Origin of the sequence: Streptomyces sp. CB01373, assembly GCF_002803075.1 — a bacterium.
GTDB lineage: Bacteria > Actinomycetota > Actinomycetes > Streptomycetales > Streptomycetaceae > Streptomyces.
On the sequence record NZ_NNBK01000004.1, the window covers coordinates 340,724 to 398,394 of the forward strand.

Annotated in this window: 48 protein-coding genes and 1 riboswitch (1 of these 49 cut by a window edge); of the genes, 32 read left to right on the plus strand and 16 right to left on the minus strand. The window is 73.1% G+C overall.

Annotated elements, in window-relative coordinates; all coding sequences use genetic code 11:
• Positions 1 to 654, plus strand: a 654-nt coding sequence (locus tag CG719_RS36285; RefSeq protein WP_234375487.1) for a flavin monoamine oxidase family protein, incomplete at its 5' end; no start/stop codon positions are given.
• 16 nt (positions 655 to 670) lie between these two features.
• Here the strand turns inward: CG719_RS36285 and CG719_RS08595 are convergent.
• The 4 genes from CG719_RS08595 to CG719_RS08610 all read right to left on the minus strand — a co-directional run bounded on the left by CG719_RS08595 (position 671) and on the right by CG719_RS08610 (position 5,223).
• Complete coding sequence (locus CG719_RS08595; RefSeq protein ID WP_100567911.1) at positions 671 to 1,603, minus strand: LLM class F420-dependent oxidoreductase; 933 nt, start codon at positions 1,601 to 1,603, stop codon at positions 671 to 673.
• 91 nt (positions 1,604 to 1,694) lie between these two features.
• Positions 1,695 to 2,372 (minus strand): DUF5995 family protein, encoded by a 678-nt coding sequence (locus tag CG719_RS08600; RefSeq protein ID WP_267895345.1) that lies wholly within the window; start codon positions 2,370 to 2,372, stop codon positions 1,695 to 1,697.
• 124 nt (positions 2,373 to 2,496) lie between these two features.
• Complete coding sequence (locus CG719_RS08605) at positions 2,497 to 3,894, minus strand: uracil-xanthine permease family protein (RefSeq protein WP_100567912.1); 1,398 nt, start codon at positions 3,892 to 3,894, stop codon at positions 2,497 to 2,499.
• 117 nt (positions 3,895 to 4,011) lie between these two features.
• Complete coding sequence (locus CG719_RS08610) at positions 4,012 to 5,223, minus strand: MFS transporter (protein ID WP_100567913.1); 1,212 nt, start codon at positions 5,221 to 5,223, stop codon at positions 4,012 to 4,014.
• A 133-nt stretch (positions 5,224 to 5,356) separates the two neighbouring features.
• Here CG719_RS08610 and CG719_RS08615 point away from each other — a divergent pair, with 133 nt between their 5' ends.
• The 10 genes from CG719_RS08615 to CG719_RS08660 all read left to right on the plus strand — a co-directional run bounded on the left by CG719_RS08615 (position 5,357) and on the right by CG719_RS08660 (position 15,018).
• Positions 5,357 to 6,583 carry an ROK family transcriptional regulator gene (locus CG719_RS08615; protein WP_100567914.1) on the plus strand — a complete coding sequence of 409 codons (1,227 nt, stop codon included), beginning with the start codon at positions 5,357 to 5,359 and terminating at the stop codon, positions 6,581 to 6,583.
• Positions 6,584 to 7,287: 704 nt separating this feature from the next.
• A riboswitch (FMN riboswitch) is annotated at positions 7,288 to 7,418 on the plus strand.
• A 154-nt stretch (positions 7,419 to 7,572) separates the two neighbouring features.
• Positions 7,573 to 8,181 carry a riboflavin synthase gene (locus tag CG719_RS08620; protein ID WP_100567915.1) on the plus strand — a complete coding sequence of 203 codons (609 nt, stop codon included), beginning with the start codon at positions 7,573 to 7,575 and terminating at the stop codon, positions 8,179 to 8,181.
• Complete coding sequence (locus CG719_RS08625) at positions 8,178 to 8,822, plus strand: nicotinamide mononucleotide transporter family protein (RefSeq protein WP_100567916.1); 645 nt, start codon at positions 8,178 to 8,180, stop codon at positions 8,820 to 8,822. Before CG719_RS08620 ends, CG719_RS08625 begins: the two co-directional genes overlap by 4 nt.
• Entirely contained in the window at positions 8,819 to 10,147 is a 1,329-nt protein-coding gene (locus CG719_RS08630; RefSeq protein WP_100567917.1) for a bifunctional 3,4-dihydroxy-2-butanone-4-phosphate synthase/GTP cyclohydrolase II, read from the plus strand. Before CG719_RS08625 ends, CG719_RS08630 begins: the two co-directional genes overlap by 4 nt.
• Positions 10,148 to 10,169: 22 nt before the next feature.
• Positions 10,170 to 10,655: a 6,7-dimethyl-8-ribityllumazine synthase gene (ribH, locus tag CG719_RS08635; RefSeq protein WP_100567918.1), complete on the plus strand. Its 486-nt coding sequence runs from the start codon at positions 10,170 to 10,172 to the stop codon at positions 10,653 to 10,655.
• 34 nt (positions 10,656 to 10,689) lie between these two features.
• Entirely contained in the window at positions 10,690 to 10,962 is a 273-nt protein-coding gene (locus CG719_RS08640) for a phosphoribosyl-ATP diphosphatase (protein ID WP_030048796.1), read from the plus strand.
• Positions 10,963 to 11,018: 56 nt separating this feature from the next.
• Positions 11,019 to 11,867 carry an ATP phosphoribosyltransferase gene (hisG, locus tag CG719_RS08645; protein ID WP_100567919.1) on the plus strand — a complete coding sequence of 283 codons (849 nt, stop codon included), beginning with the start codon at positions 11,019 to 11,021 and terminating at the stop codon, positions 11,865 to 11,867.
• A gap of 21 nt (positions 11,868 to 11,888) precedes the next feature.
• Positions 11,889 to 12,356 (plus strand): PH domain-containing protein, encoded by a 468-nt coding sequence (locus CG719_RS08650; RefSeq protein ID WP_100567920.1) that lies wholly within the window; start codon positions 11,889 to 11,891, stop codon positions 12,354 to 12,356.
• Between the two features lie 224 nt (positions 12,357 to 12,580).
• Complete coding sequence (locus CG719_RS08655; protein ID WP_100567921.1) at positions 12,581 to 13,927, plus strand: hemolysin family protein; 1,347 nt, start codon at positions 12,581 to 12,583, stop codon at positions 13,925 to 13,927.
• Complete coding sequence (locus CG719_RS08660) at positions 13,924 to 15,018, plus strand: hemolysin family protein (RefSeq protein WP_100567922.1); 1,095 nt, start codon at positions 13,924 to 13,926, stop codon at positions 15,016 to 15,018. The genes CG719_RS08655 and CG719_RS08660 overlap by 4 nt, the downstream gene beginning before the upstream one ends.
• 34 nt (positions 15,019 to 15,052) lie before the next feature.
• On the opposite strand, the gene CG719_RS08665 is transcribed toward CG719_RS08660, so the two are convergent.
• On the minus strand, positions 15,053 to 16,918 hold the full coding sequence (locus CG719_RS08665) for an AAA family ATPase (protein ID WP_100567982.1): 1,866 nt from the start codon (positions 16,916 to 16,918) through the stop codon (positions 15,053 to 15,055).
• Between the two features lie 431 nt (positions 16,919 to 17,349).
• Positions 17,350 to 17,970 carry a uridine kinase family protein gene (locus CG719_RS08670; protein WP_100567923.1) on the minus strand — a complete coding sequence of 207 codons (621 nt, stop codon included), beginning with the start codon at positions 17,968 to 17,970 and terminating at the stop codon, positions 17,350 to 17,352.
• 247 nt (positions 17,971 to 18,217) lie between these two features.
• On the opposite strand from CG719_RS08670, the gene CG719_RS08675 reads away from it, so the two are divergent.
• Entirely contained in the window at positions 18,218 to 19,612 is a 1,395-nt protein-coding gene (locus tag CG719_RS08675) for a peptidase C39 family protein (protein WP_100567924.1), read from the plus strand.
• 198 nt (positions 19,613 to 19,810) lie between these two features.
• Positions 19,811 to 20,431 carry a TetR/AcrR family transcriptional regulator gene (locus CG719_RS08680; protein ID WP_100567925.1) on the plus strand — a complete coding sequence of 207 codons (621 nt, stop codon included), beginning with the start codon at positions 19,811 to 19,813 and terminating at the stop codon, positions 20,429 to 20,431.
• Positions 20,432 to 20,500: 69 nt separating this feature from the next.
• On the opposite strand, the gene CG719_RS08685 is transcribed toward CG719_RS08680, so the two are convergent.
• The gene (locus CG719_RS08685) at positions 20,501 to 21,733 is read right to left on the minus strand and encodes a glycoside hydrolase family 18 protein (protein WP_100567926.1); all 1,233 of its coding nucleotides are present in this window, start codon (positions 21,731 to 21,733) and stop codon (positions 20,501 to 20,503) included.
• A 323-nt stretch (positions 21,734 to 22,056) separates the two neighbouring features.
• Here CG719_RS08685 and CG719_RS08690 point away from each other — a divergent pair, with 323 nt between their 5' ends.
• Positions 22,057 to 23,229, plus strand: a complete 1,173-nt coding sequence (locus CG719_RS08690) for an acyl-CoA dehydrogenase family protein (protein ID WP_100567927.1) — start codon at positions 22,057 to 22,059, stop codon at positions 23,227 to 23,229.
• Here the strand turns inward: CG719_RS08690 and CG719_RS36290 are convergent.
• The gene (locus CG719_RS36290; RefSeq protein WP_100567928.1) at positions 23,192 to 23,443 is read right to left on the minus strand and encodes a hypothetical protein; all 252 of its coding nucleotides are present in this window, start codon (positions 23,441 to 23,443) and stop codon (positions 23,192 to 23,194) included. The two genes, CG719_RS08690 and CG719_RS36290, sit on opposite strands and share 38 nt — an antisense overlap.
• A 180-nt stretch (positions 23,444 to 23,623) precedes the next feature.
• On the minus strand, positions 23,624 to 24,070 hold the full coding sequence (locus tag CG719_RS08700) for a hypothetical protein (RefSeq protein ID WP_100567929.1): 447 nt from the start codon (positions 24,068 to 24,070) through the stop codon (positions 23,624 to 23,626).
• A gap of 235 nt (positions 24,071 to 24,305) precedes the next feature.
• Here CG719_RS08700 and CG719_RS08705 point away from each other — a divergent pair, with 235 nt between their 5' ends.
• From CG719_RS08705 to fxsA, 4 genes are all read left to right on the plus strand, one after another.
• The gene (locus CG719_RS08705) at positions 24,306 to 24,746 is read left to right on the plus strand and encodes an Lrp/AsnC family transcriptional regulator (RefSeq protein WP_100567930.1); all 441 of its coding nucleotides are present in this window, start codon (positions 24,306 to 24,308) and stop codon (positions 24,744 to 24,746) included.
• A gap of 89 nt (positions 24,747 to 24,835) precedes the next feature.
• Positions 24,836 to 26,440, plus strand: coding sequence for an amidohydrolase (locus CG719_RS08710; RefSeq protein ID WP_100567931.1), 1,605 nt, complete (start codon positions 24,836 to 24,838; stop codon positions 26,438 to 26,440).
• Between the two features lie 546 nt (positions 26,441 to 26,986).
• Positions 26,987 to 27,787 (plus strand): polyprenol monophosphomannose synthase, encoded by an 801-nt coding sequence (locus CG719_RS08715; protein WP_199836563.1) that lies wholly within the window; start codon positions 26,987 to 26,989, stop codon positions 27,785 to 27,787.
• A gap of 85 nt (positions 27,788 to 27,872) precedes the next feature.
• The gene (gene fxsA, locus CG719_RS08720) at positions 27,873 to 28,427 is read left to right on the plus strand and encodes an FxsA family membrane protein (protein ID WP_100567933.1); all 555 of its coding nucleotides are present in this window, start codon (positions 27,873 to 27,875) and stop codon (positions 28,425 to 28,427) included.
• A 151-nt stretch (positions 28,428 to 28,578) separates the two neighbouring features.
• On the opposite strand, the gene CG719_RS08725 is transcribed toward fxsA, so the two are convergent.
• The 4 genes from CG719_RS08725 to yczE all read right to left on the minus strand — a co-directional run bounded on the left by CG719_RS08725 (position 28,579) and on the right by yczE (position 32,070).
• Complete coding sequence (locus tag CG719_RS08725; protein ID WP_030677841.1) at positions 28,579 to 28,953, minus strand: RNA polymerase-binding protein RbpA; 375 nt, start codon at positions 28,951 to 28,953, stop codon at positions 28,579 to 28,581.
• A gap of 279 nt (positions 28,954 to 29,232) precedes the next feature.
• Complete coding sequence (locus tag CG719_RS08730) at positions 29,233 to 30,582, minus strand: MFS transporter (RefSeq protein WP_100567934.1); 1,350 nt, start codon at positions 30,580 to 30,582, stop codon at positions 29,233 to 29,235.
• Positions 30,583 to 30,655: 73 nt separating this feature from the next.
• Positions 30,656 to 31,423, minus strand: a complete 768-nt coding sequence (locus CG719_RS08735) for a glycerophosphodiester phosphodiesterase (protein ID WP_100567935.1) — start codon at positions 31,421 to 31,423, stop codon at positions 30,656 to 30,658.
• A gap of 17 nt (positions 31,424 to 31,440) precedes the next feature.
• Positions 31,441 to 32,070 (minus strand): membrane protein YczE, encoded by a 630-nt coding sequence (gene yczE / locus CG719_RS08740; protein ID WP_100567936.1) that lies wholly within the window; start codon positions 32,068 to 32,070, stop codon positions 31,441 to 31,443.
• A 100-nt stretch (positions 32,071 to 32,170) separates the two neighbouring features.
• On the opposite strand from yczE, the gene CG719_RS08745 reads away from it, so the two are divergent.
• The gene (locus CG719_RS08745; RefSeq protein ID WP_100567937.1) at positions 32,171 to 33,670 is read left to right on the plus strand and encodes an SCO1417 family MocR-like transcription factor; all 1,500 of its coding nucleotides are present in this window, start codon (positions 32,171 to 32,173) and stop codon (positions 33,668 to 33,670) included.
• Positions 33,671 to 33,707: 37 nt separating this feature from the next.
• Here the strand turns inward: CG719_RS08745 and CG719_RS08750 are convergent, their stop codons facing one another.
• Positions 33,708 to 35,285 (minus strand): hypothetical protein, encoded by a 1,578-nt coding sequence (locus CG719_RS08750; RefSeq protein WP_100567938.1) that lies wholly within the window; start codon positions 35,283 to 35,285, stop codon positions 33,708 to 33,710.
• A 40-nt stretch (positions 35,286 to 35,325) separates the two neighbouring features.
• Positions 35,326 to 35,520, minus strand: coding sequence for a hypothetical protein (locus CG719_RS08755; RefSeq protein ID WP_100567939.1), 195 nt, complete (start codon positions 35,518 to 35,520; stop codon positions 35,326 to 35,328).
• Between the two features lie 311 nt (positions 35,521 to 35,831).
• On the opposite strand from CG719_RS08755, the gene CG719_RS08760 reads away from it, so the two are divergent.
• The 8 genes from CG719_RS08760 (at position 35,832) to CG719_RS08800 (ending at position 48,786) form a co-directional block, all read left to right on the plus strand.
• Complete coding sequence (locus CG719_RS08760) at positions 35,832 to 36,224, plus strand: ankyrin repeat domain-containing protein (protein WP_100567940.1); 393 nt, start codon at positions 35,832 to 35,834, stop codon at positions 36,222 to 36,224.
• A gap of 324 nt (positions 36,225 to 36,548) precedes the next feature.
• Positions 36,549 to 37,967, plus strand: coding sequence for a hypothetical protein (locus tag CG719_RS08770; RefSeq protein ID WP_100567942.1), 1,419 nt, complete (start codon positions 36,549 to 36,551; stop codon positions 37,965 to 37,967).
• A gap of 139 nt (positions 37,968 to 38,106) precedes the next feature.
• Entirely contained in the window at positions 38,107 to 39,234 is a 1,128-nt protein-coding gene (locus CG719_RS08775) for a glycosyltransferase family 4 protein (protein WP_100567943.1), read from the plus strand.
• Positions 39,231 to 40,394: a glycosyltransferase gene (locus CG719_RS08780; RefSeq protein ID WP_100567944.1), complete on the plus strand. Its 1,164-nt coding sequence runs from the start codon at positions 39,231 to 39,233 to the stop codon at positions 40,392 to 40,394. The genes CG719_RS08775 and CG719_RS08780 overlap by 4 nt, the downstream gene beginning before the upstream one ends.
• Positions 40,391 to 41,251: an SGNH/GDSL hydrolase family protein gene (locus CG719_RS08785; RefSeq protein ID WP_100567945.1), complete on the plus strand. Its 861-nt coding sequence runs from the start codon at positions 40,391 to 40,393 to the stop codon at positions 41,249 to 41,251. The genes CG719_RS08780 and CG719_RS08785 overlap by 4 nt, the downstream gene beginning before the upstream one ends.
• Positions 41,252 to 41,539: 288 nt before the next feature.
• Positions 41,540 to 43,066 carry a hypothetical protein gene (locus tag CG719_RS08790; protein ID WP_100567946.1) on the plus strand — a complete coding sequence of 509 codons (1,527 nt, stop codon included), beginning with the start codon at positions 41,540 to 41,542 and terminating at the stop codon, positions 43,064 to 43,066.
• 52 nt (positions 43,067 to 43,118) lie between these two features.
• Positions 43,119 to 43,997 carry a hypothetical protein gene (locus CG719_RS08795; RefSeq protein ID WP_100567947.1) on the plus strand — a complete coding sequence of 293 codons (879 nt, stop codon included), beginning with the start codon at positions 43,119 to 43,121 and terminating at the stop codon, positions 43,995 to 43,997.
• An 85-nt stretch (positions 43,998 to 44,082) separates the two neighbouring features.
• Positions 44,083 to 48,786 (plus strand): hypothetical protein, encoded by a 4,704-nt coding sequence (locus CG719_RS08800; protein ID WP_100567948.1) that lies wholly within the window; start codon positions 44,083 to 44,085, stop codon positions 48,784 to 48,786.
• Between the two features lie 177 nt (positions 48,787 to 48,963).
• Here CG719_RS08800 and CG719_RS08805 read toward each other — a convergent pair whose 3' ends face one another.
• Complete coding sequence (locus CG719_RS08805; protein ID WP_234375488.1) at positions 48,964 to 49,425, minus strand: hypothetical protein; 462 nt, start codon at positions 49,423 to 49,425, stop codon at positions 48,964 to 48,966.
• A 420-nt stretch (positions 49,426 to 49,845) separates the two neighbouring features.
• On the opposite strand from CG719_RS08805, the gene CG719_RS08810 reads away from it, so the two are divergent.
• The 5 genes in view from CG719_RS08810 to CG719_RS08830 are tightly spaced (at most 24 nt apart) and all read left to right on the plus strand, a layout consistent with a single transcriptional unit that may run on beyond the window.
• A complete protein-coding gene (locus tag CG719_RS08810) occupies positions 49,846 to 52,728 on the plus strand; it encodes a nitrate- and nitrite sensing domain-containing protein (RefSeq protein WP_100567949.1) in 2,883 nt (960 codons plus the stop codon).
• Positions 52,725 to 53,150, plus strand: a complete 426-nt coding sequence (locus CG719_RS08815) for a roadblock/LC7 domain-containing protein (protein ID WP_100567950.1) — start codon at positions 52,725 to 52,727, stop codon at positions 53,148 to 53,150. Before CG719_RS08810 ends, CG719_RS08815 begins: the two co-directional genes overlap by 4 nt.
• Before the next feature lie 18 nt (positions 53,151 to 53,168).
• Entirely contained in the window at positions 53,169 to 53,561 is a 393-nt protein-coding gene (locus tag CG719_RS08820) for a DUF742 domain-containing protein (protein ID WP_100567951.1), read from the plus strand.
• 24 nt (positions 53,562 to 53,585) lie between these two features.
• Complete coding sequence (locus CG719_RS08825; protein WP_100567952.1) at positions 53,586 to 57,233, plus strand: hydantoinase B/oxoprolinase family protein; 3,648 nt, start codon at positions 53,586 to 53,588, stop codon at positions 57,231 to 57,233.
• A protein-coding gene (locus CG719_RS08830) for a GTP-binding protein (protein WP_100567953.1) crosses the window boundary here: on the plus strand, positions 57,214 to 57,671 show its 5' portion. It continues 148 nt past the right edge of the window; only the first 458 of its 606 coding nucleotides appear in the window; it begins with the start codon at positions 57,214 to 57,216; its stop codon lies off the right edge, out of view. Before CG719_RS08825 ends, CG719_RS08830 begins: the two co-directional genes overlap by 20 nt.

Below are 57,671 nucleotides of genomic sequence, written 5' to 3' on the forward strand. Positions count from 1 at the left end.
GACCACTGGACCGCGATCGAGCGCACCCACTACATGGAGTCCAGCAAGCTGTTCGTGCCCGTGGACCGGCCCTTCTGGCTGGACAAGGCCGTCGACGACAAGGGCGAGCCGACCGGCCGGGACGTGATGTCGATGACGCTCACCGACCGCATGACCCGCGGCACCTACCTGCTCGACGACGGCCCGGACAGGCCCGCCGTCATCTGCCTCTCCTACACCTGGTGCGACGACAGCCTGAAGTGGCTGCCGCTGTCCGCGAACGAGCGGATGGAGGTCATGCTGAAGTCACTGTCGGAGATCTATCCGAACGTGGACATCCGCAAGCACGTCATCGGCAGCCCGGTGACCGTGTCCTGGGAGAACGAGCCCTACTTCATGGGCGCCTTCAAGGCCAACCTGCCCGGCCACTACCGCTACCAGCGGCGCCTGTTCACCCACTTCATGCAGGACCGGCTGCCCGAGGACAAGCGGGGTGTCTTCCTCGCCGGCGACGACATCTCCTGGACGGCCGGGTGGGCCGAGGGTGCCGTGCAGACCGCGCTGAACGCGGTCTGGGGCGTCATGCACCAGTTCGGCGGCGGCACCGACCCGGCCAACCCCGGCCCCGGCGACGTCTACGACGAGATCGCCCCGGTCGAACTCCCGGAGGACTGAGAGGAGTTGAGGGCGGTCATACCCCGGCCGCCCGCGCAGCCCCGAACACCTCCGCGGCGACGTCCTTGAGCTCCTCGGCATCCCGCAGGTGGCCCTGCACATCGATCAGGATCTCCTCCAGGCCGATCGCCGCGTACGCGAGGACGTCCTCGGCGATCTGGGCCGCGTTGCCCTGGAAGGGCCGGCGCCCGGCACCGTCGTACGCCTTGGCCGAGTACGCCGCGTTGACCCGCAGCACCGTCCGGATCGGCTGCTGCCGGCCCCGCTCGGCGGCCAGGTCCCGCACCGCGTCCCACTCGCTCGCGAGCCGCTCGGCGCCGCCCGCGGCCACCGGCAGCCAGCCGTCGGCGTGCTCGACGAGCCGCTCCCTGGCCCTGCGGGTGCTCGCGGCCAGCAGGATCGGGATCGGCCGGGCCGGCTTGGGGCCCACCACGGCCGACTCGATCTTCGTGATGCGGCCGTCGTAGCGCACCGGGTCGGGCCCCCACACGGCCCTGCAGACGTCGATCACCTCGTCCAGCACCCGGCCGCGCTCCTTGATCGGCCGGATCCCCGTCGCCGCGTACTCGTCCAGGGACCAGCCGGTGCCGAAGCCGGCGATCACCCGGCCGCCCGAGGCCGCGTCCAGCGTGGCGAGGGACCGGGCGAGCTGGAACGGCACGTGCAGCGGCGCGACCAGCACGCTGGTGCCCAGCCCGACCCGTTCGGTGACCGCCGCGGCCAGGGCGAGGGTGACCAGCGGGTCGGCCACGTGCCGGTAGGAGTCGGGCCAGGGCACGCCCTCCATGCCGTACAGCCCCTGCGTGGCGGGCTCCGGGAACAGGGCCCGCTCGTAGACCCACACGCTGTCGTAGCCGATGCGCTCCACGGCGCGTGCCACGTCGGGCACGTCCCTGCCGAGGTCGTACTGACGGTTCTGCGGAAGACCGATGCCCAGCCGGGTCGCCATGACGGTGCGCTCCTTCGTGATCGTCCGTGTCCCGTGGTCAACGTACAGTGATCATGAGGCTGTTCCGGGAAGGTGCCCGTGGATGTCCGGATCAGCCGGACAGCGGAGTGAGCATCATGCGGCAGTCGAAGCCGACCGCCGCGTCCAGCCGCCGGGCGAACTCCTCCGCCACGTCGGGCAGTCGGCGCAGCGCCCACAGTGCCCGGGCGGCCGACCAGCTCGCCTCCCGCGCCCGCTCCAGGTCCCATGAGCCGAGCAGGTGGGTGAGCGGGTCGGTGATCCGGAGCAGTTCGGGACCGGGCGCCAGATCCTCGCGGACGCGCTCCTCCAGCGACAGGAGGAAGTCGCCGACGCGGTCGAACTCGCCCTCCAGGTCGGCCGGTTCGCACCGCGCCGCCCGGCAGGCGTCCACCACGGCGAGGGCCAGGTCGTGGCCGATGTGGGCGTGGAGGCCCGCCAGCGCGAACTGCGCCGGCCGTACCCCGGGGTGCCGGCGGAACTGGAGCACCGGCCGCCAGCAGGCGGGTGTCCGCCGCGCGTCGGCGGCCGCGTCCACGGCGGTGAGGTACCGCCCGGCGAGCGGCGCGTCCAGCGTGGTCGCCGGCCACCGGCGGGCCGCCTCGGTGACGGCGAGGTACACACGGTGGAAGACCGCGATCCCGTCGCGCTCGGGCAGCGCGGCGGCCAGGTCGCGCATCCGGACGACCGTCGCGTCCGCCGCGTCGCCTGTGTCCGGGCCGCCCTGGGCGGGTTGTGCCGATTGCGCCATGGGGGCAGCGTCCCAGGCCCGGGCCGGCCCGGGCGCCGACGGGCCCGGCGCTTCCCCGGAACGAGGGAACGCGCCCGCCGGCGGACCGGGCGGGGCGCTCCCACGGGGCGGGCCGGGCGGCGGCCTACGAGGCCGGCCCGGTGCCCTCGGCCTCCTCGCCGTACGACGACGTGCCCTCGTCCAGCAGCGGCTCCTGCCGCTTGAGGTGGGCCGGCGCGAAGGCGCGCAGCGCGTGGTAGCCGGTGATGACGACCAGGGTGCCGAGCGCGATGCCGCTGAGGGAGAAGGTGTCGCTGAACTTCAGGCTGACGTTGCCGACGCCGATGATGATGCCCGCCGCGGCCGGCACCAGATTCAGCGGATTGCGCAGGTCGACCTTGGCGTTGATCCAGATCTGCGCGCCGAGCAGACCGATCATGCCGTACAGGATGACGGTGATGCCGCCGAGGACACCGCCCGGGATCGCGGCCACTATCGCGCCGAACTTGGGGCAGACGCCGAACAGCAGCGCGAAGCCCGCGGCGGCCCAGTACGCGGCGGTGGAGTAGACGCGGGTCGCGGCCATCACGCCGATGTTCTCGGAGTAGGTGGTGTTCGGCGGACCGCCCACCGCGGTCGACAGCATGGAGGCCACACCGTCCGCCGAGATCGCGGTGCCGAGCTTGTCGTCCAGCGGGTCGCCGGTCATCTCGCCGACCGCCTTCACATGCCCCGCGTTCTCCGCGACCAGCGCGATGACGACGGGCAGTGCCACGAGGATCGCCGACCACTGGAAGCTGGGCCCGTGGAAGGACGGCAGCCCGATCCAGTCGGCCTTGCCCACACCCGAGAGGTCCAGGCGCCAGTGGTCGGTGAGCCTGCCGCCCGCGTCCACGGAGTGGATCTTTCCGAGGACCCGGTCGAGCACCCAGGAGATGCCGTAGCCGAAGACCAGCCCGAGGAAGATCGCGATCCGGGACCAGAAGCCGCGCAGGCACACGACGGCCAGACCGGTGAACAGCATGACGAGCAGGGCCGTCCACTGGTCCTGCGGCCAGTAGGTGGAGGCGGTGACGGGAGCGAGGTTGAAGCCGATCAGCATGACGACCGCGCCGGTGACGATCGGCGGCATCGCGGCGTGGATGATCCGTGCCCCGAAGCGCTGCACGGCGAGACCGACCAGGAACAGCGCGGCACCGACGACGAAGACCGCGCCGGTCACGGTTGCGCTGGTGCCGCCCTGCGCCCGGATGACCGCGGCGACGCCCACGAAGGAGAGCGAGCAGCCCAGATAGCTGGGCACCCGGCCGCGGGTGGCGAGCAGGAAGATCACGGTCGCGACGCCCGACATCATGATCGCGAGGTTGGGGTCGAGGCCCATGAGCACGGGAGCGACGAAGGATGCGCCGAACATGGCCACGACGTGCTGGGCGCCGAGTCCTGCCGTGCGGGGCCAGGAGAGTCGTTCGTCGGGCCGTACCACCGCTCCGGGTGCGGGCGTGCGCCCGTCACCGTGCAGCTTCCAGCGCACGCCGAGGTCCATGGTGGGATTTCGCTTTCTCTGTACGTGGAGCCTGTCCGCACCATTGTCGGGGGTGCCGGAGGGTCCCGTCCTCACCCGCCCCTGCTCAGCCCCGTTGAGGCCGCGCTCAGGCGCCGCTCAGGGCCGCGGGTCGGGCACCGCGGTGCTCGCGGGGCCGATCTTCGTCCGGTTCCGGTCGCCGGCCCTGAGCACTCCCGCGAAGGCGACCAGACCGCACGCGAGGAGGGTCACCAGGCCGAAGGAGACCACCAGGCTGGTCGCCTGGGCCAGTCCGCCGATCGCGCTCGGCGCGACGAGCCCCGAGGTGTACGTGATGGTCGCGACACCGGCGATCGCCTGGCTGGGGTTCGGGCCGCTGCGGCCGGCCGCGGCGAAGCACAGCGGTACGACGACCGCGATACCGAGGCCCATCAGCGCGAACCCGGTCATCGCCACCGCCGGATGGCCCCCGGTGACGACGAGCAGGCCGCCGAGGACCGCCAGCACGCCGCTCGCCCGCACCGTGCGCACGGCGCCGAACCGGTCCACCACCCGGTCGCCCGCGATCCGTGCGATCGCCATGGTGAGGGTGAAGCCCGTGGTGCAGGCCGCCGCGAGCCCGGCCGAGGTCTCCAGCTGGTGCCGCAGATAGACCGCCGACCAGTCCAGGCTGGCGCCCTCCGCGAACACCGCGCAGAACCCGATCGCGCCGATCAGCAGCGCCGACTTCGGCGGCAGCGCGAACCGGGGCGGCGGCTCCTCGTCCTGCGCGGGCTGGAGGTCGAGCACCCAGGTGCAGGCGGCCACGCCCAGCACGGTCAGCACGGCGGCGGCCAGCAGATGGTGCAGCCGCGCGTCCGAGCCGAGGTGCGCGGCCACCGTGCCGGCCGCCGAGCCGACCAGGGCGCCCGCGCTCCACATGCCGTGCAGGCCGGACATGATCGAGCGGTCGAGCCGGTTCTCGACCTCCACCCCGAGGGCGTTCATCGCGACGTCAGCCATGCCCGCCGTGGCGCCGTAGAGGAAGAGGCCGAGGCACAGGGTCAGGAGGTTCGGCGCGAGGGAGGGCAGGACGAGGGCGAGCGTCCACAGCGCGATCAGGCCGCGCAGCGCGTTGCGGGCGCCGAAGCGGTGGCTGATGCCGCCCGCGAGCGGCATCGCGAGGGACGCGCCGAGCGCCGGGAAGGCCAGCGCGAGACCGAGCTGCCCGGCGCTGACCCCGGCGTGGTCCTGAATCCACGGCACACGGGTCGCGAACGAGCCGGTGACGGCGCCGTGCACGGCGAAGACGGCCGACACGGCGTACCGGGCGCGCCGTACCTCGCGATGTTCGTAGACCACTGCACTCATTGTCCGGCCCCTCCCGGGCTGACCGTCGTTGCCCCTCGCGCTCTCGCGCCGACGTAAACTATCAGGGAACCTGCCTGATAGATAGCCGACATCGCGGACGGCAGCAGCCCGCAGATCTGGGAGGATTCCCGGCATGCCCGCATCACCGAGCACCGCCCGGGCCATCAACGACCGGCTCGCCCTGCGGCTGCTTCAGCAGCAAGGACCTCTGACAGCAGGGCAGTTGAAGCAGCTCACCGGTCTGTCCCGGCCCACCGTCGCCGACCTCGTCGAGCGGCTGACGGCCTCCGGCCTGATCTCCGTGGTCGGTGAGTCCGGCGAGCAGCGGCGCGGGCCCAACGCGCGGCTGTACGGCATCGTCGCCGACCGTGCCCATCTGGCCGCCCTCGACGTCCGCACGGACAGCGTGTCCGTGACCGTCGCCGACCTGCTGGGCCGGGAACTGGCCGCGGAGTCCGTGCCGATCGGTGGCGACGCGGGCACCGGGCCAGCACTGGAGCAGGCGGTCGGTCTGGTGGAGCGGGTGGTCAAGGAGGCGGGGGCGGAGCGGCTGCACACGGTCGGCATCGGCGCGCCGGGCCTGATCGACCCGGTCACCGGCGAACTCCGCGACTCCACGGGACTGCCCGAATGGCACCGCCGGCTGGTGGCCGCCCTGCAGGAGCGGCTGCGGGGGGCCCAGGTCATCGTCGAGAACGAGACCAACCTCGCGGCGCTGGCCGAGCAGCGCGACGGGGCCGCCCGGGGCCGGGACACCTTCGTCCTGCTGTGGCTCGGCCACGGCACCGGCGCGGCCGTCGTCCTGGACGGAGCCCTGCGCCGCGGTGCTTCCGGAGGCACCGGCGAGATCGGCTTCCTGCCCGTCCCGGGCACCGAGGGACTGCCCTCGGCGACGGGCTGCGCGGACGGCTTCCACTCCCTGGCCGGCGCCGCGGCGGTGACGGAACTGGCCGAGCGGCACGGGCTGTCGGCGGACGGAACCGGCTCGGACCGCGCGGAGGGAACGGGTGCGGAGCCGGTCGCCGCGGAACTGGTGCGGGCGGCGGCACGGGCGACCACGGGGGCCGCCGGCTCCGCGGCGGCCTCGCGCTTCCTCGACGCCCTGGCCGACCGCGTCGTCCTCGGGGTGGCCTCGGTGGTGGCCGTTCTCGATCCCGGATGCGTGGTCCTCGGGGGCGAGATCGGGCAGGCCGGCGGAGACGCGCTCGCCGCGCGCGTGGCGGAGCGCGTGGCCCGGATGTCCCCGCTGCCCACCGAGGTGAGGGCGGGCACGCTCGGCGGCCGTGCGGTACTGCGCGGCGCGCTCGTGACCGCCCGCGACCGCGCCCAGGACGACCTGTTCGCCCCACCGGAGCGCTGAGGCCGCCTGGAGCCGGCTCGGCATCGCCCGGAAGTCGGCTTGGCATCGCCCGGAAGTCGGCTTGGCATCGCCCGGAAGTCGGCTTGGCATCGCCCGGAAGTCGGCTTGGCATCGCCCGGAAGTCGGCTTGGCATCGCCCGGAAGTCGGCTCGGCATCGCCTGGAAGTCGGCTCGGCGCCGCACGGAAGTCGGCTTGACGCCGCACGGGCGGTCGGCCTGGCGTTTCGCGGAGTCGGCTCGGCGCCGCGCGGGAGTCGGCGTGGCGTTTCGCGGAGTCGGCGTGGCGCCTCACGGAATCGGGCCGGCGCTCCACGAAGTCAGCCCGGCGCTCCACGGAGTCGGCGTGGCGCCTCACGGAAGTCGGCGTGGCGTCCCACGGAAACGGGCCGGGGCCCCGCGGCATCGGCCCCGCACCGTAAGGGAGTCGGGCCCAGTCCCGTGCGAACTGCACAGCTCGCGGCGGGCGTTCGGTCCCGCAGGGTGGAACTTGCGTGCCCCACGCATCTGTTGACCTGCCTGGTCTAGTCCATTTAGGGTCGGACTTCCGCGCAGACCGGTCCGGCGGCGGTGACGACGGCCCTTGCCCGCCGCCGGACCTCCACGCCCGCGCACCGCAGCGCGGGCGGTCCGTTCTGTGAGCCAGCCCACACGCTTCGTCCGTGGTCACACCGATCGGGCGTGGCACACTGGCTCTGTACCAGTAGCAGCGCACTCCGGGGTCGGTGAAAGTCCGAACCGGCGGTTACAGTCCGCGACCCGGTCGCTTCCAGCGGCCGGTTGACCAGGTGGAATTCCTGGACCGACGGTTAAAGTCCGGATGGGAGGCAGTGCGCGGCGAGCGAGCACATCCGTGTGCGCCGCCGTCTCTGGGCTCGCCCTCCGCGGGCGGGTCCCGTCCGGCGTCGTCCTCCGAGTGTCCTCGTTCGTGCAGTCTGTCGACGTCGGCAGCCCCCGGAGTCCGTGCCCGAAGAGGCAGGAGGACCCGGGAAGTGTTCACCGGAATCGTCGAAGAGCTGGGCGAAGTCACCGCCGTGGAGGACCTCGGCGACGCCGCCCGCTTCCGGCTCCGCGGCCCCGTCGTGACCGAGGGCGCGCGGCATGGCGACTCCATCGCCGTGAACGGCGTCTGTCTCACCGTCGTCGAGCACGAGGGCGACGAGTTCACCGCCGACGTGATGGCGGAGACCCTCAAGCGCTCCAGCCTCGGCGTCCTCACCACCGGCTCCCGCGTCAACCTCGAACGCCCCACCGCCGTCGGCGCCCGCCTCGGCGGCCACATCGTGCAGGGCCACGTCGACGGCACCGGCACGATCCTGGAGCGCACCCCCTCCGAGCACTGGGAGATCGTGAAGATCTCGCTGCCGGAGGACCTCGCGCGCTACGTCGTCGAGAAGGGCTCCATCACCGTCGACGGCATCAGCCTCACCGTCGTCGAGGCCGGCGACGCGCACTTCACCGTCAGCCTCATCCCCACCACCCTGGCCCTGACCACCCTCGGCCTGAAGCAGGCGGGCGACCCGGTCAACCTCGAGGTGGACGTCGTCGCCAAGTACGTCGAGCGGCTGCTCGGCGACCGTTCCCGAGGAGCCGGACGGTGAACTGGCTCAACTCCGAGGCGTTCACGCTCCTCGGCCAGCACATCAAGTGGTCGGACATGACCGGCAACGTCATCGGCCTGCTCGGCCTGGCGTTCGGCTGGCGGCGCTCCATCTGGAGCTGGCCCACCCAGTTCCTGTCCGGCCTGATCCTGTTCGCCGCGTTCTCCACCGCCCACCTCTCGGGCAGCGCGGGCAAGCAGATCGTCGTCATGGTCGTCGCCGTCTTCGGCTGGTGGCAATGGAACCGCGGCAAGGGCGGGGCGGCGGACGGCCACATCGCCGTACGGTTCGCCACCTGGCGCGAGCGTGCCGTGCTGCTCGGCGCCGCCGCGGTCGGCACGGTCGCCGTCGCCGGACTGTTCCAGGCCTACCCGTCGCTGTCCTGGGACCCCTGGCCCGACGCCTACATCTTCGTCGGCACCGTCGTCGCCATGTACGCGCAGGCGCGCGGCATGGTCGAGTTCTGGTTCGCCTGGCTGCTCGTCGACGTCGTCGGCGTACCGCTCAACTTCGCCAACGGCTTCGCCTTCTCCGGCTTCGTCTACATCATCTACGGCGCGCTCGTCCTGTGGGGCATGCGCGACTGGTGGCTGCGCACCCGCACGGACGCGCGGCCGGTCCTGGAAGGAGCGCCCGCATGACAGCGGCACCCGTCCTCTACGGCACCGACACCATGGAGGACTTCACCCTCGACCCCGTCGAGCAGGCCGTCGCCGACATCGCGGCCGGCCGCCCGGTCGTGGTCGTCGACGACGAGGACCGCGAGAACGAGGGCGACCTCGTCATCGCCGCCGAGAAGGCGACCCCCGAGATCGTCGCCTTCATGATGAGCGAGTGCCGCGGCCTGATCTGCGCCCCCATGGAGGGCGAGGAGCTGGACCGGCTGAAGCTGCCGCAGATGGTCGAGGAGAACACCGAGTCGATGAAGACCGCCTTCACGGTCTCCGTCGACGCCGGCGCCGCCCACGGCGTCACCACCGGCATCTCCGCCTCCGACCGCGCCACCACCCTCCAGCTGCTGGCGAGCGGCACCGCGGAGCCCACCGACCTGGTCCGCCCCGGCCACGTCTTCCCGCTGCGCGCCCGCCCCGGCGGGGTGCTCGTCCGCCCCGGCCACACCGAGGCGGCCGTCGACCTCGCCCGGCTCGCGGGGCTCCGTCCGGCCGGCGCGATCGTCGAGATCGCCGGCGAGGACGGCCGGATGCTCCGCCTGCCCGAGCTGATCGTCTTCGCCCGCAAGCACGGCCTGACGATCATCTCCATCGAGGACCTGATCGCGCACCGTCGCTCGCCCGAACTCCCGGACCTGCCCGAGCAGGGGGAACGGCCGTCCCAGCCCGCGGTCCTCCGCGAGGCCGAGGTCCGCCTGCCCACCGCGCACGGCGTCTTCACCGCGTACGGCTACCGCTCCACCGCCGACGGCGTCGAGCACGTGGCCCTGGTGCACGGCGAGATCGGCGACGGCGAGGACGTCCTGGTCCGCGTCCACTCCGAGTGCCTCACCGGAGACGTCTTCGGCTCCCAGCGCTGCGACTGCGGCCCCCAGCTGGACACCTCCCTGGAGCGCATCCAGAAGGAGGGCCGGGGAGTGGTGGTCTACCTGCGCGGCCACGAGGGACGCGGCATCGGCCTGATGTCCAAGCTGCGCGCCTACGAGCTCCAGGAGCGCGGCCGGGACACCCTCGACGCCAACCTCGAACTCGGACTGCCCGCCGACGCCCGCGACTACGGCGCCGGCGCGCGGATCCTCCAGGACCTCGGGGTGACGAGCGTCCGCCTGCTGACCAACAACCCCGACAAGACCGACGCCCTGCTCCACCACGGCCTGAAGGTCACCGGACGGGAGCCGATGCCCGTCCAGGCCGGCGAGCACAACCTCCGGTACCTGCGCACCAAGCGGGACCGGATGGGGCACGACCTGCCCTGGCTGGACACCACCGCCGTGTCCACCTGCGGCAACCAGTAAGCGAACAGACGCGAGGAGACACGTGAGCGGCAAGGGTGCACCGGAACTGTCCGTCCAGAACGTCGGGGACCTCAGGGTCGCCGTCGTCGCGGCGCAGTGGCACGAGAAGGTGATGGACGGACTGGTGGACGGGGCCCTGCGCGCCCTGCACGAACTGGGGATCGACGAGCCGACCCTGCTCCGGGTCCCCGGCAGCTTCGAGCTCCCGGTGGTGGCGAAGGTGCTGGCAGGCCGCGGCTACGACGCGATCGTCGCCCTCGGCGTCGTCATCCGCGGCGGAACCCCCCACTTCGACTACGTGTGCCAGGGAGTCACGGTCGGCCTGACCCAGGTGTCGGTCGACACCGGCGTTCCGGTCGGCTTCGGCGTGCTCACCTGCGACACCGAGGAACAGGCCCTTGACCGGGCGGGCATCGAGGGATCCAGCGAGGACAAGGGCCACGAGGCGGTCACCGCGGCGGTCGCGACCGCCGCCACGCTCCGCTCAGTATCCGAACCCTGGCGGTGAGCGGCCGCCCGGAGCGCGTAGGGTTGGCACCACCATGTCCAAGAAGACGTTCGAGGAGCTCTTCACCGAGCTCCAGCACAAGGCAGTCAACGGCGACCCCGCCACTTCCCGCACCGCCGAACTGGTCGGCAAGGGCGTCCATGCCATCGGCAAGAAGGTCGTCGAGGAGGCCGCCGAGGTCTGGATGGCCGCCGAGTACGAGGGCAAGGAGGCGGCCGCCGAGGAGATCTCGCAGCTGCTGTACCACGTCCAGGTGATGATGGTCGCCCGCGGCATCTCCCTGGACGACGTCTACGCCCACCTCTGAGCACCCCGAGCAACCGCACACACTCCCGTACGAGACGAACAAAGGAAGCCGACCTCATGCTGCGCATCGCCGTCCCCAACAAGGGTTCACTCTCCGGCCCTGCGGCGGACATGCTGCATGAGGCCGGCTACCAGCAACGGCGGGAGTCCAAGGAACTGCGGATCGTCGACCCGGTCAACGAGGTCGAGTTCTTCTACCTCCGGCCCCGCGACATCGCGATCTACGTCTCCACCGGCCGCCTGGACATCGGCATCACCGGCCGCGACCTGCTCATCGACTCCGGCGCCGGCGCCGAGGAGATCCTGCCGCTCGGCTTCGCCCGCTCCACCTTCCACTACGCGGCCAAGCCCGGCGCGGTCGGCGGCATCGCGGACCTGAACGGCCGGACGGTCGCCACGTCCTACGAGGGCATCGTCAGCAAGCACCTCGCCGACAGCGGCATCGACGCCTCCGTCGTCCACCTGGACGGCGCCGTCGAGACCGCCATCGAACTCGGGGTCGCCGACGCCATCGCGGACGTCGTCGAGACCGGCACCTCCCTGCGCAACGCCGGCCTGGAGATCGTCGGCGAGTCGATCATGAAGTCCGAGGCGATCGTCGTCCGCCGCACCGGCGCCGACGTCGAGGAGCCCAAGGTGCAGCAGTTCCTGCGCCGCCTCCAGGGCGTCCTGGTGGCCCGGACGTACGTGATGATGGACTACGACTGCCGGGTCGAGCAGCTGGAGAGGGCCGTCGCGCTCACCCCCGGCCTGGAGTCCCCGACCGTCTCGCCGCTGCACAACGAGGGCTGGGTCGCCGTGCGCGCCATGGTTCCCGCCAAGGAGGCGCAGCGGATCATGGACGATCTGTACGAGCTCGGCGCCCGGGCCATCCTCACCACGGCCATCCACGCCTGCCGCCTCTGAGGGACGAGGAGGCAACCAGAGATGTCCGAGCTGCCCGCACTTCCCGTCACCTTCCGCCCGGGCCGCACCCGGGCCGTCCTGCTCACCGCAGGGGCCGTCATATTCGTGGTGATCACCACGGTGGGGCTGCTGCTGGAGCAGCTCAGCCCCGGCGAACGGGTGAGTTTCGCCTTCACCGGCGCGCTCCTGGCGGGGGTCCTCGTCCTGCTCGCCCGGCCGAAGGTCGTCGCCGACGACTCGGGCGTCACCGTCGTCAACATCGCCGGCCGCCGCCGTCTGGAGTGGGCGGAGATAATACAGGTCAACCTGCGCCCGGGTGATCCGTGGGTGTTCCTGAACCTCAGCGACGGCACCAGCCTGGCCGCCCTCGGCATACAGCCGGGGATAGCGAAACAGCAGGCCATCGCCGACGCGCGCGCCCTGCGCGCGCTCGTCGAAGCCCGTTCGGCGGCGGGCCCCGAGCAATCTGGCGACGAACCTCATAGCTGACTCGGGCCGTCCACCCTGCCGCATCGGCCCGTGTCTTGATTAATCTGGTTGCGGACGCGTTTTCGCTGCGCCTCCGCCTCTGGGTCCCAAGACCGGTGCCAGGGGCTCCTGCTACCCGAGGAGTGACTCCCTCCGGCGATGGACGGATCGTCCTGCAGTACCTGCGCCGCCCCCTGCCGACATAGCGCGGACCTGTTCCGCGTGAACGCGGAGGCGGCGGCATCATGACCACCCCCCTGCTGCTCCTCGGAGCGGCTTTCCTGCTCATTCTCGCCAACGGCTTCTTCGTCGCGGCCGAGTTCGGCCTGGTCACGGTCGAGCGACCGGACGCCGAGAAGGCCGCCGAGGAGGGCGACAGACGGGCCCTCAGGGTCGTCGAATCCCTCAAGGAGCTGTCCTTCCAGCTCTCCGGCACCCAGCTCGGCATCACCATCACCTCCCTGGTCGTCGGCATGCTCGCCGAACCCGCGCTGGCCGGCCTGCTGCGCGGCCCGTTCGCGGCCGCCGGTGTCCCCGGCGGAGCCGTCTCCGGGGTCGCCGTCGTCGTCGGCATGCTGCTGGCCTCGGCGGTCCAGATGGTGATCGGCGAGCTCGTACCCAAGAACTGGGCGGTCTCCCGCCCCCTCCAGGTGGCGCGCTTCGTGGCCGGCCCCCAGCACCTCTTCTCGCGCCTGTTCCACCCGGTGATCTCCGTGCTCAACACGGTCGCCAACCGGCTGGTGCGCGCCCTGGGCGTCGAACCCACGGAGGAGCTGGCCTCGGCCCGCACCCCCGGTGAGCTGGTCTCCCTGGCCCGCCACTCGGCCCGGGCCGGCGCCCTCGAACAGGACACCGCGGACCTCTTCGTGCGCACCCTGTCCCTGGGCGACCTGACCGCACAGCACGTCATGACCCCGAGGGTGAAGGTCAGCGCGCTCCAGTCCTCGGCGACCGCCGAGGACGTGGTCAACCTCACCCGCGCCACCGGACTGTCCCGCTTCCCCGTCTATCACGTGAAGATCGACGAGGTCGTCGGCATGGTCCACCTCAAGGACGCCCTCGCGGTGCCGTCCGACGAGTGGCTGCACACGCCGGTGGGCCGTATCGCCCGCCCGGCGCTGCTGGTCCCCGAGACCCTGCCGGTGCAGCCGCTGCTCGCCCAGCTCCGCAACGAGCAGCCGATCGCGGTCGTCGTCGACGAGTACGGCGGCACCGCGGGCGTCGTCACCCTGGAGGACATCGTCGAGGAGCTCGTCGGCGAGGTCCGCGACGAGCACGACGCCACCGACGTGCCGGAGGTGGCACCGGCCCCGCCCGAGGACGGCAGCCCCGCCTGGGACGTCGACGGCGGCTGTCGTGTCGACCTGCTCCGGAGGATCGGCCTGGACGCGCCCGAAGGCCCGTACGAGACCGTCGCCGGACTGGTCGCCGACCTGCTCGGCCGTATCCCGGCCCCCGGCGACCGCGCCGAGCTGCCGGGCTGGCGGCTGGCCGTGCGCCAGGTCGGGCACTACCGCGCGGAGCGGGTCCGGCTGGTCCGCACCGCCACCGTGACCGACGCGGTCCCGGCCGTGGCGGAGGCCGCCCGATGAGCGTGATCCAACTGCTGTTCGCCGCGCTGCTGGTCCTCGCCAACGGCTTCTTCGTCGGCGCCGAGTTCGCGCTCGTCTCCGTACGCCGCAGCCAGATCGAACCGCTCGGCACCGCCCGGGCCCGCCAGGTGCTGCACGGTCTTGAGCGGCTGCCGCAGATGATGGCCGCCGCCCAGTTCGGCATCACCGTCTGCTCGCTCACCCTGGGCGCCGTCGCCGAACCCACGGTGGCCCGCCTGCTGGAGCCGGTGTTCGCATGGCTGCACCTGCCCAGCGGCGTGGTCCACCCGCTCGGCTACGTCATCGCGCTCGCGGCCGTGGTCTTCTTCCACCTCCTCATCGGCGAGATGGTGCCGAAGAACCTCGCCATGGCCGCGCCGGAGAAGGCGGCGCTGTGGCTCGGCCCCGGTCTGGTCGCCTTCGCCCGGCTGTGCCGGCCGATCACGGTGGCGCTCGGCGCCTGCGCCAAGGGTGTCCTGCGGCTCTTCCGCGTCGAGCCGAAGGACGAGGTCGAGGCCGCCTTCACCAGCGTGCAGCTCGGCCGGCTGGTCGAGGACTCCCGCCAGGCGGGGCTTCTCGACCCCGAGGAGCAGGAGCGCCTCGAGGACGCCCTGGAGCTGGGCTCGCGCCCGGTGACGGACGTCCTGCTCCCGCCCCAGGCGCTGGTCACGGTCGGTCCTTCGGTCACGTCGGCCGAGATCGTCGCGCTCACCGCCCGCACCGGCTACTCCCGCTTCCCGGTCGCCGCCCCCGGCGGCGCCTTCCTCGGCTATGTGCACGTCAAGGATGTGCTCGACGTGGAGGACGCCGAGCAGGCAGTACCGCAGCGGACGTGGCGCCCGATGGCGACCCTGCGGGCCGAGCTGCCCCTGGACGACGCCCTGACCGTCATGCGCCGGGCGGCCACCCACCTGGCCCAGGTGGCGGACGCCTCCGGCACGGTGCTGGGCCTGGTGGCCCTGGAGGACGTGCTGGAACTCCTCGTGGGCGAGGTGCGCGACCCCGCGCACCGCCTGGCGACCGAGGTACGGCTGACCGAGCCACGGGTCAGCGGCGAGCCGGAGGAGGCCCTGGCCACCCGGGCCCCGTGAGGCCCGCGGACGAGGGGCCCCGGGGATCCGTCCGTCACAGGGCCGACGGATCCTGGGGCCCCCGTCCCGACAGCACCTCCCCGTACGCCTGCATCAGGTCCGGCAGCCGCAGCGTCGACAGGTCGTCCCGGGTCGGCGTTCCCGGGTACGTCGACAGCCTGAGGTCCCGGTAGGCGCAGCTCTTCTCGTACAGGGTCCGCAGGAAGCGCCCGTTGCCGAGTTCGTCGATCCAGCCCTGGTCGACCACGTGCCCGGCGATCGAGTGCAGCTCGTCGCGGGCCTCGTCGTCCCACAGGTCGCCGTTCTCCGCGGCGAGCACCTTGCCGATCTCGGTGAGTTCCGCGGGCCGGTACGAGGGGAAGTCCACCCGGGTGGTGAAGCGCGACGACAGCCCGGGGTTGGCGGCCAGCAGGCGGTCCATGCCCTCGGGATAGCCGGCCAGGATCACCACCAGGTGGTCGCGGTTGTCCTCGGCCCGCTTGAGCAGCACCTGGAGGGCCTCGTCCCCGTACGCGTCGCCCTTCCCGTAGCCGGAATTGGACAGGGAGTAGGCCTCGTCGAGGAAGAGCACCCCGCCGATCGCGGAGTCGATCAGCTCGTTGGCCTTGACGGCGGTCTGCCCCAGGTACTCGCCGACCAGGTCGGCCCGCTGCGCCTCCACCAGGTGGTCGCCGCCGAGCAGGCCGAGCGCGTAGAAGACACGGCCGAGGATGCGGGCGACGGTGGTCTTGCCGGTGCCGGAGGGGCCGGAGAAGACGAAGTGGCGCTTGGGCGGCTGCACGGGCAGCCCCTGCCCGGCCCGCAGCCGCGCCATGTTCAACTGCGCAGACAGGGCCTTGACCTGCCGTTTCACCGGTTCCAGACCCACCATGCGCTCGAGTTCGGCGAGTGCCTCCTCCAGTAACGCGGGGTCGGTGGGCCCGGTGGGCAGCGGCGGATCGGCGGCCGGTGCGCGCCGGCGCACCGACGGATCGGCCACCGACGGCAGCGGACCGCTGACCGGCAGATCGGTCCCGGACAGCTTCAGGTCCCGGCCCTCGGTGCCGAACAGCGGGTCCAGCAGGTCAGGGCCGTCCATGAGGTCCTGCCCGAGGCCGGTGAGGGTGATCGCGGCGAGACCGGCCGCGTCGTCGTACCCGTCGCCCTCGGCGATCGCCGCGAGCCGTGCCGAGGTGTCCATGAAGGCCGGATCGACCCGGTGCACCGCCCGGTACAGGGGGAGCGCCGCGGCGCTGCGGCCGGTGCCCTCGTGCGCCCGTGCCAGCCAGTACCTGAGCTCCTTGCGCTGCGGCTGCTCGCTGCGGCACCGCATCAGCGCGGCCGACAGCATCGGCTCGGCCTGCCCGTACATCTCCAGGCGCACCCGGGCCATGCCGCCGAACAGCCCGGCCTCTATGCCGAGCAGCGGATCGTCGAGCAGCGGGTCGGTGTGCCGGACGAGCTGCTCCCAGTCCTTGACCAGGTAAGCGCGGCAGGCGTGCAGGAAGCGGACCTGGGCGTCGGTGTCCACCGGCGGCAGCCCGGCGAGGGCGCGGTCCAGCTCGGGGACGTGGCGGCCGTCCAGCCAGTGCGAGGCGTGCGCGAGCAGCAGGTCGCGCGGGCTCTCCAGCACGGGCTGCACCCACCAGCCCAGCCAGTACCAGGAGTTGAGGGTGCGGCGGTGCCGGGCGCGCTGTTCGCCGAAGCGTTCGCGGTGCCGGTACATCCTCAGCAGCGCGGTGGTCGTGTCGACGCGCAGCGCGTGCAGGCCGAGCCAGCCGTCGGCCATCGCGGGGTCCAGCCGCACCGCGGCCCGGAACTCCTCCTCCGCCTGTGGATAGGCCCCCATGGTGTAGGCGTCCACGCCTCGCAGCCACGCGAGGTCGGCCGGGGCCTTCGGGCCCTGCGTGCCGAAGTCCATCACGTCCCCCACAAACCGTGCCCCCGAAGGTTCGCCGCCAGGCATCCACCTGACGGCTTCCTGTGGTCGAACCGCTGTACCGCGGACCGGAGTTGCAGGTGCGCGAAGCAGCCGCTCGAAGGTCGCACCGAGGGCATGGTACCCGTGGGGCCGCCGGTCGCCGAAGGGTGCCGCACAGGCCGTTCGGCGAGGTGGCGGCGGACGGGACGCACCGTGCGTGGTGACCGAGTGTGAGCAAATGGCGTCACGCAGCGTCCGGAGAACGCGAAAAGGGCAGAACGAAGCCCCCGATCACGGGGGAACAACCGGGGGCTTCGTGTTTGCGGGCGGTACGCGATGACCGCTCATTGAGAACGTAAGACCTGTACGGCCCCCGGGTCAAGCGGAGTTGAGGGACTCGGGAAAGTCGCCCGGCACGGATCTTCACAAGTTCAGCACGCTGCCGTTGACCCGTCACCGTCAGTGACGAACTGGTCCGGTCCAACGACCCCGGCAGGCCCCGGAAGCACCGAGTACCCCTCGGGCAGCTGCCGTACCAGAAAGTCCGAGAACGGGCGTGAGGGATCCTCGGCGAAATGCCGCCGCTCGGCCTCGACCCACCCGGACCAGAACTCCCGCTGCTCCTCCCCGTCCCGCGACCGGCCCCGCGTCCAGGCCTCCTCGCGCGGCAGATCCATCCACAGCAGGTGCGCCAGATACGGGCGCAGCGCCCGCCGTCCCGCGCCCACGCCCTCGACCAGGATCACGGGCGCCGGCGGCAGCATCCGTGCGGCCCCGAACCGCCGCTCCCGCCAGTCGTAAGGGGCGTAGCGCGCCGTCGCCCCCCGCCCGAGCGGGTCGACGACCTCGCGCAGCAGCCGCCCCTCCCAGCCGAACAGCTGCTCATGGCTCGCGACGTCGTCCAGGTGCAGCACCGGCGCGCCCCCCAGCGCCGCGGCCAGCTTCTCCGTGAACGTGGACTTCCCGGATCCCGCGTGCCCGTCGACGCCGATCAGCCGCACGGTCCCGCAGGCCGGCGGCACATCACGGAGGAAGGCGGCGAGTGCGTGGATGGCGGGTTCCCGGTGAGCGAGGAGGGCGACGGCGTGTTCTCGGTGGTCATTCTAGTGACCGCGCCTCGCGGAACCGGCGGTCGTGTGTCCGGCTCCGCGGGGACTCGGCGCAGGTCATGCCAGTGGTGGAGACCAATATTGGTGGGCGTGGCGTCTGTCGAAGTGCTGGCAGGAGCCGGGTGGCGCGGCCATAGTGGGCCCAGCCACGGACCCGCTCCGACGTCGGACACCTGGGGGTCATCCACCCATGAGCAGAGCCGAACAGCCGTCCCGCAGATCCGTTCTCGCCGTCGCGGTCGCCGCGGCGGCGATGGCGGGTGGTGCGGCCCCGGTGGCCGCCGCGGCCACGGCCGCCCCCGCCGCCCCCGCCGCCCCCGCCGCCGGCGCCAAGGGCGCCGGAGCCGCCCCGGCCCGCCCGGTCGAATACCGCGCCTGGACCATGTACACCGACTGGCGCGCGGGCGCGACTCGCGGCACCCACGCCGTCGCGGGCGCCCGGTCCGGTCTGGAGATCGGGAAGCCCGCGGGCACCACCGACTACACCGACCCGCACACCGGCACGACCGCCTCCTGGGAGTACGGCACCTGGACCAGCCCGGCACACCGGCTGTCCGTACCGGCCACGGAGGCGGTCGCCTCCTGGAACGCGCACACCCCGGCCGGCACCTGGATCCAGGTCGAACTGCGGGGCACGTACTCCGACGGCACGGACACCCCCTGGTACGTGATGGGCCGCTGGGCGGCCGGCGACCAGGACATCAAACGGACCTCCGTCGACGGCCAGAGCGACGGCCGCAGCACGATCTGGACGGACACCTTCTCCCTGGACGACCCGGCCTCCGGGCTGCGTCTCGCCTCCTACCGGCTGCGGCTCACCCTCCACCGCAGGCCCGGTACCCGGCTCACACCGACCGTCTGGCGGATCGGCGTCATGGGCTCCGACGTCCCCGACCGCTTCACCGTCCCGGCCTCCACGCCCGGCGCGGCCAGGGAGTTGACGGTCCCGCGCTACTCGCAGTCGATCCACTCCGGCCAGTATCCCGAGTACGACAACGGCGGCGAGGCCTGGTGCAGCCCCACCTCCTCGCAGATGATCATCGAGTACTGGGGCGGGCGGCTCACCCCCGGTCAACTGTCCTGGGTCGACCCGTCCTACGCCGACCCGCAGGTGTGCAACGCGGCCCGGTACACCTACGACCACCAGTACGAGGGCTGCGGCAACTGGCCGTTCAACGCCGCCTACGCCGCCACGTTCAAGGACCTGCAAGGGGTGGTGACCCGGCTCGGCTCGCTCACCGACCTGGAGACGCTGATCGCGGCCGGGATCCCCGCCATAACGTCCCAGTCCTTCCTCAACACCGAGCTGACCGGGGCCGGTTACGGCACCAACGGCCATCTCATGACCGTCATCGGCTTCACCGCCGACGGCGACGTGATCGCCAACGACCCGGCCTCGCCGAGCGATTCGGCGGTACGGCGCGTGTACCGGCGCCGGGAGTTCGAGAACATCTGGCTCAGGACCAAGCGCTACAACGCCTCCGGCAAGGTGGCCTCCGGCTCCGGCGGCATCTGCTACCTGTACTTCCCGGCCCACCTCACCGGCCCCCAGCGCAAGGCGCTCGCCGCCGTGGGCGTGAGCTGACCGAAACCGCGCGCGTACGAGGGCCCCGGGCGACCGGGGCCCTCCCGGCACCCTGCCTCCGCGCCCGGCCGGCCTGCCATACTGCGGTTGTCCGACCGCCAGTTGGAGGCCAGGGTCGAATTGAACATCAGGCAACCGCGTGAGACCGCCCTCCCGCACGCTCTCGACTCCGCTCGAGCGGGAACGACCACCAGCCGGGTGCGCGGCACCGAGCGCTCCGCGGGGCGTCGCGCCGAACTCCTCGCCATCGGGCGGAGGTTGTTCGCCGACACCTCCTACGACGCCCTCTCGATGGACGACATCGCCCGGCAGGCCCATGTGGCCAAGGGGCTGATCTACTACTACTTCCGGTCCAAGCGCGGCTACTACCTGGCGATCATCGAGGACTCCGTGGCCGACCTGGTCACCTCCGCGGCGCGCGGCCTGGACATGCCGGCCGTGGACCGGGTGCACCGCACCATCGAGGCCTATCTGCGCTACGCGGAGCACAACCAGGCCGCCTACCGCACCATCGTCAGCGGCGGCGTCGGCTTCGACACCGAGGTGCACTCCATCCGGGACGGCGTGCGCGAGGCCATCGTCGCGACCATCGCGGAGGGCGCCTACGGCCGTACCGCCATCGCCCCGGTGGCCCGTATGGGGCTGCTCGCCTGGGTCTGCAGTGTCGAGGGCGCCACCCTGGACTGGATCGGCCGGCCGGGACTCTCCCGGGACACCATGCGCGACCTGCTGGTGAAGACCCTCGGCGGCGCGCTGCGCGCCATCGAGGAGATCGACCCGACCCACCCGGCCCCCGCACCGGCCCGCCGCGACGGCTGAGAGGCGAGGAACGGGAAGAAGACGGGGCGGAGGGGGACTCGCCCTCCGCCCCGCGTCCGGGATGCGCTGCTAGCCGATCGCCTTGATCAGCTCGCCGCTCGCCGTGTCGCCGCTCAGTTCCCAGAGGAACGTCCCGCCGAGGCCCTGGTCGTTCTTGTACGCCATCTTGGTCGCGATGGTCTCCGGAGTGTCGTAACTCCACCATTCGCTGCCGCACTTGGCGTACGCGGTGCCGCCCACCGTGCCGGTCGCCGGGCACGTGTCCTTGAGCACCTTGTAGTCGTCGATGCCCTGTTCGTACGTGCCGTTCGCCGGGCCCGTGGCCGTGCCGCCCGGGGCGTCCTGGGTGACGCCGGTCCAGCCGCGGCCGTAGAAGCCGATGCCGAGCAGCAGCTTCGAGGCGGGGATGCCGAGGTCCTTGAGCTTGGTGATGGTCGCCGAGGTGGTGTACTCCTCCTTCGGGATGCCGGAGTACGAGGTCAGCGGCGAGTGCGGAGCCGTCGGCCCGGCCGCGTCCCAGGCGCCGAAGTAGTCGTAGGTCATGGGGTTGTACCAGTCGACCTGGGCCGCGGCGCCCGCGTAGTCGGCCGCGTCGATCTTGCCGCCGTCGCTCGCGTCCGCCGGGATCGCCGCGGTGACGAGCGCGTCGCCGCCGAACTTGGCGCGCAGCGCCGCCGTCAGGTTCGTGAAGGCCTCGCGGCCGCTGGTGTCGCAGGTGTCGCCGCAGGCGTTGGGGTACTCCCAGTCGATGTCGATGCCGTCGAAGACGCCCGCCCACCTGGGGTCGTTGACCAGGTCGTAGCAGGACTGGGCGAAGGCGGCCGGGTCCTTCGCGGCGTCGCCGAAGCCGCCGGACCAGGTCCAGCCGCCGAACGACCACAGCACCTTCAGGCCGGGGTGCTTCTCCTTCAGCTTCAGGAGCTGGTTGAAGTTGCCGCGCAGCGGCTGGTCCCAGGTGTCGGCGACGCCGTCCACCGACTCGTCGGCGGTGTAGGCGCGGTCGGTCGCCGCGTAGGCGTCGCCCATGGCGCACCGGCCGCCGGTGACGTTGCCGAAGGCGTAGTTGATGTGGGTGAGCTTCGCCGCGGAGCCGGAGGTCTCGACGTTCTTGACGTGGTAGCCGCGGTCGTAGACGCCCCATTCGGTGAAGTAGCCGACCACTTTGGAGCCCTCGGCGGCCGACGGAGCGGCGGACCGGGTGGGGGTGGCGGTGGCCGTGCTCGCACCGGCGAGCAGTCCGGCGCCGAGGGCGACGGTACAGGCGGTGGACAGCAGCGCCCGGAGGCGGTGCGGAGTGTGCATCGGTGTCTCCTCGTGGGGGAGAGGGGATCGTGCCGATTGGCATGAACGCGGAATGCGTTGTTCCGGGGCACCCTAGGAGGACTAGACCAGTGGGTCAATGGTTCGGACCAATTTCAGGACCTGGGGATTTCCAGAAGTAAGCGCTCGTTAACCGGTGACTCGATGCCCCGGATCGGGCATACTCACAGCGCACAGCCGCTGGTCAGCAGCTACCGAGACCCAGGATCGCCGACACCCGGCTGGGCCCGAGAACGACCCCGGCGGAGCCGCCCCACCCAAGGCGCACATCCGCCGATGTGCCCGAAAGGGAGGAGAGCGTAGCCATGCCCGACCGCGCCCCGCAGCCGGTGGACCGGCAACTGCCCACGGAGGAGGCCCGGGATCTGATCTCGCTCGTCCGCGACATCGCGCAGCACGAGATCGTCCCGAAGGCCGCGGAGGAGGAGGACGCGGGACTCTTCCCGCGCGAGGTCTTCACCCTGCTCTCCCGCTCCGGACTGCTCGGCCTGCCCTACGACTCCGCGTACGGCGGAGGCGACCAGCCCTACGAGGTCTACCTCCAGGTCCTGGAGGAACTGGCCGCGGCCCGCCTCACCGTCGGCCTCGGCCTGAGCGTGCACACCCTCGCCTCCTACGGGCTCGCCGCCTACGGCACCAAGAAGCAGCAGGTGGAGCATCTGCCCGCGATGCTGGGCGGCGGCCTGCTCGGCGCGTACGCCCTCTCCGAGCCGGCCTCCGGTTCCGACGCCGCCTCGCTCAGCACCAAGGCGGTCCGGGACGGCGACGGCTGGGTGCTCACCGGGACCAAGTCCTGGATCACCCACGGCGGGATCGCCGACTTCTACACGGTGATGGCCCGCAGCGGAGAGCGGGGCCCGCGCGGCATCACCGCCTTCCTGGTGCCGGGCGACGCCGAGGGACTGAGCGCCGCGGCCCCGGAGAAGAAGATGGGCCTCAAGGGCTCGCCCACCGCGCAGATCCACCTCGACGGCGTCCGGGTCGGCGACGACCGGCGCCTGGGGGAGGAGGGGCAGGGCTTCGCCATCGCCCTGTCCGCGCTCGACTCCGGGCGGCTCGGCATCGCGGCCTGCGCCGTCGGCCTCGCCCAGGCCGCACTGGACGAGGCGGTCGGCTACGCCGCCGGACGGCAGCAGTTCGGGCGGCCGATCTCCGACTTCCAGGGCCTGCGCTTCATGCTCGCCGACATGGCGACGCAGATCGAGGCGGGCCGCGCGCTGTACCTGGCGGCGGCGCGGCTGCGGGACGCGGGTCTGCCGTTCGCGCGGCAGGCGGCCATGGCCAAGCTGTTCTGCACGGACACGGCCATGAAGGTCACCACGGACGCCGTCCAGGTGCTCGGCGGATACGGCTACACCACGGACTTCCCGACCGAGCGCTACATGCGCGAGGCCAAGGTCCTGCAGATCGTCGAGGGCACCAACCAGATCCAGCGGATGGTCATCGCCCGTCACGTAGCGGGTCCCGAGACCCGCTGAGCCGCGCGAGACCGGCCGGCGGCGCCGCCAGGCGGACCCACTCCGGGTCGTGCCGTCCCGGCAGGGTGCGGCCGCGGTCGGCCCAGGCGCGCATCAGGTCGCGGTAGATCGGCGGGTCCGCGGGCTGCGGAGGCACAGGCGGAACCGATTCTGCGGGCGGCGGCGGCACGAAGACCCGCCGCCGTCGTCCGGCTGCCGGATGCGTGGTGGTCATACCCGGGCAACGCGGAGTGCGGCGCACAGGTCACCACCCGGTGGAATCGAGCGTGAGTTCACCGGCGTCCGGGCCGACGGCCTCCGGGACGCGGGTGGGCTGTTCGGCACCACGGCGGCCTGCGTGCCAGGGCCGTGGCGCACGGACGGACGAGGGCGCCCGGCGCTGCCGCGGCGCCGCTCAGGCGGCGTACCGGTGAAGCTGCGGCACGCGCATCGGGCGGGAGCCCGGGCCGCCGACGTGCGAGAAGGGCTGCGTCCGCCAGTCGAGGCCCTGCGGGAGCGTCAGCAGCAGCGCGGTGTCCTGCTCCTGGGGGCCGACGGTCTCGTCCGCGGGCCGGGCCTCGGACGCCCAGAGGCCCGTACCGGCGCAGACCGTGAGCCCGAACGGGTTCCACGGCGAGGCGCACAGCGCGTGCTCCGGCAGCACCTCCTCGTCCGCCAGCAGGGCGATGGGCTGCGCGCACTCCGGGCACATCACCCGGTACATCTCGAAGGTGTCGTAGGCGTCGGCTTCCGCGCCGTCCACATCGTCGTCGGTATCGGATTCCAGCCACTCCGGCTGGAGTTCGACGACCGACTGCCGTCGCCTGGGCACAGAACGACCAGGGCGCTTGAGACTCTGCATGGGATTCTCCCCCTAAGGCTGGGCCGTGAAAGGCACTGCGGCCTCGACCACAGCAAGCACTTCCCGTCCGCTCTCGCCGGTAATCACGAGAGCATCACGCAGGGGCTTCGGGGCGTGTGGCGTTGGTCACATGCCGTGCGCAGGTGCCCGCCGTGGTGTGTTTGTCCGCCGACGGGACACGACCCGGGCCGCTGGGCTGTCCCGGGAGATCAGGCGCCCTGTAGGTTCTTGCGCCATGGAGGAGCTGGACCGACAGATCGTGCAGCTGCTCGTCAAGGACGGGCGGATGAGCTACACCGACCTGGGCAAGGCCACCGGCCTGTCCACGTCGGCCGTGCACCAGCGGGTGCGGCGGCTGGAGCAGCGCGGTGTCATCCGCGGCTACGCCGCGGTCGTCGACGCCGAGGCCGTGGGGCTGCCCATGACCGCCTTCATCTCGGTCAAACCCTTCGACCCCAGCGCCCCCGACGACATCGCCGACCGCCTGGCCGGTGTCCCCGAGATCGAGGCCTGCCACAGCGTCGCCGGAGACGAGAACTACATCCTCAAGGTGCGCGTCTCCACCCCGCACGAGCTGGAGGAACTGCTCGCCCGCGTGCGCACGTTGGCGGGCGTCTCGACCCGCACGACGGTGGTCCTCTCCACCCCGTACGAAGCCCGCCCGCCCCGCGTCTGACCCCGCCCGGCGGGCCTGCGGACGAGCTTCGAAGCGTGCCGGGGCGACCTGCGTGCCGGCGGGTTCGGGGGAGGCGGGAGACTGGGGGCATGAGTGAGCGTGCTGCCGAGGTCCGGACCGTCCTGCTGCGCCGGGGCGAGATCCACAGTCCCGCCGACCCGTTCGCGACCGCCATGGTCGTGGAGGCCGGCCAGGTGGCCTGGGTCGGCTCGGAGGGGGCGGCGGACGCGTTCGCCGACGGCGTCGACGAGGTGGTCGACCTGGACGGCGCACTCGTCACCCCGGCGTTCACCGACGCCCATGTGCACACCACCGCGACCGGCCTCGCCCTCACCGGTCTGGACCTGTCCGACGCGCCCTCCCTGGAGGCGGCGCTCGCCCGGGTACGGGACTTCGCCGCCGCCCGCTCGGACGACCGCGTCCTGCTCGGCCACGGATGGGACGCGGCCCGCTGGCCCGGCGGACGCCCCCCGGCGCGCGCCGAACTCGACGAGGCCACCGGCGGCCGGCCGCTCTACCTGAGCCGTATCGACGTGCACTCCGCGGTCGTCACCACGGCGCTGCTCGACCTCGTACCGGAGGTCCAGGGGCCCGTGGACGGCCCGCTGACCGCCGACGCCCACCACGCCGTGCGGGCCGCCGCGTTCGCCGCGGTCACCCCCGCCCAGCGCGCCGAGGCGCAGCGGGCCGCGCTCGCCCGCGCCGCCTCCCTGGGCATCGGTTCGGTGCACGAGTGCGGCGGCCCGCGCATCTCCTCCGAGGACGACTTCACAGGGCTGCTGCGGCTCGCCGCCGAGGAGCCGGGCCCGCGGGTCGTCGGCTACTGGGCGGAGGAGGACGTCGACAAGGCGCGCCGGCTGGGCGCCCATGGCGCCGCCGGCGACCTCTTCGTGGACGGCTCCATCGGCTCGCACACCGCCTGCCTGCACGCGCCGTACACGGACGCCGCCCACACCGGCACCGCCTACCTGGACACGGCCGCCGTCGCCGCCCACGTCGCCGCCTGCACCGAGGCGGGCCTCCAGGCGGGCTTCCACGCCATCGGCGACGCCGCCGTCACCGCGGTCGTCGACGGTGTGCGCGCCGCCGTCGAGAAGGTGGGCCTGGCCCGTGTGCGTGCCGCCCGGCACCGCGTCGAGCACGCCGAGATGCTCACCCCGGAGACCGTCGCCGCCTTCGCCGAACTCGGCCTCACCGCGTCCGTGCAGCCCGCCTTCGACGCCCTGTGGGGCGGCGAGGAGGGCATGTACGCCCGGCGCCTGGGCATCGAGCGGGCCCGGACGCTGAACCCCTTCGCGGCCCTGCTGCGCGCCGGCGTCCCCCTCGCCTTCGGCTCCGACAGCCCCGTCACACCGCTGGACCCGTGGGGCACGGTCCGGGCGGCGGCCTTCCACCGCACGCCCGAGCACCGCGTCTCCGTCCGCGCGGCGTTCACCGCGCACACCCGCGGCGGCTGGCGCGCGGTCGGTCGGGACGACGCGGGCATCCTCGTGCCCGGCGCCCCCGCCGACTACGCCGTCTGGAGCACCGGCGAACTCGTCGTCCAGGCCCCCGACGACCGGGTCGCGCGCTGGTCGACCGACCCGCGCTCGGGCACGCCCGGGCTGCCCGACCTCACTCCGGGGCGTGACCTGCCCGTCTGCCTGCGGACCGTGGTGGGCGGACGGACGGTGTTCGTACGGCCGGGCGAGTGATCTCCCGTGGGCGCACCGTGCCGCCCCGCGGCCGCCGCTCGGTCGCGCGACCTGCGCATCCTCCGCACCGGCCCGGTGGTCATGGGCGTTTGTACAGGTCAAGGCACTGGTTGACAGGCGACGGCAGCGGGCCGGTAGGTTCTGCCGGGTCCACCACCGGACGCCCGGCCGGGGAACTTCCGTACCCGCGTCACGGCGCCGCTGGGTCAGGGACGGTGTGCCGCACCGGGTCACCGTCGCTGGGAGCCAGGCTCAGCGCCCGCGTCCGCGAGGGAACGTTCCGGACGGTCGGCAAGGTGTGACCCGGGTGGGGCCCGGGCGCTCAGTAGACAACGGCTTTCGGTCGATCCGCAGCCAGCGGGTCCCAGGTCGGCCCGAAGAGCGCCGGGCCCCCATCCGCCGCACGGGCGGCTCCATGGCACGATCGAGGCGGGCGCTCTTACCCCCCTCTTGCCGAATCGACACCCCCGTACGCCTGCGATGTCACGTCCTCGCAGGCCGGGGACACTATGGTGGTCCCCTGCGTACGGACATGAAGGGGCAGCAGTGAACGACGGCGACGGCAACCCCGCGACCGGCTCCCGGGACAGGCGACTCGGCCCTCTCGGCACGGCCTTGGTGATCATTCCGACCTACAACGAGGCGGAGAACATCAAGACGATCGTGAGCCGGGTGCGCTCGTCCGTCCCCGAGGCGCACGTCCTCGTGGCCGACGACAACAGCCCCGACGGCACGGGCAAGCTCGCGGACGAACTGGCGGCCGAGGACGGGCACGTGCACGTGCTGCACCGCAAGGGCAAGGAGGGCCTCGGCGCCGCCTACCTCGCGGGGTTCCGCTGGGGCCTGGAGCACGACTACGGCGTCCTGATCGAGATGGACGCCGACGGCTCCCACCAGCCCGAGGAACTGCCCCGGCTGCTGACCGCCCTCAAGGGCGCCGACCTGGTCCTCGGATCCCGCTGGGTGCCGGGCGGACGCGTGGTGAACTGGCCGAAGTCCCGCGAGTTCATCTCCCGCGGCGGCAGCACCTACTCGCGCCTCGCCCTCGACCTGCCCCTGCGGGACATCACCGGCGGCTACCGCGCCTTCCGCCGGGAGACACTGGAGGGCCTGGGCCTGGACGAGGTCGCCTCGCAGGGCTACTGCTTCCAGGTCGACCTGGCCCGCCGCGCGGTGAAGGCCGGCTACCACGTCGTCGAGGTGCCCATCACCTTCGTCGAGCGCGAGCACGGCGACTCCAAGATGAGCCGGGACATCCTCGTCGAGGCGCTGTGGCGGGTCACCGCGTGGGGCGTGGGGGAGCGGGTGACCAAGATCACTGGCCGGGGCGGCAAGCCTCAGGCATAGGGTCCTTCGTCCGGATCCGGCCCGATCCGGACGAGAGGCACCGGCCCTTATCCGGCATTGAGCAGCCGCCAGGCACACTGGGAGCATGACGACTGGCGCTCCGACCTCTTCGTACTCCGCCCGGCCCCGGCGTTCCGGGCCCCGCCGGTACCTGCCGCTGGGCCTCGCGGTGTGGATCGTGCTGGAGATCTGGCTGCTGACGGTGGTCGCCGGAGCGGCGGGCGGGTTCACGCTCTTCGCGCTGCTGGTCGCCGGCGTCGTTCTCGGCGCGGTGGTGATCAAGCGTGCGGGCCGGCGTGCCTTCCAGAACCTCAACGAGGCACTCCAGCAGGGCGGCGCCCCCTCCGCGCGCCGTGGTGGCAACGGCCTGATGATGCTGGGCGGCCTGCTGCTGATGATTCCCGGTGTGATCTCGGACGTGGTGGGTCTGCTCCTGCTGCTTCCGCCGGTCCAGCAGGCCGTGAGCCGCTACGCCGGGCGGACCGTCGACCGCAGGCTGCGCGAGGCAGGCCCCGGCACGTTCGGCGACGCGTTCCAGCAGGTCCGCATCCACCGCCCCGACGGCAAGGTGGTCCAGGGCGAGGTGATCCGGGACGAGCCGGACGCCCCGGACGAGCAGCGCCCGCCGCTGACCCGGTGACCCCGGGGGCACCCCGGAACCCTGACACCGGGGGGGCACCCCGGAACCCGGAAGAAGACATGGCAGCGGGCGCCGTACAGAAATGTACGGCGCCCGCTGCCATGTGCATGCGTCGGCGTGCGCTGCGAATCGGCCCGGCCCCCGGCGGGGACTACGCGCTCTTGCGGCTGTCCCGGGGATGGACGGCGATGTTCATCGCGCCGGACCGCAGAACGGCGAGACGCTCCGCGAGGACCTCTTCGAGCTCCTCGCGGGTGCGCCGCTCCATCAGCATGTCCCAGTGCGTACGCGCCGGCTTCGCCTTCTTCTCCTCCGGCCCGTCGCCATCCACCAGGAGTGCCTGGGCCCCGCAGACCTTGCACTCCCACTCCGGCGGGATCTCCGCCTCGACCGAGAAGGGCATCTCGAAACGATGCCCCTTCTCGCATGCGTACTCCACGGCCTGGCGCGGAGCCAGGTCGATACCGCGGTCGGTCTCGTAGCTGGTCACCACGAGGCGCGTGCCGCGAAGAGCTCGCTCACTCATGAATCGTGCCTCCCGGGCTTGTCGCCCACAGGACAGGTGTCGCTGTCGTCGTCATCCGGTCAACGTCCGGTCGGCGGTAAAGATTCCCGTTCCGATGTCCCGTTCCGGGTCATGCGTCGCCGTCGTAGCCGCAGCCTTGTCAACCAGTGCAGTACCCACCGGCGCCCGGTTTGTCACATCTGTAAGTAGATGTCACCCAGCGTTTCGGCATCTTTGACACGCAGTAACGGTACGCCTGGCAGGCCAAACGCGTACACTACCGCCCTTTCGCCCCGAGCGCTAAATCCGCTCGGGAACCGGATTGCCCGCGTCGCTGATCGCGCGGCGCACCGGGACCCGGGCGAGCAGCACGAACCCGATCGCGAAGAACGCCACCAGCGAGATGATCGCGTCCCGGTAGCTGCCGGTGAGCTGGTAGGTGATCCCGAACAGCAGCGGTCCCAGCCAGCTCATGCCCCGGTCGCTCATCTCGTACGCCGAGAAGTACTCGGCCTCCTTGCCGGGCGGGACCAGATGCGAGAACAGCGACCGGGACAGCGCCTGGCTGCCGCCGAGGACCAGCCCGATCCCGGCGGCCAGCACGAAGAACCACATCGGCGCCCCGGCCGGCAGGAAGTAGCCGGCCGCCAGGATGACCGCCCACGCGGCCAGTGAGCCGAGGATCGTGCGCTTGGCCCCGTACCCGCGGGCCAGCCGTCCCATGCCGAGCGCCCCCGCCACCGCCAGCACCTGCACCATCAGCACCGCCGTGATGAGCGTCGACTGGCTCAGGCCCAGTTCACGGGAGCCGTACACCGACGCCTGCGAGATCACCGTCTGGATGCCGTCGTTGTAGACGAGGTAGGCGAGCAGGAAGGACAGGGTGAGCGGTTTGCCCCGCATGTCCTTGACGGTGGCGGCGAGTTGGCGCCAGCCGTGGACCCGTGCCGCGGCGGGGGCGGTGCGGCGGTCGCGCAGCCGCTTCAGCGGGACGAGCGTGAAGACGCCCCACCACAGACCGGCCGAGGCGAGGCAGATGCGCACGGCCATGGACTCGGAGACGCCGAAGGAGTCGTGGGCGGTGAACAGGACGAGGTTCGCCACCAGCACCAGTGAGCCGGCCGCGTAGCCGAAGGCCCAGCCGCGCGAGGAGACCGCGTCGCGCTCCTCGGGCGGGGCGATCTGCGGCAGGTAGGAGTTGTAGAGGACCATCGAGACGGCCACAGACGCGTTGGCGACGACCAGCAGCAGACCGCCCAGCAGATAGCGGTGGCCGTCCAGGAAGAACAGGCCCGCGGTGGCGCCGGCGCCCACATAGGCGGCGGCCGCGAGGAGCGGCTTCTTGCGGCCGGTGCGGTCGGCCGCCGCGCCGGCCATCGGCATCAGCGCGATCGCCACGATCACGGACGCCGAGACGCAGTACGCGAAGAACGACCCGGCCCGCACCGGGATGCCCAGCGGGTGCACGAACCCGTCCGGGTCCGCCGCCGACTCGGCCACCGCCGTGAGATAGGGGCCGAGGAACACGGTGAGCACGCTCGTCGAGTAGACGGAGCACGCCCAGTCGTAGAAGTACCATCCGTGCTGCTCGCGGCGCCGGTCGGCTGCCTCGTCGCCGGTCTGCCCCGCCCGCACGGTGTCACTGCCCACCCCGCGCCCTCGCTTCCCCGCTGGTTCCCCTGTTGCCGACGGTCCGCGAAGACGGACGGAGGTGTTCCGGGCCTCAGGCCCAGACGCCCCGCTCCTCCATGACCTTGCGCAACGTGTCGATGTGATCGGTCATGATGCCATCGACACCGAGGTCCAGGAGCCGGTGCATCAGCGCGGGTTCGTTGATCGTCCACACGTGCACGTGCAGCCCGCGTGCGTGGGCGGTGCGGACGAACCGCCGGTCGACCACCGGGACGCCGTACTGGGACACGGGCACCTGCGCGGCCACCGCGGACCGGCGCGGCACCGCCGGCAGGCCCCAGGAGCGCAGCCGCAGGGCCAGCACCCCGCGGGTGCCGTACGAGGTGGCGAGGCGCGGCCCGGCCAGCCGCTGCGCCCGGATCACGCGGGCCTCGGAGAACGAGCCGACGCAGACGCGGTCCCAGGCGTTCGTCCGCTCGATCAGGTCCAGCAGCGGGCGCAGGGCGGGCTCGGCCTTGACGTCGACGTTCCAGCGGACCTCGGGGAAGGCCTCCAGGAGCTCCTCGAAGAGCGGCACCGGCTCCCGGCCCGCCACGCGCGCCTGGCGCACGTCGTCCCACGGCAGGTCGGCGATGCGGCCCGCGCCGTCGGTCACCCGGTCCAGGGTCGCGTCGTGGAAGGCGGCGAGCCGGCCGTCCGCCGTGGCGTGGACGTCGGTCTCCATGTAGCGGTAGCCCAGTCCGGCCGCGCGCCGGAACTGCGCCATGGTGTTCTCCAGCCCGTCGGCCGCCCCGCCGCGGTGCGCGAACGGGATGGGTCCCGGATGGTCGAGGTAGGCGTGGCGTACGGGCGTGGTCACGGACGCAGTATGGCTCGTCAGGGTGTCCCGGCGGCAACGGCGTTGTCTCCGGCCGGCGCCGGAAGGGCGAACAGCCGCAGGAAGAACTGGGCCAGCGGCCCGATGGAGATCGCGTACAGCACCGTGCCGACGCCGATCGTGCCGCCGAGGGCGAAGCCGGTGACCACGACCGCCACCTCCACGGCCGTCCGCATCAGGCGGATCGAGCGGCCGGTGCGCTGGTGCAGTCCCGTCATCAGCCCGTCGCGGGGACCGGCCCCGAAGCGGGCGGAGATGTAGAGGCCGGTGGCCACTCCGTTGAGCACGATGCCCGCCACGAGCAGCGGAACCTGGACTGCGAGGGTGCGGGCGTCGGGCAGCAGGGCGAGAGTGCCGTCCATGGCGAGGCCGACGACGAAGACGTTGGAGACCGTGCCGAGGCCGGGGCGCTGGCGCAGCGGGACCCACAGGAGCAGCACGACCGCGCCGACGATGATCGCGACCGTGCCGATCGTCAGGCCGGTCAGTTCGGACAGGCCCTGGTGCAGCACGTTCCACGGTTCCAGACCCAGGCCCGCCCGGACGAGGAGTGCGGAGCTCGCGCCGTACAGCACGAGGCCGGCGTAGAGCTGGATCAGTCGACGCCCTAGGCGGGCGGGTGCGGACAAAACGTTCCCCCTGGTGGTGGAAGTGGCCTGGTGGATGACACTCTGTGGCGGGGGGAGATGTTCCATCCATGGCCAATTCGAGGAAGGTGGACTGGTCGTCATGGCGCAGTGGACCTCGGCGGTGGGAGCCGCGCAGCTCGCTCGGCTGCTCAAGTCCCAGCAGGAACGCCCGGCGGGCCCGGGTTCACGCCGCCCGCCCGCCTACCGCGCGCTCGCCGACGGCATCCGGCTGCTGGTGCTCGAAGGGCGGGTTCCGGTGGCCGCCCGGCTGCCCGCCGAGCGCGAACTCGCCCTGTCCCTCTCCGTCAGCCGCACCACGGTCGCCGCCGCGTACGAGGCCCTGCGCACCGAGGGCTTCCTGGAGTCCCGGCGCGGCGCGGGCAGCTGGACCGCCGTACCGGCCGGGAATCCGCTGCCCGCGCGGGGACTGGAACCCCTGCCGCCTGAGGCACTGGGCTCGGTGATCGACCTGGGCACCGCGGCGCTGCCGGCCCCGGAGCCGTGGCTCACCCGCGCCGTGCAGGGCGCGCTGGAGGAACTGCCGCCGTACGCCCACACCCACGGCGACTATCCGGCCGGGCTGCCCGCTCTGCGGTCGATGATCGCGGAGCGCTACACCGCCCGCGGGATCCCCACCATGCCCGAGCAGATCATGGTGACGACCGGTGCCATGGGCGCCATCGACGCCATCTGCCACCTCTTCGGGGGCCGCGGCGAGCGCATCGCCGTCGAGTCGCCGTCCTACGCCAACATCCTCCAGCTCATGCGGGAGGCGGGCGCCCGCCTCGTGCCCGTCGCCATGGCCGAGGGACTCACCGGGTGGGACCTGGACCGCTGGCGCCAGGTGCTGAGGGAGGCCGCGCCCCGGATCGCCTACGTCGTCGCCGACTTCCACAACCCGACCGGCGCGCTCGCCGACGAGGAGCAGCGGCGCCGGCTGGTCGAGGCGGCCCGCTCGGCGGGGACGGTGCTCGTCGTCGACGAGACGATGAGCGAGCTGCACCTGGATCCGGGGCTGGAGATGCCGCGGCGGGTGTGCGCCTTCGACCCGGCCGGATCCACGGTGATCACCGTCGGCTCGGCCAGCAAGGCCTTCTGGGCCGGGATGCGTATCGGCTGGGTGCGGGCGGCCCCCGACGTGATCCGCAGCCTGATCGCCGCCCGGGCCTACGCCGACCTGGGCACCCCCGTGCTGGAGCAACTGGCCGTGAACTGGCTGTTCAGCACCGGGGGGTGGGAGGAGGCCTTGGAGGTCCGGCGGGGCCAGGCCCGCGACAACCGGGACGCGCTGGTGGCGGCGGTCCGGCGCGAGCTGCCCGAATGGGAGTTCGAGGTGCCCGGCGGCGGGCTCACGCTGTGGGTGCGCACCGGCGGCCTCTCGGGCTCCCGCGTCGCCGAGGCGGGCGAGCGGGTGGGCGTCCGTGTCCCCTCCGGCCCGCGCTTCGGCGTCGACGGGGCCTTCGAGGGCTATGTCCGGCTGCCGTTCACGGTCGCGGGAGCGGTGGCGGAGGAGGCGGCGGCACGCCTCGCGGCGGCGGCCCGGCTGGTGGAGGCGGGAACCTCCGGAGGGAGCGAGTCCCCTCGCACGTTCGTCGCCTGAGCGTGCGGCTCCTCGGGGCCCGTGAGGGCCCGGGCCCTCACGAGGGCTCCGCGACCGCTTCCGTCACGGCCTCCAGGGGCTCCGGAACCCGCTCCCCGTCGGCCGGTGTGGTCTTCGGCGGCAGGAGATCGAGCACGGCCTGCCGATGGGCGTCGCTCGTCGCGTCGTCGTAGGGGTCGGGCGTGGCAGGCACCTGGAGCCGGTGGACCGGCTTCGTCCCCAGCCGGGCGTACCCGCGTCCGGCCGGGACGACGGGCGGCGGCGTCGTGTGCGGCGGCGCCCCCAGCACCGCCTTGAGCTGTTCCGCCGTCGCCGGCCCGAGCACGACACGCGCGCGCGTGTGCTGCCGTACCGCGTCGCTCAGCGCCTCCGCGCAGTCGAACTGCTCGGCCAGGACCACCGCCACGCCGACCGCGCGTCCGTGCCGCAGCGGCACCTGGAGCAGCGCCTGCGGATCCTTGCGGCCGTCCGCGGCGGCCAGGTGCGTGAACGCGGTGGGCCGGTCGAGCAGCAGCCACAGCGGCCGCCTGGTGTCCTCCGGCGGCGGATGGCCCGCCTGCCGCGCGCGGTTGACGGCGATCAGCCGGCGCTCGGTCTCGGTGGCCGCCCACTCCAGGCTCGCCAGCACCCCGGCCAGCCCGCACTCGACCGCGAGCACCCCGTCCCGGCCGGTCAGGCAGGCGAACTCGCCGGTGGCGCCGCCGTCCACGATCAGTACGTCGCCGTGCTGGAGGGACTGGAGCGCGATGGAACGCAGCAGCGTCGAGGTGCCGCTGCCCGCCGGGCCCAGGGCCAGCAGGTGCGGCTCGGTGGAGCGCAGGCCGGTGCGCCAGACGACCGGCGGCACGTCGCGCTGCTCCTCGCCGTAGCCGAGGGGGAGCGTGCGCTGGACCTCGGTGGGGTCGGTGAAGCCGAGTACGGTCTCGCCCGGCGCCGTGACGAAGCGCTGCGCGGCGATGTCCGTGGGCAGCGGGGCGAGCGCGGTGAAGGTGAGCTGGTTGCCCTCCTCGTCCCAGGAGAAGAGGTACTCGCGGCCGCGGCCGGCCTTGACGGTGAGCAGGTGCTCGATCCGCGCGCGGGACTCGGCCTCGCCGTCGGTGAAGTACGCGGGGTACCGGATCGCCAGGTGGCGCACGCGCCCCGAGTCGTCGAACTCGAAGACGGGGAACGCCTTCTCCCACGCGCCGCCGTGCGCGTACAGCGGTGCCGGGTCCTCGGTGGCCGAGAAGTAGGGAACCAGGGCCTCGTACAGGGAGGTCAGTCGCTGGACGCGCGATTCGTCCGGGCCCTCGGGCTTCGGCGGGGTGCGGTCGCGGCCGTGCCAGGCCGCTGCCGCCATGAGCACGATGGCGGCGAGCAGCGGGCCGTACGGCACCAGCGCCACGACCAGGAACAGCGACGCCACGAGGAACATCAGCGGGCCGCGCCGGTCCTTCGGTGTGTCCGACCACTTGCGCCGTCCGGCCGAGGCCAGCCGGCGCAGACCACGCGTGATGGTGATCAGCGGGTGGAGGACGTCGGTGGCGCTGTCCGCCGCCGTCCGTGCCAGCTCCCGGCTCCGGGTGAGCTGCGCGCTGCCTGTGCTCAGAATGCGGGGGAGGGGGCGCCGGGCCACTGCTGCCTCCTGGAGGTGCGTACGGGAGGGACGGACGTCGTCAGAACCTCATGCCGCCCAGAAGGCTCGCCAGACTCTCGCCGCCGGCCTTGATGCTCGGGGCGATGGCCGTGCTCGAGAGGTAGAAGCCGAACATGGCGGACACGCACGCGTGCGACGGCTTCAGTCCGTCCTTGCGGAAGAAGACGACAGTGACGATGCCGAACAGGATCACGCCTGAGACGGAGAGGATCATGGGAGGTCTCCTGGTGTCGAGTGGGGACAGTCACCCTAGGTTCTTCCAGCATCACAGCATGTATCCATATGACAAAAGGTGCAAATGGGTGAATTTCGTTCGATTTCCTTCGGCTGGCGGAGTCCCCTGGGGTACCTGAGCGGCACTGTGGCGTCCGACCGTGTCCGTGGTGATCATTACCTCGGGCACCCCCGGTCATGTGGCGCACAAGCCAGTACGCTGGCGATTCACCCGTACGGCCGACCAGCGCGGACCGCCGTACGCTTGCTCCCCGCAGTACCGAACGTTCGCAGTGAGAGGCGGTCCGGCCGATGAGTGAAGCCCCCGACCCCGAGGTCGTGGAGCTGGCGACCAAGATCTTCGATCTGGCCCGGCAGGGGCGGACCGAGGCCCTCGTGGCGTACGTCGACGCGGGCGTCCCGGCCGACCTCACCAACGACCGCGGCGACTCCCTGGTGATGCTCGCCGCCTACCACGGCCACGCGGCCGCCGTCCGCGCGCTGCTGGCCAGGGGCGCCGACGCCGACCGCGTCAACGACCGGGGCCAGACCCCGCTCGCCGGAGCGGTTTTCAAGGGCGAGCAGGAAGTGATCAAGGCCCTCCTGGAGGGCGGCGCGGACCCGTCCGCCGGCACCCCCTCGGCCGTCGACACGGCCCGGATGTTCGGCAGGGCGGAGCTCCTGGAGATGTTCGGCGAGAACTGATCCCCGGGCCGCGAGCAGTTCGCTTCGGCCCTCCTGACCAGGAACGACACGAACAACGGGGGAGGCGGTACGGGGCCGCCGGAAATTTCGGTCGCGGCAGCGCGGGCGCCGGGTCATCATGACGTCGTGGTTCACGGACGCGATGGCTGGGCAGGTGTTGCCGCACCGCGTGGGCCGTGATCCGGCCCGCATGGGCCACCGACGAGAGGCAGAGGAAGATGGTCTACAGCAAGCAGCGGACGGCGGGCGCCCCGACGTGTTGTCGCGCGGCCAGGTAGTGCGAGATCCCCGGTTGCGTCGACGCTTGATGTGAGGCTGTTTCCCATGTTCGATCCGGTCATAGCGCCCAGCGGTACGCTGCTCGGCCTGCTTCAGCGGGGCCGCGGCGACGGCACGCTGCACGCGCTCACCGCCCCCCGCGCCGAGGCGCTGGCGGCACTGAACCACTGCGTGCTGGGCGACCCCCGCCACGACTGGCAGGTGGAGAACCGCTCCCTCTACTACGCCCGGCTCTTCCTCGACCTCGACGGCGAACTGGACCGGATCGAGGAGCACCTCCTCGACCCCGAGGACGCTCTCGACACCGACGAGTCACGCACCGGACTCGCCCTCGCCGTGCTCGGGCACCTCGCCTCCTACGGCAGGCGCGACGCGCTCGCCCTGCTGCGCCGGTACGCCGCCACGGGCGCCAACTGGGCCTGGGCCCTGGACGAACTGGCACTCAGGGACGACGACGCGGGGCTGCGTGCCCTCGCCGCGCCGGTCCTCGCGCGCTTCTCCACCGACGCCGAGGGCCAGGCCGAGCTGGCCGCCGCGGTGCGTGACGCCTTCGAGCCCCGGCCGTGGCGGCTGTGGGCCGACGACCCACGCGAGTCGGTCGCCACGCGCGTGCGTGCCGCGCACGAGACAGGTTCCTTCGACCTCTGGCAGCGGCAGATGCGTCCCGCCGGACCCCGGCCCGGGTGGAGCGTGCAGGCGGTGTTCGACTGGGCCCAGCAGGGCGCCGAACGCGGCGCGGCCCGCCATGTCCCGGCCGCCCGCTGCCTCACCGCCGTCGCGGGACCCGAGGACCGGCCCGAGATCCTGCGCGCCGCCCGGGCCGGCACCGACGCGGCCCGCTGTACCGCCCTGCGCTACCTCGCCGACGGCGACGACCCCGAGGCCCCGGACCTCATCGAGTCCGCGGTGTCCGACGGCTCGGCCACCGTGGTGGAGGCCGCCGTCGACGCCTTCGAACGCATGCGCGGCGCCGCCGCCGTCGACCGGGCGCGCGGCTGGGCCCGCCGCCCCGACCCGCTCGGCGCCGCCGCCGGACGTGTGCTCGCCTGCCGCGGCACGGTCCGGGACCGCGACCTCGTCCTCGCCGCCCTGCGGGAGGCGGTCCGGGGCGAAGGCCCCGACGCGCCCACCCTGTGGACCCTGGTCGACGGCGCCGGACGTCTCGGCATCACCTGCGCCGCGCCCGTCCTGCGCCACATCTACCGCGAGACCGCCTCCTCCCATCTGCGCGGCCGCGCCGCCCGCGCCCTCGCCGCCACCGACCCCTCCTTCCCCGCCGGATTCGCCGTCGAGTGCCTGTGGGACTGCGAGGAGACCACCCGCGAGATCGCCGCCCGGCACGCCGAGACCGGCGACACGCGCGTCGTCGAGCGACTGCGCAGGCTCGCCGCCGACCCGGCCGAGGAGGACGAGGTCCAGACCGCCGTACGCAGCCGGATCGGACCGGACGCGCCCGCCGCGTGAACCCCCGGTGACCCGGGAGCCAGGAGCGCGTGGCCGGGGGCGGTCCCACAGGGCCGCACAGCCCAACGCTCATGGGACGTTCCACGCCAGGAAAGATCCACGTTGACGCGGGCACGTCCGGCACGGCGACAACACCGGTATGCGTGTCGTCATCGTGACCGAATCCTTTCCCCCCGATGTGAACGGCGTGGCCCACTGCGCGCTCCAGACCGCCCGGCACCTCGTCGATCGCGGTCACGCCCCCCTCGTCGTGGCTCCCGCCACCGCCGCCTCGACCGGGCCCGACGCCCTCGCGCCGTGCCCCGTCGTCCGCGTCCCCTCCCTCCCGCTCCCGGGCTATCCCCAGGTCCGCGTCGCCCTGCCCAGCCGGCGCGTCGCGGCGGCGCTAACCGAGCACCGCGCCGACCTCGTCCACCTGGCCGGCCCCTTCGTCCTCGGCGTCCGCGGCATGGCCGCCGCCGCCCGGCTCGGCATCCCCGCCGTCGCCGTCTACCAGACCGACCTCGCCGGCTACGCCCGCACCTACATGGGCGCCGGCGAGGCGGCCGCCTGGCGGCGCATCCGTTCCGTCCACGCCGCCGCCGACCTCACACTCGCCCCCTCCAGCGCCGCCCTGCAGGACCTGGAGGCGCACGGCGTGCCCCGGGTCAGGCTGTGGGGCCGTGGAGTGGACACCGTCCGCTTCCGTCCCCGGCACCGCGACGAGGCACTGCGCCGTGAACTCGCCCCGAACGGTGAGCTGATCGTCGGCTACGTCGGCCGGCTCGCCGCCGAGAAGCAGGTGGAACTGCTCGCCGGGGTCTGCGGGATGAACGGCGTACGGGTCGTCGTGGTGGGCGACGGGCCCAGCCGGCCCCAGCTCACCGAGGCCCTGCCGGGCGCCGTCTTCCTGGGCCGCCGCACCGGCGACGACCTCGCGCGGGTCTTCGCCTCGCTGGACCTCTTCGTGCACACCGGGCCCTTCGAGACGTTCTGCCAGACCGTGCAGGAGGCCATGGCCTCCGGGGTGCCCGTCGTCGCACCCGCCGCGGGCGGCCCGCTCGACCTGGTCGACCACGGTCGCACCGGGTTCCTGGTCCCGCCGCGCGACGCGGCCGCCGTACGCGACGCCGTGTGGGCGCTGGCCGCCGACCCGGCGCTGCGGGCATCGCTCGCCGCGGCCGGCCGCACCGCGGTCGAGGGGCGCACCTGGGCGGCGATCGGCGACCAGCTCATCAACCACTACGAGGACGTGCTCGCTTCCCGGCGGACGGCGGTGGCGGCATGAGCACCGCTCCGCTCACCCTCGTGCGGCTCGCGAACTTCGTCGCCCCCGCCTCCGGCGGACTGCGCACCGCCCTGCGCGAACTCGGCAAGGGCTACAAGGCGGCCGGCCACGAACCGGTGCTGATCGTCCCCGGCGACCGCCACACCGACCAGGAGACCGAGCAGGGCCGGGTGATCACCCTGCCCGGGCCGTTGCTGCCCGGCACCGGCGGCTACCGCGTCCTCACAAACAGGCGGCTGGTCGCCTCCCTCCTGGAGGAGCTCGCACCGGACCGCCTCGAGGTCTCCGACCGCACGACGCTGCGGTGGACCGGCCAGTGGGCCAGGCGCGCCCGGGTCCCGGCCGTGATGGTGTCCCACGAGACCGCCGACGGTGTGCTGCGCACCTGGGGCGTGCCGCAGGCCCTGTCCCTGCGGGCCGCCGACGCCCTCAACCTCCGTACCGCGCACACCTACGCGCGCGTGGTGTGCACCACCGAGTTCGCCGAGCGCGAGTTCGTGCGCGTCGGCGCGCGCAACGTCGTACGCGCGCCCCTGGGCGTCGACCTGGTGGAGCGGCACCCCGCACTGCGGGACGCGGCACAGCGCGCCCGGCACGCGCGCGACGACGAGACGCTGCTGGTGATGTGCTCCCGGCTGTCCGTGGAGAAGCGGCCCGGCAACGCCCTGGACGCGCTGGAGGCGCTCCTGCGGCGCGGACGGCGGGCGGTACTGGTGGTGGCCGGGGACGGTCCGCTGCGGGCGCGCCTGGAGCAGCGGGCCCGCGAGCGGGCGCTGCCGGTCACCTTCCTCGGGCACGTCCGCGACCGCGGCGGGCTCGCCGCGCTCCAGGCCTGCGCCGACGTGTGCCTGGCACCCGGGCCGGCCGAGACCTTCGGGCTCGCCGCGCTGGAGGCGATGGCCTGCGGCACCCCCGTGGTGGCCAGCGCTTCCTCCGCGCTGCCCGAGGTGATCGGCTCGGCCGGCGACACCGCGGCCGACCACGGCGAGGCGTTCGCCGACGCCGTGGAGGGCCTGCTGGCGCGCCCGGAGCGGGAGCGGCGCGAGGCCGCACGCGCGCGTGCGGAGTGCTTCGGGTGGACGGCCTCCGTGGATGCGTTCCTCGCCGCGCACGACGTCCCGGCACCCGCACGGCGCCCGCAGTCGGAGGGCGTGGCATGAGACCCGTGCGCTTCGCCGCCCTCGGCGACTCGCTGACCGAGGGCGTCGGCGATCCCACGGGCGACGGATGGCGCGGCTGGGCGGCCCTGCTCGCCGGTGGCCTCGCCGAGCGGCCCACGGGCGTGGAGTTCACCAACCTGGCGGTCAGCGGGGCGCAGACCCGTGACGTGCTGGAGCGGCAGACTCCGGCCGGGCTCGACCTGCGCCCGGACGTCGTGTCGGTCGTCGTCGGTGTCAACGACACACTGCGCCGCACCTTCGACATCCACGCCGTGGCAGCCCGACTCGACCAGGTCTACGCGGCCTTCACGCGCCGGGGCGCGGTCCTGCTGACGGCCTGTCTGCCCGACCCCGGCGCGATGCTCGGCCTGCCCGGCGCGCTGGCCCGCCCGCTGGCCCGGCGGCAGCGTGCGGTCAACACGGTGGTGCACGCCCTGTCGGAGCGGTACGGGGCCGTGCACCTGCACGCCGACGCGGGCCGGTGGCTGACCGACCGCGCGATGTGGAGCGCGGACCGGCTGCACCCGGGGGAGCGCGGGCACCGCCAACTCGCCGTCCGCTTCCACGCGTTGCTCGCGGAGACGGGCATGGCGAACGGACCCGCCCCCTCGCCCGAGCCGGAGTTCCCCGCGCCCACCAGGTCGGCGAGCCTGTGGTGGCTGGCCACGGCGGGCACCGGCTGGGTGGCCCGCCGCTGCACCGACCTGCTGCCCCAGCTCCTCACCCTGGCCGCCGACGAACTCCACCACCGGGCCCGCGGCACCAGCACCCGCCTCGACCTGCGGTCGTCGGCATCGGTGTCGGCGGCGCTGGCGGCGCTGGCGGTACCGGAGCGGCCCGAGCCTGAACCCGCTTGAGCCGGACCGGGAGCCGCGCCGGGGCTCACGCACGGGCCGGGTGTCGTGCGTCACGGCTCATGCCTCGACCCCGCGCGGACGAGCCGGTGTCTCCAGTGGACGCCGCGCCGCCCTCGCCCGCCTCGTCGCGGGCGACCCGACCCGGCCGACGGCAGCCGACGGGCCGTGCCCCAGCCGCGACCGGATCGGTCCTCCGGGCGCGCCCGAGAGCGGGTGCGAAGACGCACGGCGCCGGCCTCGTCCGCGCCGTTTGGATCCTTGTCGGACCAAGGACCTAATCTGTGCACCGTGACTTCGCCTGCATCGACGGACAGCGTTCCGCCCCAGCTCAGCGCGGGGCCGCGCCCCGCCCTGGGGCCGGCCGCCGACGAGGGGCTGGCGCGGCGGCTGCGCGCGCTCGCCTGCACCGCGCCGCTGCACGACCTGGACGCCCGCAAGGCCAATCTCGCCGGCGAGTACTCGGTGTACGGCATGGCGGAGGTCGCGCTCGCCGCCATCGACCTCGTCACCCTCAACATGGACTTCGACACCGGCGCCGACCACGACCAGGTCGTGGCCCGGCTCGTCCCGCGCGTCGCCGCACAGGCCCCGCGGCGCCCGGCAGGCGAGCACGAGCGCGTGGCCCGCTGGGTCCTGGAGAACCTGATCAACGTCGGCAGCGTCGACCGCGGCTTCCGCGCGGTGTACGGCACCTTCGGCCCGGACGGCACGTATGTGCGCCGCGACTACGACTTCAAGCTGGTCGAGGAGGTCCCCGGCCCCGGCGGCACCGTCTACCTGCGCACGACGGACGAGGCGGTCAACGTCCTCGTCGGCGCCCTCGACACGGACGTCACCAGCGCCCAGATCGCCGCCGAGGTCAAGCTGGAGGTGCTGATCAGCCGGGGCCGCCTCGCGGACGCGCAGCTTGCCGCCGAACAGGCCCGCTACCGGACCGTGCAGTACGCGGAGACCCTGCGCAGGGCCCTCGAGGCGACCCGGCGCAACGTCCGCGCGGTGGACTGGCTCGGCGCGGTCCCCGACATGATCGCCGAGGCACTGGACCACGTCGCCGACCGCTACCGCCACGAGAACGCGATCCTGACCAACATCCGCAAGGCGCGCGACGAGTCGGAGGAACCCGAGCACAAGCGCCGCGCCGCCGAACTGGTCGACATCGTCAAGGACTGCATCCGCAGACACACCCAGTTGCAGTCCCGGCTCCTCGATGCCGGCCCCCTGTTCCGCGCCGAGCAGGACCGGCAGGCCTTCGCCACCCCGCTGACAACCTCCGGTACCGACCTCTACGGCCATCTGCTCGCGCCCACCCTCCCGCTGCCGCTGGAGCAGGCGATCCGGGTCACGGACGCCTTCTTCGCGCGCGGGACCGGGCTGCGCACTCCGGTGTCCGTCCGCGTCGCCGACCTCGTGGACATCCTGCTGACGCCGCCGGTCGAGCGGGAGCACCTGGGCGTCGAGATGCCCGAACCCGACCTGATCGCCACCCCGGACGACAGTCGGTTCAGCGAGGAGCAGCTCGCGGCCGCCAGGGAACTCCTCGACCTGCCGGCCGACGCCCCCCGGCGGTTGTCGGGCCTGCTCGCCGAGGCCCGCGACAAGGACCCCGACCTGCCGTACCTGGTCGCCCTGCTGGCCGTCCACGCGGCCAGCCCCCCGGTCGGCACCGCCTACCGGCAGGGCGAGGAGAAGCTGCTGTTCGCCGTGGACGACGGGACCGAACTGGACGATCAGGAGTTCGGCGGCGCCGACCTCATCGTCGGCACGGCACTGCTGGACGCGGCGGGCATGGCGGCCGACCGGACGGAGGCGGCGTGAGCCCCGCCGGCAACCGTACGTACGAGCGACACCCCAGCAAGGAGCCCCAACCGTGACCGAGCACGTCGACCGGAGTGAGCCGGAAGCCGCAGGCGCGCCCACGGCGGTCGCCGTCACACCCGCCGACGCCGCCGACGCGGCCCGGCTCGTCGCCTTCGGGCTCCAGCCCAAGCTGCAGCCCGCCCGCGACCAGGAGTACGCGGATCTGCTGCGCCGCCACCGCGAGGACCCGGCGTTCGCACGGCTCGCGGACGCCGTGGCCGCCGGACTCGGGCTGGTCGTCCTTGAAGTGTCCCCGCGCGCGGGGATGGCGGTCACCGCCGCCGAGGACTCGGTGTTCGCCGTCCGTATGAGCGACTACGCGCGCCGCACGGCCGCCGACTCCGGCGACCGCTTCCTGCACGGACTGGCCCACCTCGCGGTCGCCGCCCTGGCGTTCCCGCGCCCCGAGGACCTCGCCGACGACGGCTACATCGGGCGCGTCACCGTCAACGGCGTCGACGCCTTCGTCCGCCAGGCCTGCCGCCGCCTGGAGGAACGCGCCGAGCAGCAGGGCGAGAACACCGACCCGGCCACCGACGCGCCCGGGCTTGAGGCCGCCTGGCGGATCTGGGCCAGACGCAGCGCGACCGGCGCCACCAAGGACGCGCGCCGCCCGGCCGCCTCGACCACGGGCATCGTGGCCAAGGCCCTGGCGTTCCTGACCGACTCAGGATTCCTCCAGCGCACCGGCGACGAGAGCGGCGGCACGTACCGCACGACGGCCCGCTACCAGCTCCAGGTGCGCGACATGGCGGGCAGCGCCGCCCTGGCCGAACTCCTCGAACTGGGCGTCGTCCCGGTCACCGGCGGCACCCCGAGCCTGCTGCCCGCCGAGGACACCGACGACCTGGACCTGGTGGCCGACGCGGGGCTGCCGTTCCACTCCTGAGGTCCGAGGCCCCGCCGCCTCCCGCCACCCCCGTCCGCACGAAGCCCGCCACCCCCCACTGCAAGAAGACTGACGAGAGTCCGCCATGTACGAGCTGTCCCGGGTCCGCCTCTACTCCATCGGGCCCGCCGGTGCGCGCTACGCCGACACCGTGCTTGACCTGCGGGGCGTGGGCGGGCCGGTGCCCGACCCCGCGCCCATCCAGGCGGAGTTCTTCGCGGAGGAGCCGGTCGGCCCGCCCCGCCGGCCCGCCCCCGCCGGTGTGCTCTTCTTGGAGAACGGCGGCGGCAAGTCCGTGCTGCTCAAGCTGATCTTCTCGGTGATGCTGCCCGGCCACCGCAACACCCTCGGCGGCGCCAGTTCCGGCGTGCTGCGCAAGTTCCTGCTCGCCGACGACTGCGGGCACGTGGCCCTGGAGTGGCAGCACGTGCAGACCGGCGAGTGCGTCGTCGTCGGCAAGGCCAGCGAGTGGCGCGGGCGCCAAGTCTCCAACGACCCGCGGAAGTTCGCCGAAGCCTGGTACTCCTTCCGGCCCGGACCCGGCCTCACTCTGGACAACCTCCCGGTCGCCGAGGCCACCTCCGTACGGCCCTCCGCCGAGGGCCAGTCGGGCGCGCGGGGCCGCCGCCGCACCATGAAGGGCTTCCGGGACGCCATCACCGAGGCGGGGAAGACGTACCCGCACCTGGAGGTCCACTTCGAGGAGATCCACGAGCGCTGGACCGAGCACCTGGGCGACCTCGGCCTCGACCCCGAACTCTTCCGCTACCAGCGGGAGATGAACGCCGACGAGGGCGAGGCGGCCGGCCTGTTCGCGGTGAAGAAGGACTCCGACTTCACCGACCTGCTGCTGCGCGCGGTCACCGACACCCGCGACACCGACGGGCTCGCCGACCTGGTCAGCGGGTTCGGCAACAAGCTGGGCCGGCGTGCCGAACTGATCGCCGAACGGGACTTCACCGCCGGCTCGGTCGACCTGCTCGGCCGGATCGTGGAGGCCGCCGAGGCCCGTACGCACGCGCGTGACATCCACACCACGGCCGAGCGGCGCACCCGCACGCTGGCACGGCGGCTGTCCGCCCGGGCGGTGCGGGAGCGGATCCGGGCCGCCGACCTCGCCCAGCGCGTCACCGCCGCCGCCTACGCCGTCACCCACTCCGAGGGAGGCCGCGAGCGCAGCTCCCTGATCGCCGCCGAACTCGCCTACCGGCACGCGTCGCTGGCCCTCGCCGCCGCCGAGAAGTCCGCGGCCGCGCAGAAGCGGGAACTCGCCGACGCGCGCACCCTGTACTCGGCGTGGCAGGCCGCCGAGGCCGTGCTGCGCCACCGCGCCGCCGCCGACCGCGTGGCCCGTGTCTCCGCCGCGATCCAGGAGGCCGAACGGGACGCGGCCCCGGCCCTGGCCGCGCGCGCCAAGGCCGCCACCGACCTCGTACGGGCCCTGCACGCCGCCGCCGAGAGCGCCGAGACCCTCGCCAACGAGGGGGAGGAGCGGTCCGCACAGCTCCAGGACGTCAGCGAGTCCGCGTACCGGGACCAGACCGCCGCCGCGACCGAGGCGCAGCGCGCCCGCAGCGAGGCCGGGCATCTGCGCCAGCGCCTCGCCGAGGTCGAGCAGGAGACCGCCGAGGCCGTCCGCGCGGGCTGGCTGGACGACAGCGCCCCCGACGCCGACCCGGCCCGTGCGGCCCTGGCCGCCAGCGACGCGGAGAAGACCGCGGTCGCCGCCTGGGACCAGGCCCGTGAGGCCGCCCGGAAGACCACGGAACACGCGCGGGAGGCCGCTTCGGCCGAGTCCCGCGCGGAGCTCACCGCGGCCCGCGCGGCCGACGCGGCGACGGCGGCCCGGCGCGCTCACGAGACCGAACGCCGTATCGCCGAGGCGCTGGCGGCCGAGGGGCGGCTCGCGGAACTGCTGAGCCTGCCGAGCGCGACCGCGCGGGCAGCGGTACCGGCGCCCCGTACCGGACCGGACACCACGGGCGCCGCCGCCTCGGGCGCCGAGGCGGCCCACCGCACCGCAGAGGCGCCGGACGGCCCCGCGGGACAGGGGGCCGAGGTGACGAACCCGGCCGGGTCCGAGGGCACGCTCACTCCCGAGGACCTGGACCGCTTCGCCGACGAGCTGCGCGAACTGCTCGACGGCACCGTCTCCTCCGCCGAGCGGCACCTGTTCGAACTGCGGACCGCCGCCGCCGACGACTCCCGGATCCTCGGCGCGCTCGGCGACGGCGGGCTGCTGCCGCCCGGCCCGGACGTCCTGGCCACCGTGGAGTTCCTCGGCGAGCACGGCATCCCCGCGCTGCCCGGCTGGCGCTACCTCGCCCAGTCCGTCGACCCCGCCGACCACGCGCGCGTACTGGCCGCCCGGCCCGAGCTGGTCGACGGCGTGATCATCACCGACCCGGACACGCACGCGCGTGCCCGCGCGGCCCTCTCGGACGCGGCCCTGCTGCCCCGCTCCACCGTGGCCGTCGGCACCGCCGCCGCGCTGCTCGCCCCGACCCCGGCCGACGGCGCGCCCGAGGGCGACGTCTTCCTCGTCCCGCCGAACCCGGCCATGCACGACGAGTTCGCGGCCGACGAGGAACGGCAGGCGCTGCGCGTACGGGCCACCGAGCGGGACGAGGAGATCCGCCGGCTCGCCGCCCGGCTCGGCAAGGACCGGGAGCTGGCGGCGCGGCTCGCCTCCTGGCGCACCGGCTGCCCCGCCGGCCGGCTGCTGGAGCTGGCGCAGTCCGCCCAGGACACGCGTGTGTTCGCCGAGGAGGCCGAGGCCGAGCTGGCCGAGGCACGGAGCCTGCGCGCGGAGGCCGACGAGGCTGCCGCCGAGGTCGCCCAGGAGCGCGACGAACGGCAGGAGGCCGCCCAGAAGGCACGGCGCGCAGCCGACGCCCTCGCCGGACTCGCGTTCCGGCTGCGTGAGCGGGCCGGCTGGCAGGCCCGGCTGCGTGAACTCGCCGACGAGGTCCCCGAGTCCGAGGCCCGCGCCCAGGCCTGCCTGGAACGCGCCCGCGCCGCCGACGAGGACCGGCGCGCCGCTCAGCGCGCCGCCGACGACACCCGCCGCACCGCACGGGCGCTGCGCGCCGAGCGCTCCGAGATCGCCGGTGCCCCCGACGACGTCCCGGAGAGCGACGCGGACGCGCCGAAGGTGTCCCTGCCCGCCCTGCGCGAGGCCTATCGAACCGCCTCCCAGGTGTACGAGAAGGTCGGGGTGGGCGCGGACCTGCGGGCCGAGCAGGCCCGGGCGGAGAGCGACGAGAGCGCCGCCCGCGCCGAACTCGACCGACTCAGCAACAAGGTCCGCACCCGCGCGGCACAACTCCTGGAGTCCTTCGAGGGCTCCGACGGGCCGTCCCGGCAGGCCGCCGCCGCCCGCGCCGAGGAGCTGGTGCAGCTCCTGGAGACCCGGATGTCCTCCGCGAGCGAACAGCTCGGCCGGCTGCGCGGCGAGGCCGAGCGGCACGCGCCCGAGGACGCCGAGGCGCACACCGGACTCCCCGACGAACTGCTCCCGCGCGACGCCGAACACGCACAGGCCCTGCTGCGCACCGCCACCGCCGAGCTCGCCTCCCGGACCGAGGCACTGGACCAGGCCCGCGAGGCGCACGCCGGACTGCTGGAGGCCCACCGCGCCGCCGAGGACGCGGCCGGAGGCTTCGACGAGATCGCCGCCATGCTGCGCGACCTGCTGCGCGAGCCGGCGGGGGACGAGGAGCAGGAGGAACCCGAGCCGTACCCGGGCAGCCCGGAGGGAGCCCGGCAGGCGGCCGCCGAGGCCCGCAGGTCACTGCGCGGCTGCGCCGCCGACCTGTCCGCCGCGGAGTCCGCCGTCCGCGAGGCCGGCGACGTCCTGGTCCGGCACGCCAACTCCACCCGCTACGAGCAGGTGCGCACCCCCGCCAGGCAGCAGATCCGCGAACTGCCCGCCTCCGCCCTGCCCGAGCACGCCCAGAAGTGGGCCGAGGCCTTCGCGCCCCGCCTCCGTGTGCTCACCGACGAGCTGGCCCAGCTGGAACGCAACCGGGACTCGATCGTGGACCGGCTGCGCGGACTGGTCGAGTCGGCGCTCGCCACGCTCAGGTCGGCCCAGCGCCTGTCCCGCCTCCCGGAAGGGCTCGGCGAGTGGTCCGGGCAGGAGTTCCTGCGCATCCGCTTCGACGAGCCCGACCAGGCCACCCTCACGGAGCGGCTCGGCGAGGTCATCGACGAGGCGACCCGCGCCGCCGTGAAGAAGAACTCCGACCTGCGGCGCGACGGCATGTCCCTGCTGCTGCGCGGAGTCGGTGCGGCGCTCCAGCCCAAAGGCGTCGCCGTGGAGATCCTCAAGCCGGACGCAGTACTGCGCGCCGAGCGGGTTCCCGTCGGGCAGATGGGCGACGTGTTCTCCGGTGGCCAGCTGCTCACCGCGGCCATCGCCCTGTACTGCACGATGGCTGCCCTCAGGTCGAACGACCGAGGCCGCGACAAGCACCGCCACGCGGGCACGCTCTTCCTGGACAACCCGATCGGCCGCGCCAACGCCACGTATCTGCTGGAGCTTCAGCGGGCCGTCTCCGACGCCCTGGGTGTGCAGCTCCTTTACACCACCGGCCTGTTCGACACGACGGCACTCGCGGAGTTCCCCCTGGTCATCCGGCTGCGCAACGACGCCGACCTCAGGGCCGGGCTGAAGTACATCAGCGTGGAGGAGCACCTCAGGCCGGGGCTGCCGCAGCAGACTCCGGCGGGGGAGGCGGTGCACAGCGAGATCACGGCGACCCGCATGTTCAAGCGCCCGGCCTGAGGGCCTGGCAGGCCCGAACGGGCGGCCGGTTCGCTGGCCCGACTCGACAGGCTGCTGAACTGGCCCGGCCCGAACCTGGCCGGTGCGCTTGCCCGACTCGACCGGGCCGCTGAACTGGCCCGGCTCGAACCGGGTCTGGCCACTCGACCGGCCGTCGCACGCCGACGGCCGGTCACCCTACGGATGCGACAGCCGCCCCGCGCCGCCCCGGCCGCGTATCCGCTTCTGCGCCCGCTCGGCGGCCCGCGCCTCCCGCCGTGCCTGGCGCCGCTCGCGCCGCCGGGCCCGCGCGGTGCTGCTGGGCACCGACACCACGCCGTCGCGCTGGTTCCACACCTGGCGGGTCACCCACACGTCGAGCGCCGCCCATGTGGCCACCACCGTGCTGGCCACGCTGCTCAGGACCATCGGGAACGCCAGCCAGGACCCGGACACGCTGAACAGGAACGCCACCACGGCCTGTATCAGCGTCACGGAGACGATCAGCACCGCCCGCACGGCGGCCGAACGCACCGGATCGGGCAGCCTGCGCCGCCGCGCGGGCTCCTCGACCCACAACGGCTTGTAGGACGGCAGCCCCGTACGCCCGCTCGTGTGCGCCGAAGGCCCGTGCACCCGCGCTCGCTCCGCTGTCCCCATCACTGTGTCCCTCCCCACCGCCGGCAGACCACTCACCCCGGTGCCCGAAGATTCGGCTTCCCAGTGGCTGCCCGGCTTGCGCTGTTTTACGCGGCCCGGACGCGCAGTGCGCATCGTGTGGCCGATTCCGCCCCCATCTCGCATGGACAAGGACGAACGAGACGTCACGAAGATTCCCGGCCGACGAAAAAAATCGGTCAACCGACCGGGCCGCACGCCCCGTTCCGGCGCCCCGCAGTCCTGGTCCTGCGGACCGGCATCTCACGCAATGACCCGACAACTCGCCCGTGCCCGGAACCAATGCGGAAGAACAGGCTCCGGACAGCTCTTCGAGTTGACTGCATGTCGGTAGTAGGCTCGCGCCGTTTGTTGACGCACATGTGTACCCCCGGGCCCTTGGGGGACGAGCTGGGGGAGGCCATGCGCTTTCGCGGGAAGTCCATCCGCCGGAAGATCGTGGCGCTGCTTCTCGTGCCGCTGCTCTCGCTCACGGCGATCTGGGCCTTCGCCACGCTGATCACCGGGCGGCACGTCACCCAGCTGTTCAACGCGTCCTCCGTGGTGGAGAAGGTCGCCTACCCCACCGAGGACACCGTCCGGGCCGTGCAGCAGGAACGCCGCCAGACTCTCGTCCACCTCGCCGACCCGCGCGCCTCCGACGGCCTCACCGCACTGCGCCGCAGCAGGAGCGCCACCGACGAGGCCATCGCCAAGATCCGCAAGGCCGCCGGGAATTCCGACGTCCGCGAAGCGCTCGGCGCGGACGGCGCCGGACGCCTGGGCGTCGCCCTGGACGTCCTCGACGGCATCGACTCCCTGCGCCGCAGCGTCGAGGACCACAGCGTCGGACGCGCCCAGGCACTCGACCTCTACAACCAACTCGTCGACCCCTGCTACGCCCTGCTCGCCAACCTCCACGTCGTCGACGACGCCGATCTGGCCAGGCAGTACCGCGCCCTGGTCGGTCTCGCCCAGGCCCGCGAACTCCTCTCCCGCGAGGACGCGCTGCTCGGCTCCTCGCTGATCGTCGGCAACCTCACCCGCGCCGAGACCCGCGGCATCTCCGACCTGGTCGCCCAGCGCTCCCTGCTGTACGACGTCGACCTGCCCCTGCTGCCCTCCTCCGAACGCGGCCGCTACGAGCGCTTCTGGCAGAACGCCTCCTCCGCACCGGTGCGGACCGCCGAACAGGCCGCCGTCTCCAGTACGTCCGGCACACCGCGGACGGTGAGCGTGCAGAGCTGGGACACCGCGGCCGGAGACGTCCTCGACGAGCTGGGCACCCTCAACGACGACGCCAACGACCGCTTCCAGGACCGTGTCCAGCCACTCGCCCTGCGCGTCATCCTCGAGGCCGCCGTCGCGGGCGTCCTCGGCCTGATCGCCGTGCTGTTCTCCCTCGTCCTGTCCGTGCGTGTCGGCCGCAGCCTGATCCGCGACCTCGGGCAACTGCGCCTGGAGGCCCACGAGGCCTCCGGTGTCCGGCTGCCGAGCGTGATGCGCCGTCTGTCGGCCGGCGAACAGGTCGACGTCGAGACCGAGGTCCCGCGCCTGGAGTACGACAGGAACGAGATCGGCGAGGTCGGCCAGGCCCTCAACACCCTGCAGCGAGCCGCCGTCGAGGCCGCCGTCAAACAGGCCGAACTCCGCGCCGGCGTCTCCGAGGTCTTCGTCAACCTCGCCCGCCGCAGCCAGGTCCTGCTGCACAAACAGCTCACCCTCCTCGACGCGATGGAACGCCGCACCGAGGACACCGACGAGCTCGCCGACCTGTTCCGGCTGGACCACCTGACCACCCGTATGCGCCGGCACGCCGAAGGCCTGGTGATCCTCTCCGGCGCCGCCCCGTCCCGGCAGTGGCGCAAACCCGTCCAGCTGATGGACATCGTGCGCGCCGCCGTCGCCGAGGTCGAGGACTACGAACGCATCGAGGTCCGGCGGCTGCCACGCACCGCCGTCATCGGCCCCGCCGTTGCCGACCTCACCCACCTCGTGGCCGAACTCCTTGAGAACGCCACCGTGTTCTCGCCGCCGCACACCGCGGTCCAGGTCCTCGGCGAACGCGTCCCCAACGGCTTCACCCTGGAGATCCACGACAGGGGCCTCGGCATGGCCGCCGAGGCGCTCCTCGACGCCAACCTCCGGCTCGCCGAGACACCCGAGTTCGAGCTCTCCGACACCGACCGGCTCGGGCTGTTCGTGGTCAGCCGGCTCGCCCAGCGGCAGAACGTCCGGGTCTCGCTCCAGCCCTCCCCGTACGGCGGCACCACCGCGGTCGTCCTCATCCCCGACGCGCTGCTGACGGACGACGTCCCGGACACCAACGGCATCGGCTTCCGCCTCGACCGGCCCTCCGGGAAGGCCGACCGCGAGCCGGGTCGCGGGACCGCTCTCGCCCAAGCGCCGGCGCGGCTGTCCGGACTGCCCGCCTCGGTCCTCGACGGGCCGGTGGAGCTGGAGGCGCCCGTCGACCTCGACGCCATCGAGGACTTCCCGCACGTACTCGGCGAGGAGACCGGTGAACGCAGCGGACTGTTCGGGCCGCGCCCCTCCCCGGCACGGCAGACGGCCCAGGAGGCGCCGCCCCGCAGCATCGCCGAGCACCGGCAGGGCACGGTCCGGCGCGGCACACCGCAGGAGACCGGCGAGGAGGACAACCCGGGGCGCCCGGTCCCGCTGCCCCGGCGGCGGACGCCCAAGCTGGTCAGCTCCCACGGACGCCCCGTCACCGAGCAGAGGCCCCGGCGCGAGACGGCCGACGCCGGGAGCATGGCGGTTCCCGGCCGCCCGGAGCGCGAGGCGGCCCCGCTGCCGGCCCGCCGTCGCGACGAGCCCCCGCTCGGACCGGTCGCGGCCGACGGCCGCGGGGAACACGACAGCACCGAGGAATCCCCGGCCACGAGCCAGGGGCCGCGGAAGGCACCGGCCCTTCCCCGGCGCACCGTCCGTCCCGCGCTCACCGGCGGCGGCCCGGATCGCGAGGAGCGTGTCCCGGCGAAGGCATCCGGCGGCCGGGACGGCGAGGGGCGCGACCCGGCCGAGGCACCCGGCGACCCGGGACTTGACGAGAGTCCGCTGCCCCGGCGCGTACGGCAGGCCAGCCTCGCCCCGCAACTGAAACAGAGCCCCGGCCGGCCCACCGAGGACGGCCCGGACCCCGTCGAACGCGACGCCGACGAGGTACGCAGCCGGATGGCCTCGCTCCAGCGCGGCTGGCAGCGTGGCCGCGAGGAGAACGCCGCGGGGGACCAGGCCCCGCACGGCAGCACAGCACAAGGAACGACAAAGGGGGACGGTCGATGACCGCACCGAAGGCGACCGGCCACACCGCGACGGACAAGACGGAGCTGAACTGGCTCCTCGACGAACTCGTGGACAGGGTCGCCAGCATCCGCAAGGCCCTCGTCCTGTCCCGGGACGGTCTGGCCACCGGCGTGTCCAAGGACCTGACCCGGGAGGACAGCGAGCACCTGGCCGCCGTGGCCTCCGGCTTCCACAGCCTCGCCAAGGGCGTGGGCCGGCACTTCGACGCGGGCGGCGTCCGGCAGACGGTCGTCGAGCTCGACGACGCCTTCCTGTTCGTGACCGCGGCCGGCGACGGCAGCTGCCTCGCCGTCCTGTCGGACGCCGACTCCGACGTCGGCCAGGTGGCCTACGAGATGACCCTGCTGGTCAAGCGAGTCGGCGCGCATCTGGGTGCCGCTCCGCGCACCGATGTGCCCTGAGGCGGGTAGTGGGATGACATGAGCGGAGACGGTCAGGCACGCAGCCACTGGTTCGACGACGACGCCGGACCGGTGGTCCGGCCGTACGCCATGACGCGGGGCCGCACCAGCCATGCGGCCCAGCACCGCCTCGACCTGATCGCGGTGGTCGTCACGGAGTCCCATGTGGACGACCCGGAGGCGGACGTCACGCTGTCGCCGGAGCACGTGGACATCGTCGAGCTGTGCCGCTCCCCGCAGTCGGTCGCCGAACTCGCCGCGGAGCTCGATCTGCCCCTCGGCGTGGTGCGCGTGCTCGTCGGCGACCTCGTGGACGAGGAGTACGTCCACGTGACACGTCCGGTGCCGCCCGCTGAACTGCCCGACGAGAGCATCCTGCGGGACGTGATCAACGGCCTGCGGGCGCTGTGAGCCACGAGGAAGCGGAGTGCTGACATGACGGGCTGGCAGTTCTGGGTCGACCGGGGCGGCACCTTCACGGACATCGTCGCGCGGCGCCCGGACGGACGTCTGGTCACGCACAAGCTGCTGTCCGACAACCCCGCCCGGTACGCCGACGCGGCCGTCGCGGGCATCCGCGAACTCCTGGACGGCTCCGACGGCCCCGCCCGTTCCATCGAGGCGGTCCGCATGGGCACCACCGTGGCCACCAACGCCCTGCTGGAGCGCACGGGCGAGCGGACCCTGCTCGTCGTCACCCGCGGCTTCCGGGACGCCCTGCGCATCGCCTACCAGAACCGCCCGCACATCTTCGCCCGCCGCATCGAGCTGCCCGAGCTGCTGTACGAGCGGGTCGTCGAGGTCGACGAGCGCATCGCGGCCGACGGCACCGTCCTGCGCGCCCCCGATCTGGACGCCCTGGACGGCCCCCTCCGGCAGGCGTACGACGACGGGATCCGCGCCGTCGCCGTGGCCTGCCTGCACAGCCATCTGCACCCCGCGCACGAGAGGGCCGTCGGCGAGCTGGCCGCCCGGATCGGCTTCCCGCAGATCTCGCTCTCCAGCGAGGTCAGCCCCCTGATGAAGCTCGTCCCGCGCGGCGACACCGCCGTCGTCGACGCCTACCTGTCGCCCGGACTGCGCCGCTACGTCCAGCACGTCTCCACCGAACTGGACGGCGTACGGCTGATGTTCATGCAGTCCAACGGCGGGCTCGCCGAGGCCGGACAGTTCCGCGGCAAGGACGCCGTCCTGTCCGGGCCCGCGGGCGGCATCGTCGGCATGGCCCGCATGTCCCGGCTCGCCGGCTTCGACCGGGTCATCGGCTTCGACATGGGCGGCACCTCCACCGACGTCTCCCACTACGCGGGCGCGTACGAACGCGTCCTCACCACGCAGATCGCCGGCGTCCGGCTGCGCGCCCCCATGCTCGACATCCACACCGTGGCCGCCGGCGGCGGCTCGGTCCTCCACTTCGACGGCTCCCGCTACCGGGTCGGCCCGGACTCGGCGGGCGCCGACCCCGGACCCGCCTGCTACCGGGGCGGCGGCCCGCTCACCGTCACCGACGCCAACGTCATGCTCGGCCGCATCCAGCCCGCCCACTTCCCCGAGGTGTTCGGCCCCGGCGGCGACCAGCCCCTCGACGACGCACTCGTCCGCGAGCGCTTCACCGCCCTCGCCCACGAGATCCGTGAGCGGACCGGCGACGACCGCACCCCAGAGCAGGTCGCCGAGGGATACCTCCGGATCGCGGTCTCCAACATCGCCAACGCCGTCAAACGGATCTCCGTGCAGAAGGGCCACGACGTCACCCGCTACGCCCTCACCACCTTCGGCGGCGCGGGCGGGCAGCACGCGTGCAGGGTCGCCGACTCGCTCGGCATCCGCACCGTGCTCGTCCCGCCCATGGCGGGCGTCCTGTCCGCGCTCGGCATCGGCCTCGCCGACACCACGGCCATGCGCGAGCAGTCCGTCGAGGCACCCCTGGAGCCCGCCGCCATGCCGGGCGTGCTCAAGACCGCCGACGATCTGGAGGGCGCGGCCCGCGCCGAACTGCGCGCCGAGGACGTCCCCGAGGAACGCATCCGCGTCACCCGCCGCGCCCAGCTCCGCTACGACGGCACGGACACCACTCTCACCGTCGAACTGACCGAGCCCGCCGCCATGCGGCACGCCTTCGAAGAACGTCATCGCGCCACGTACTCCTTCACGCTCGACCGCCCGATCGTCGTCGAAGCCCTCTCCGTGGAAGCCACCGGCATCACCGAACCCCCCGATCTGTCCGCCCTCGCCCCGGACGAGCACGCACGCGCCGGCCGCTCCACCGCCACGGAGACTGTCCGTCTCCACACCGGCGGCGCCTGGCGCGACGTACCCCTCCACCGCCGGGAGGACCTGGCCCCCGGCGACCCCGTCACCGGCCCCGCGATCGTCACCGAGGCCAGTGCGACGACCGTCGTCGACGACGGCTGGCGGGCCGTGGCCAAGGACGACGGGCATCTGCTCCTGGAACGCCCGGTGGTCACGCAGAGTTCCGATCTCGGCACGGAAGCGGACCCGGTGCTGCTGGAGGTGTTCAACAACCTCTTCATGTCCATCGCCGAACAGATGGGCGCCCGGCTGGAGTCCACTGCCCAGTCCGTCAACATCAAGGAGCGCCTCGACTTCTCCTGCGCCCTGTTCGCCCCGGACGGAAACCTGGTGGCCAACGCCCCGCACATCCCCGTACACCTGGGCTCGATGGGCACCAGCGTCAAGGAGGTCATCCGGCGCCGCGGGCCCCGGATGCGGCCGGGCGACACCTACGCGGTCAACGACCCGTACCACGGCGGCACGCACCTGCCGGACGTCACCGTCATCACCCCGGTGTTCGACACCGCCGGCACGCAGGGTGACCGCATCCTCTTCTACGTCGCCTCGCGCGGCCACCACGCCGAGATCGGCGGGATCGCACCGGGCTCCATGCCGGCCGACAGCCGCACCATCGAGGAGGAGGGCGTCCTCTTCGACAACTGGCTGCTCGCCGAGGACGGCCGCCTGCGCGAGGACGAGACCCGCCGCCTGCTGACCGGCGCGCGACACCCCTCCCGCAATCCGGAGACCAACCTCGCCGACCTGCGCGCCCAGATCGCCGCCAACCAGAAGGGCGTCGACGAGGTCGCCCGCATGATCGACGACTTCGGCCTCGACGTCGTCCAGGCCTATATGCGGCACGTCCAGGACAACGCGGAGGAGGCCGTCCGCCGCGTCATCGACGCCCTGGACGACGGCGAGTACGCCTACGAGACCGACTCGGGCGCCGTCATCCGGGTACAGGTGCACGTGGACCGCGAGCAGCGAGCGGCGACCATCGACTTCACCGGCACCTCCGCTCAGCTCACGACCAACTTCAACGCCCCGTTCTCCGTGGTCAACGCGGTCGTCCTGTACGTCTTCCGCACGCTCGTCGCCGACGACATCCCGCTCAACGACGGCTGCCTGCGCCCCCTGAGGATCGTCGTGCCGCCCGGCTCCATGCTCTCCCCGCGGCCCCCCGCCGCCGTCGTCGCGGGCAACGTCGAGACCTCACAGGCGATCACCGGCGCCCTCTACGCGGCGCTCGGCGTCCAGGCGGAGGGCTCCGGCACGATGAACAACATCACCTTCGGCAACGAGCGCCACCAGTACTACGAGACCGTCGCCTCCGGATCGGGCGCGGGCGACGGATTCCCCGGCGCCTGTGTGGTCCAGACACATATGACCAACTCCCGGCTCACCGACCCCGAAGTCCTCGAATGGCGGCTGCCCGTACGGCTGGAGGAGTTCGCCGTCCGGCGCGGCAGCGGCGGCGCCGGACAGTGGCAGGGCGGGGACGGCGCGGTGCGCCGCATCCGCTTCCTGGAGGCCATGACCGTCTCCACGCTCTGCCAGCACCGCAGGGTGCGCCCCTACGGCATGGCGGGCGGCGAGCCCGGCGCACTCGGCGCCAACCGGGTGGAGCGCGCGGACGGCTCGGTCGCCGAACTCGGCGGAAGGGACTCCGCGGACGTCGCCCCCGGCGACGTACTCGTCGTCGAAACCCCCGGTGGCGGAGGATACGGCCCGCCGCCGTCAGACCCACATCGAGCAGGAGAAGCAAGCGATGATCCTCGGCCGTTCTGAGCGCGGCAAGCCCCCGGTCGAGCCCGTCACGCTCAAGATCCTGGTGGCCGGCGGCTTCGGCGTGGGCAAGACCACCCTTGTCGGCGCGGTCAGCGAGATCAGGCCGCTGCGCACCGAGGAACTGCTGACCGAGGCAGGGCGTCCGGTCGACGACCTCAGCGGCGTGGAGGGCAAGCACACCACCACGGTGGCGATGGACTTCGGCCGCATCACGCTGCGCGAGGACCTCGTGCTGTACCTCTTCGGCACGCCCGGGCAGGAGCGGTTCTGGTTCATGTGGGACGAGCTGTCCGAGGGCGCGCTCGGCGCCGTCGTGCTGGCCGACACCCGTCGCCTGGAGGAGTGCTTCGCCGCCGTGGACTACTTCGAGCGGCGCGCCATCCCCTTCCTCGTCGCCGTCAACTGCTTCCAGGGCGCCGCCCGCCATGCCGTGGACAC

Excerpts from the sequence above, each read along its gene's own strand:
- CG719_RS08805 (WP_234375488.1), bottom strand. The coding sequence starts at position 49,425 with ATGGGGACAGCGGAGCGAGCGCGGGTGCACGGGCCTTCGGCGCACACG.
- fxsA (WP_100567933.1), top strand. The coding sequence starts at position 27,873 with ATGACGACTGGCGCTCCGACCTCTTCGTACTCCGCCCGGCCCCGGCGT.
- CG719_RS36290 (WP_100567928.1), bottom strand. The coding sequence starts at position 23,443 with ATGACCACCACGCATCCGGCAGCCGGACGACGGCGGCGGGTCTTCGTG.
- CG719_RS08705 (WP_100567930.1), top strand. The coding sequence starts at position 24,306 with ATGGAGGAGCTGGACCGACAGATCGTGCAGCTGCTCGTCAAGGACGGG.
- CG719_RS08800 (WP_100567948.1), top strand. The coding sequence starts at position 44,083 with ATGTACGAGCTGTCCCGGGTCCGCCTCTACTCCATCGGGCCCGCCGGT.
- CG719_RS08820 (WP_100567951.1), top strand. The coding sequence starts at position 53,169 with ATGAGCGGAGACGGTCAGGCACGCAGCCACTGGTTCGACGACGACGCC.
- CG719_RS08675 (WP_100567924.1), top strand. The coding sequence starts at position 18,218 with ATGAGCAGAGCCGAACAGCCGTCCCGCAGATCCGTTCTCGCCGTCGCG.
- CG719_RS08630 (WP_100567917.1), top strand. The coding sequence starts at position 8,819 with ATGACAGCGGCACCCGTCCTCTACGGCACCGACACCATGGAGGACTTC.
- CG719_RS08725 (WP_030677841.1), bottom strand. The coding sequence starts at position 28,953 with ATGAGTGAGCGAGCTCTTCGCGGCACGCGCCTCGTGGTGACCAGCTAC.
- CG719_RS08650 (WP_100567920.1), top strand. The coding sequence starts at position 11,889 with ATGTCCGAGCTGCCCGCACTTCCCGTCACCTTCCGCCCGGGCCGCACC.
- CG719_RS08685 (WP_100567926.1), bottom strand. The coding sequence starts at position 21,733 with ATGCACACTCCGCACCGCCTCCGGGCGCTGCTGTCCACCGCCTGTACC.
- CG719_RS08745 (WP_100567937.1), top strand. The coding sequence starts at position 32,171 with ATGGCGCAGTGGACCTCGGCGGTGGGAGCCGCGCAGCTCGCTCGGCTG.
- CG719_RS08770 (WP_100567942.1), top strand. The coding sequence starts at position 36,549 with ATGTTCGATCCGGTCATAGCGCCCAGCGGTACGCTGCTCGGCCTGCTT.
- CG719_RS08605 (WP_100567912.1), bottom strand. The coding sequence starts at position 3,894 with ATGGACCTCGGCGTGCGCTGGAAGCTGCACGGTGACGGGCGCACGCCC.
- CG719_RS08660 (WP_100567922.1), top strand. The coding sequence starts at position 13,924 with ATGAGCGTGATCCAACTGCTGTTCGCCGCGCTGCTGGTCCTCGCCAAC.
- CG719_RS08600 (WP_267895345.1), bottom strand. The coding sequence starts at position 2,372 with ATGGCGCAATCGGCACAACCCGCCCAGGGCGGCCCGGACACAGGCGAC.
- CG719_RS08755 (WP_100567939.1), bottom strand. The coding sequence starts at position 35,520 with ATGATCCTCTCCGTCTCAGGCGTGATCCTGTTCGGCATCGTCACTGTC.
- CG719_RS08815 (WP_100567950.1), top strand. The coding sequence starts at position 52,725 with ATGACCGCACCGAAGGCGACCGGCCACACCGCGACGGACAAGACGGAG.
- CG719_RS08710 (WP_100567931.1), top strand. The coding sequence starts at position 24,836 with ATGAGTGAGCGTGCTGCCGAGGTCCGGACCGTCCTGCTGCGCCGGGGC.
- CG719_RS08825 (WP_100567952.1), top strand. The coding sequence starts at position 53,586 with ATGACGGGCTGGCAGTTCTGGGTCGACCGGGGCGGCACCTTCACGGAC.
- CG719_RS08760 (WP_100567940.1), top strand. The coding sequence starts at position 35,832 with ATGAGTGAAGCCCCCGACCCCGAGGTCGTGGAGCTGGCGACCAAGATC.
- CG719_RS08665 (WP_100567982.1), bottom strand. The coding sequence starts at position 16,918 with ATGGACTTCGGCACGCAGGGCCCGAAGGCCCCGGCCGACCTCGCGTGG.
- CG719_RS08785 (WP_100567945.1), top strand. The coding sequence starts at position 40,391 with ATGAGACCCGTGCGCTTCGCCGCCCTCGGCGACTCGCTGACCGAGGGC.
- CG719_RS08595 (WP_100567911.1), bottom strand. The coding sequence starts at position 1,603 with ATGGCGACCCGGCTGGGCATCGGTCTTCCGCAGAACCGTCAGTACGAC.
- CG719_RS08810 (WP_100567949.1), top strand. The coding sequence starts at position 49,846 with ATGCGCTTTCGCGGGAAGTCCATCCGCCGGAAGATCGTGGCGCTGCTT.
- CG719_RS08780 (WP_100567944.1), top strand. The coding sequence starts at position 39,231 with ATGAGCACCGCTCCGCTCACCCTCGTGCGGCTCGCGAACTTCGTCGCC.
- CG719_RS08775 (WP_100567943.1), top strand. The coding sequence starts at position 38,107 with ATGCGTGTCGTCATCGTGACCGAATCCTTTCCCCCCGATGTGAACGGC.
- CG719_RS08655 (WP_100567921.1), top strand. The coding sequence starts at position 12,581 with ATGACCACCCCCCTGCTGCTCCTCGGAGCGGCTTTCCTGCTCATTCTC.
- hisG (WP_100567919.1), top strand. The coding sequence starts at position 11,019 with ATGCTGCGCATCGCCGTCCCCAACAAGGGTTCACTCTCCGGCCCTGCG.
- CG719_RS08615 (WP_100567914.1), top strand. The coding sequence starts at position 5,357 with ATGCCCGCATCACCGAGCACCGCCCGGGCCATCAACGACCGGCTCGCC.
- CG719_RS08640 (WP_030048796.1), top strand. The coding sequence starts at position 10,690 with ATGTCCAAGAAGACGTTCGAGGAGCTCTTCACCGAGCTCCAGCACAAG.
- CG719_RS08610 (WP_100567913.1), bottom strand. The coding sequence starts at position 5,223 with ATGAGTGCAGTGGTCTACGAACATCGCGAGGTACGGCGCGCCCGGTAC.
- CG719_RS08690 (WP_100567927.1), top strand. The coding sequence starts at position 22,057 with ATGCCCGACCGCGCCCCGCAGCCGGTGGACCGGCAACTGCCCACGGAG.
- CG719_RS08700 (WP_100567929.1), bottom strand. The coding sequence starts at position 24,070 with ATGCAGAGTCTCAAGCGCCCTGGTCGTTCTGTGCCCAGGCGACGGCAG.